The following is a 57,671-nucleotide window of genomic DNA, read 5'->3' on the forward strand; positions in this document are numbered from 1 at the left end:
GTCTGACATACGTCTGACGTACGTCAGACGCGCGTCAGACGGTGTAGGGTGCCTGGCCGGTCGGCCAGGCACTTTTTTTTATGCGTAAATGAATGGTTTACTGAACTTTTTCAAAGGTTTGCGGGCAACCTACACAACTGAGGTAGGGACGGAAAGAGCCCGGCTCCACGCTGAAACGTTTGCCCTCCTGCAACCAGTAAAAAGGATATTCCCGGTAATCCAGGTCGAAACTACCCAGGGGAACAATTGGTTTGGTGGCAATCCGGTTTTCGCCCAAGCGGATATAATATCGGAATGCATCCTGCTTTCCGGCCGTCACGGTGCCTGAGCGGTAAACCATGGAATTATCGAATAATACTATCTGCCCGCCTTCCCGGGTGAAAATGAGGGTATCGGCCGGATGGGCTATATCCACCCAAACCCCGATCAGTTCGCGGCCGGATCCCAACTCTTCTTTCCGGCAGGCGGTGTGAATGATGGCGACCAAAATTAAAAAGAACAGTACCCTGGCTAATGCAGTCATAGTATAAGGTTATTCCCCCTTTGACCTGCCTGCTGCCGGTATCGTTGCATGGATGAGGAAAGCCAGCAGGATCAGCACCAACGCGCCGATGGCATTCAGCCAGAGAAACGCGATATTACTCTTCCAGAAAAGCAGTACCACAATCCCCTCCGTGATGATGGCGCTCCAGAAAGTGGCATCCCCCCCGATCTTTTTAAAGAAAAAAGCGACCAGGAAAATGCCGAGTATCACCCCATAAAAAAGTGACCCTAATACATTCACTGCTTCAATCAGGCTTCCCATATTATTGGCAAACTGTGCCACCACGATGCAGAAAATCCCCCAGGCGAACGTGTACCATTTTGACAATTTGTATTCCTGTATTGGGGTTTCCGGAGTTCGTCTGTACTGCTGGTGAATATCGCACATGGTAGAGGAAGCAAGTGAATTCAGTGCCGCAGCAATACTTCCCCAGGAAGCCAGGAAAATCACAGCAATCAGGAGTCCCACCAGCCCTACCGGCATATGATCCACCACAAAGCGAAGGAAAATATAGTTGGTATCATTTACATCGGCGAGTGGTAGAGCGGTCTTGACCAGTTTTTTATATTCCTTCCTTTGATCCTGCATTACCTGCTGGTTGGATTGCATGGAAAGCACCAGGCTGTCGGATAATTCTTCCTTCGCAATGCGGCTCACCAGGGCCGACTGTTTGGCTGCATTCAACTGGTAATTGGTTTCGATTTCCGACAGTTGCCTGTTGATCGAGGTATCTGTTACCTTACCGGCCACAGCCTGGTTAAAGAAAACCGGCGAGGGATTGAATTGGTAGAAGGTAAATACCAATGCGCCCACCAAAAGAATGGCAAATTGCATCGGCACTTTTACGATACCGTTCATGAGGAGTCCCACCTTGCTTTCCGAAAGGCTTTTCGCGGTCAGGTACCTGCCGACCTGGCTGTGGTCTGCGCCAAAATAGGAAAGGGCGAGAAAAAAGCCACCGATCACACCGCTCCACATATTGTATCGGTCTGTCCAGTCGAAACCGTTTTCATTAACACCGCTGGTGATCACATTCAGTTTACCCATTTTTCCGCTGACCTTGAGGGCATCAATAAAGCCAATGCCATCCGGCAGCAGGTGAACCATCATATAGGCCGCCAGGAACATTCCGGTGAAAATTATCAGCAATTGCAGTTGTTGGGTATACGCAACAGCCTTGGCGCCGCCGGTAACAGTGTAAATGATCAGCAGTCCGCCCATTAAAATATTGGTCAGGTAAATATTCCAGCCAAGCAATGAGGACAGGATGATGGAAGGGGCATAAATACTGATACCGGTTGACAATCCCCTGCTTACCAGGAAGAGGAAGGAAGTGAAAGTCCGGGTCTTTTTATCAAAACGTTTTTCGAGGAATTCATACGCAGTATATACTTTGAGCCGGTGGAAGATGGGTACAAAAAATATGCTGATCACCACCATTGCGATCGGCAGGCCAAAATAATATTGCACGAAACGCATGCCATCCGTAAATGCCTGTCCGGGTGCGGAAATAAACGTAATGGCGCTGGCCTGCGTCCCCATTATGCTCAGCAGTATCAGGTACCAGGGCATAGAACGGTTGCTCAGAAAATAACCATCAAGATTCTTGCTGGTAGCGCTCCTGTAGAGTCCATAGGCGATGATGCCAGCCAGGGTGGCAACCAGTACAATCCAGTCAAGTGAGCTCATGAAAAATATTGGGTAAAAAAGTGAAATCCTACAATCAGAATAACAAGGAATAACAGTACAAGAATGTACCAGGCAGTCCATGACCGGAACAACGGAACTTTTTCTTCTTCTGACATCTGGTTGTAGTTTTAATTTTTGATATTACACAACTGTTCCGTTCCCCACTAGCGGTTCCCCTTCCCCTTTCCTGAAATCATTCCCGCACTGAGCAAACCAAGTCCGAGTCCGATCAGCAACCCGATATGCACCCGCTTGATGAACATACCGATCACCAGGCCCAGTACAATACAAATGCCAATACCTATATCCCGCCTGGTTTGATTGGATGAAGCCATATCAGAATCCTTTCTTTTGGTTTAAAGCGATCAGGTTGGCAAGAAGCCGGTAAGCCCCTGGTATCCCGGCAGGAATCTGCCTGAAAAACACAAGGCCAGTATACACAAAATGTCCCTTGCCATATCTGGTAATAATCAGACTGCCATCATCTGGCTTATCTTCCGGATCGTTCATGGTAAAGATAGTTTCATATCTTTTATCCCAGCCGGATGCATGATAAATACTTCTCTCCTGCTTCCAGCCCTTGAAATCGGCAGCAGTTATTTTATTGGGAAAGTTTAATACCTGGTGATCGGGATTCCTGAAAGTCACTTCAGTATTTTCATCGGATACCCGTGTACGTGAGATATTAAACGGATATGGACCGATGCGCGATTTTACAGTACCCAGCTGGTTGGATGTATTATACTGTACGATCATATTTCCGCCATCGGCAATATATTTCATTAACTTTTCATAGGAGTTATTCAGTGACTCTTTTACGTTATACGCCCTGACACCGGTGATGATGGCGTCAAATGGACTGAGGTCCATGGAGGCCAGTGCTGCATCATCCAGGATGGTCACGGAATATCCCATCTGTTTCAAAGCGTCCGGAATGGCATCACCCGAACCGGGAATATATCCTATTCGCTTTCCAGCCACTTTTATTTCTTCATTAATAACGGTGATACTGTTGGGGAAGAAATAATGAATGGTGGGAATATGATCGTACTGGATCAGCTTCATGGCGTTGTTGTAACGCACCCTGCGGCCGGTTTCCTGCACTTCAACCCAGGGATAAATCTGTGCCGGACGATCTCTGGCGAACAGGGAATCAAAAGAAAGATTAATGGTTTGCAAGGTATTTTTGGGCATCGGCAGTTGGTAGGACAGGTTCTTCTCCTTCGTTCCGGTTCCATTGATCAGTTCAAAACGGAAACCGCCTTTAACCGTATCGCGCTGGATATAACTTTTATAGGAAACCTGCACCAGTTGCGGGTGTTTCGGAACCAGGTTATTCAGCACTACTGTCGGCATGGTGCCCACAACGATCGGCGGAACCGTGAACACCGGCTGGTAAATTTCTCCCTTAACGGGATCAGTGAATTTATACTGCAGGGGAATGCGATCACTGAACCTTTCGCTACCGATGGTATAGTTGATTTTTATATCGCCTGTCACAGGGTTCTCCGGATTTCCGACCAGCAGGAATGGCTTCACATTGAAACTACCGGTATCCATCTGCTCCCGCAACCAGTAAGGCTGATCGGTCATAAAATCCTTATCCACCAATAGTTTCAGGCGAGCTGTTTTATACGCATTTTCCTCCGCATTTTGCGCCAGTTGAATGGTGGTATCATTGAGCATGACCTTTATATCGGTTACCGGAACCGGACTCCTGTTGATGAAATTGAAACTGATCTGAATTGAGTCGCCGGTAACGGCCAGTTGCTGGTTGGCCACTGCCTCAAAGAATATTCCCATTGACGCCCTGATCAGTTGGTTGATCTCTTCTCCTTTCTGTTGCCGCCAGTAAATATCCATTTTTGAATTATCCACCAATGCTTTCAGCCGAAGCAATGCAGGCACTATACGGGAAGGCTGGAGATGATCATAGAGCCGTATCACGGAATCAATAGCTTGATCCATTCCCGCCATTTTAACCCTTTCCCAGTTGGTGAGCACACCATCCATAAGGTCTGATTTTATCGGCTCTCCAGCCGTCGGGGAAAAGAATTCATTTGTTGATCCCCTTTGGGCAGGCACACCAAAACCCTGGCTTTTGTGCTGGCTGCGGCTTTCAGCCGATATTTCACCGTAACCCTTTCCCAGCAGCGGGTTGAATGCGCCCACATCCATTTTGTACTGGCTTTCGTCGGTGGTATTCATCCCCCCGAAATTGAAGGTATTCCATAGAATTCTCTTAGCCTGCCAGGGTTCTGTGAACTGAAGTTGTTCCGGATAACGGTTAGGGTCAGCCGCAGCATGGAATGCTTCTATTGCCAGCGCTGCCGAAGCCGAATGGTGCCCATGCCCGGCACGGTTATCCGGTGGAAACCGGGTGATGATCACATCCGGACGGAACCGCCTGATCACCCAAACCACATCACTCAATATCTTTTCCTTATTCCATATTCTTAATGCTTCATCGGTGGATTTTGAAAACCCGAAATCAAAGGCCCGGGTAAAGAATTGTTCTGCACCGTCGATCCGCCTCGCTGCAAGCAGTTCCTGGGTCCTGATGAGTCCGAGGGAAATACCCTGTTCTTCCCCGATCAGGTTTTGCCCGCCATCCCCGCGGGTGAGCGACAAATATCCGGTGCGGTATTTTTTTTCCTTGGCGAGAAAGGCCAGCAACCGCGTATTTTCATCATCCGGATGTGCTGCCACATATAACACAGATCCCATCACTTTTAACTTCTGAAGTCCCAGGAGGATATCTGCGGAAGTATATGAGGGAGGTGTTTGCGCAAATGATAGCAGGTTTAGGACCAAAAGAAACAGCAGTTGGAAGCAGCTTTTAAGCATAATTAGTGTTCGGGTTGAATGAAGTTCCTAAAATAACAAAAAGCGGCAACCAATAGTTGCCGCTCCTGAAATTTCACATTTCCTCCACAGGGGAAATAAATTTATTGCCCTACAAGGAACACGGCATTGCTGATCAGCAACTTGCCGTTCTCCCAGAAACTTCTGAAAATCGGGTTATCGGCAAGGTAGATTACCTGGCCGCGGCCCATATCCTGTGCACCTATCAGCAAACCGTCTTTCAGTTTACCTTTTATCTCACTTCCGGCAAAGCCACTGATATAATTATCTTTTTTAATAACACCCACGTTCCAGCCACCGTCTTTCAGGAACTCATAGATGTTACCGTCCTGCTTCAGGGAAAAATAAAAATCCGGATACCCAAACCCGAGCGGGTGGCTATGGTCGAGTTCCACTTTGAAGATGGAACCGGGCATGCTGTTCTTCAGCCAGTCGCGTTCACGATCCTCATATTTTTTCAGCAGACTGTAATCTTCACTTTTATCTTCTTCTTTCTTGGCATCGCCATCCTTCAACTTTATGCCCCAATCCGCACGGGCCATTTGCGCCACTGCATTTTCGATTGCGATGATTTTTCCACCCCTGCGGACCCAGTCTTTCAAGGCGTCGTTTGTTTCCTTTTTACCAAAGAAATCGTAATTACCATCAGGCAGGATCAGCACATTGAATTGATTCATGCCATCCCGCAGGAAATCAGCGGCACTGGTGATGGTCACCGGATACCCAAGCTGGGTGTCAAAGAAATGCCACAGTTCTCCCATTCCAAGTGAAGAAACACCGTCGCCGGCCAGCATGGCCACTTTGGGTGCATTGATTACCCTTACTCTGTCAGAACCAAAATCGAATCCTTTATCAACAAAACCTGATACGATCGGAAATACGGCTGCCCCGGCCTGTTGTGCGGATTCCTCCACCAGTTGCTGAACAGGTTTGCCTGTATTCGCGGCCTTTGTGACCAGTAAAGTACCCTTTTCAAAACTGGTGGTTCCACTTGTAAAAGGCTGTTCGGCATAACGTACTTTCAGGTTTTTCTGCAGGGCAGAAGCGAGAAACTTCGCACTGTTGAGGCCATCCCACTTTATCGCATAAGCATAAGCGTTGGCCATAGAACCGGCTGAAGGAGCCGCAACCGGAGCGGTTTTCGTAGTAGCCGTCATATAATTGGCCAGGCCATATGAATTCAATCCGTATGCAAAAGGAATCGACCATGCCGTGATATCATAAGTAGCGGAATCAGTCAGTTTCGTTTTCCGCTCAAACAATACTTTGATGAAATTACTTTTGGGCTGGTTGTTGTTGATCACGATATCGCCCGTTTCAGCCTTGAAAGCTTCCTGCTTACCGGTGAAATAGTTAACCCCTGTGAGGTTGGCCGGATTGGCATAGGACCAGTCCACGTCGTTTTGGTCGAGAAGTGTTTTCAGCCTGGTTACACGATCGGTACCATCGTTCTTTACCACCCATGATTTGAATTCGCCTGCGGGGCTATTAATGGCATTATTAAAATAGGAACGGAATTCGCGCACTACACGGGCGGCATTCTGGGAGGTGATTTCAACGGTGCTGACACCTGTGGTGAAATGGTGCATGGCACGGTCAACAAGCGTAAGCGTATCGCCGTCTTCGTTGATGATTCCGAGTCCGGCCCTGATTCCGCCCTGTTCGTAAGTCATCCCGATGGAACCGCTATAAGTCGGGTAGGTATCACCGTAAGAGGGATACAGGAGGTCGAATCTTTCTTTGGTGAAATACAGCCAGCCCTCTTTATCAAAATACTTTGCATGGTTTTTCCCGATCATAGTCTGGAAATCGCGCTGCCATTTGGTGATCACTTCGTGAATTGGTTCAGCGGCGGGTGCGAAATAATAGGGCTCATTGAATCCCTGCTCATGGAAATCAACATGTACATGAGGAAGCCAGGTATTATACTTTTTGATGCGTGCACGGCTTTCAACCTGTGATTGCCAGGCCCAGTCGCGGTTCAGGTCGAAATTATAATGATTACTCCTGCCGCCGGGCCAGGGTTCGCGGTGTTCGCGGGCCAGGGGTTGCGGATTGATGTTTTTTCCCAGGACGGTGGTATACCAGCTTACATAGCGGTCGCGACCATCGGGGTTCAGGCAGGGGTCAATCAGGACCACGGTATTTTTCAGCCATTCCTGCGACCGTGTATTGGCCGGGTTGGCCAGTTCATAGGCAGTGAGCATGGCAGCTTCAGAGGAGGAAGTTTCATTGCCATGAACATTATAACTAAGCCAGACGATGGCGGGAGCATTTTCATTTGGCGCCATCCGGTCCCGCGTGGCATTGGCCAGGCGCAGGTTATTCAACCTGACCTGTTCCACATTTTTCATATTCTCTGCTGAGCCGATCGTTGCCAGCAGCAGAGGCCGGCCTTCCGTTGATTCACCATATTGCTCAAGTCTGACCTGTGAGGGAGCTTCCTTGGCAAGATGCTGGAAATATTGTACGATCCGGTAATGGGGAGTGTAACGGGTACCAATTTTATACCCCATGAATTGCTCGGGTGATTGTAACTGTGCCATGGCCACGCTCACTGTCAGGAAGGTGCCCACAGACAAAAAGAATCGTTTCATTGCTTGTTTACGCTATTAGGTTGAATAAGATTCGTGAAGCTAAGGAATTCACCCGTCGGGTGGCACCCGACGGGTGAAAAAACATTTAGCGAATAAAACTTCGGGCATAAGCTATCCGCGACTGGGTAACCCATACAAAAACGCGCCTGTTTCCCTCTTCACCCGTCGGGTGGCACCCGACGGGTGAAATAACCTTTTTATTTCAGGGGTTTCAACGCTTCCATGGTTTGGAAAGGATTTTAATCTTTGACCCATGAGCACAAAATTTGACATTATAACCCCGGGAGGATTTTTTCACATTTGTGACAGGGCTGTTGGGGATGAACTCCTTTTCAGGAGAGCGGAAGACTATACCGACTGGATGTCCAGAATCGAAAAGTTCATCCTTCCGGTTGCTGAACTGCATGCCTATTGCCTGATGAACAACCATTATCACCTCCTGATAAGGGCATTGGAAACAACTGATCATGATTTATTCAGTACGCAAATGAGCAGGCTCCAAAGCACCTATGCCAAAGATTACAACAGGACCTATGACAGGAAAGGCGGCTTATTTATGCGTCCTTTTGCCCGAAGGGAAATCCTGAACGAAGCACAACTGGCCTGGGTTTTCTGGTATATCCACCGAAATCCATTGCACCATGGCATCAGCTTAAACTGGGAAACATGGGCATACTCATCCTATCCTTTCTACATTAACAATGTGCCATCCATCATAACCACCAACTTCTGCACCGAACTTTTCGGCGGGCTCGAACAATTAAAGGCCCACCACACCATGAATGCAAATGCATTCAACACTGAATTCATGGGCTTTAGCCTGGATTAAATTCACCCGTCGGGTGCCACCCGACGGGTGAAGGGGAAGTTTCCTTATTTTTAGCCCTCAATCCAAGGAAAATGAAATCAGGCTTTCTGTTAACCGTACTCGTTGCCATCTCAGTTCAGGTTTCGGCTCAGGATCGCATTAACGCTTTTGATTATGCGATACAGAAAACATTTAAAGGAAAGAATGGCGCCGTTGTATCCGCCCATCCACTGGCCAGCCAGGTCGGAGTTATGATCCTCAAAAAGGGCGGAAATGCAGTGGATGCGGCCATCGCTACCCAACTTGCACTGGCCGTGGTATACCCCGGCGCAGGTAATATCGGCGGTGGCGGTTTCACCGTGGCACACCTTAGCAACGGCCAGAATATCACCCTCGACTACCGGGAAAAAGCTCCGCATGCAGGCCATCGGGATATGTACCTCGATGCGAATGGAAATGCCATCATGGATAAAAGCCAGAATGGCCACCTGGCGGCCGGAGTGCCTGGTGCCGTTGCCGGAATGTTTGCCGCCCATAAATATGCAAAACTTCCCTTCAGGGACCTTGTTCAACCAGCAATTGATCTCGCCGAATACGGTTTTATCATCACACCAGAAGAAGCCAAAAACCTCAACGACGACCGGAACATTTTTATTAAATACAATACCCGTCCCACCGCATTTGTAAAAAACGATCCCTGGAAAGCCGGCGATACCCTGGTCCAGAAAGAACTGGCCGAAACACTGAAAAGGATGCGCGACCGCGGACAGAAGGGATTTTACCAGGGAAAGACCGCAAAACTGATTGTGGAAGAAATGAAGCGGGGAAACGGCATCATCACTTTAAAGGACCTTAAATCCTACCAGGCAAAGGAAAGGACCCCTTCAGTTTTTGATTATAAGGGCTACCAGGTGGTCACCATGCCGCTTCCGAGCAGCGGCGGGGTACTACTTCCCATGATGATGAAAATGACCGAAAGGTTCCCTGTTGCGGCATATGGATTCCACTCCCTGAAAGCAGTTCAGTTGATGACCGAAATCGAGCGCCTGGCCTATGCGGACCGTGCCAAATACCTGGGCGATCCGGACTTTTACAAGGTTCCGGTAAAAACATTACTGAGTGATGAATATATCAGCCAGCGTCTTCGTTTATACCATCCTGATAGTGCCGGTAACAGCAGGACCATCCAGGAAGGAACCGTTCAGCCCGAAAGTGAAGAAACCACCCATCTCTCCGTGGTGGACAAGGATGGCAATGCAGTCTCTACCACCACTACTCTCAACGGAGGATTTGGGTCCCATACTGTCGTAGGCGGCGCAGGATTCCTGCTGAACAATGAAATGGATGACTTCAGCGTGAAACCGGGCGTTCCCAATATGTATGGCGCGGTAGGCGGTGAGGCGAATGCCATTGTACCGGGCAAAAGGATGCTCAGCTCAATGACACCAACCATCGTATTAAAGCAGGGCAAACCTTTTATCGTAGCAGGAACTCCGGGAGGCACCACCATCACTACCTCTGTTTACCAGACCCTCCTCAACCTTTTGGATTTCAACCTCAGCACTTATGATGCTGTGAACAAACCGAAATTTCATATGCAATGGTTACCCGATGTGTTGTTCATCGAAAAAGGTTTTCCTGAAGATATAGTGGAGGGGTTGAAGAAAATGGGCTATTCCATCAGATTCCGCGGTGCAATCGGCAGGACTGAGGTAATCAAAATCCTGGAGGATGGCACTATTGAGGCCATAGGTGACAACCGGGGAGATGATGCCGCAGAAGGTTTCTGATAAAAATAAAACACGCATAAAATAAATAAAATGAGCCTGGGCCAAAAATATCTCAGCAGTATCCGCAAGCATTTCAGGGCTTATAAGGATTTGGGTGACAGAACCCTCGCCCAGCTCAATACGGAACAACTGAACATTTGTCCGGCTGAAGGTTCCAACTCAATAACCATCATTATCCGGCATATGCACGGTAATATGTTGAGCCGGTTTACCAACTTCCTGACCGAAGATGGTGAAAAAAGCTGGCGGCAGCGCGACCAGGAATTCGAGCCACCCGACGGGTGGCACCCGACGGGTGAGGAAATCAGGTTGCTCTGGGAAGAAGGATGGGGCTGCCTGCTGGAAACCATCGATAAGCTTGAAGAGGCGGATCTGGGGAAAACGGTCATGATACGGCAGGAACCTCATTTTGTGCCGGACGCCATCAACCGGCAACTGGCACATCACGCTTCCCATGTGGGGCAGATCGTGTACATCGGGAAAATGTTACTTGGTAAAACCTGGAATTCACTGTCCATTCCCATTGGAGGATCGGCACAATTCAACCAGGATATGGAAAGAAAGCAACCGGGTTCCTCAGGATAACTATTAAATTCACGCCTCAACCGCCTTAACCGCCTCACCCCCCTTAACCGCCTTAAACCGACCGCTGTATGCCCTTTCGTGTCGTAGTCATGGTTCTACTTCTTTTTATTGCAAGTTCAATTCATGCCCAATCCGTTCGATGGAACGCCCGCACCGGCATCCATCTCAGTTCCGCCAGGATCGTAGACAAAAAAGACGGCCATCTCACCAAAACAAATTCCATAGCCGGTGCCAATGCCTCTCTTGGCTTGAAAATAGAATTCGACAAGCGGCTCTATTTCACGCCCAGATTGCAGTACAGCATGGTTGGCTACCAACTTCCCGGGAATCAGGAACAACCCGACAGTACATTCAGGATACATTACCTCGAGCTGCCCCTGCTATTACACCTTGATCTTGGCGGACCAGACGACCAGGGCCTTTTCACTGAATTCGGGCTGGCACTGGGCGGAGCATTCTCCGGAACGGTAAAACAGGAAAATAAATCCACCCCCCTGAAATTCAGCATGACCCAATACAATCCCGTAAATGTAAACGCCATGGGCACCCTGGGATATCTATTCAAAAACGGACTGATGCTCGAAGCAGTCTATACCTACGGCCTGACCAGTGTTACCAACGGTGATACCAAACCGAAAATCAGGACATTCCAGGCAGGAATAACGCTGGGATACAATTTTAGCAGGAGACAGGCTCAGAAATAACGAAGGGGATTACGCTTCCGGTCGTATATGTATTGTTTCACATTCATCCAAAAGGCAGCGAACGTGTAAAAAATGATCGGTGACCCCATCGTGAGCAGGGATATGTACATGAAATATTTGCGAATGGTGGAAGGGGCTACACCCATTTTTTCGCCCATATAAGAGCAAACACCAAACACATGCCACTCAATAAAGTGTTTGAAGTTCTTCATAGTGCCAAATTAGACAATATCCAACAAATTCAATGCCTAAAAGGTTTAAAAGAAACGCTTTTATCGGTAATTTCGCGGAGTCTCAACATCAATCTTCAAACATCAACCTTCAAATACATATAGTTATGGTTTTTGACCTCGAGATGATTAAAAAAGTATACGCCAGCTTTCCCGGCCGCGTAGCTGCTGCCCGTAAAGTGGTGGGTCGCCCGCTGACACTTACAGAAAAAATATTGTATGCCCACCTCTGGCAGGGGGATGCCACCCAGGCACACGAAAGAGGAAAGAGCTATGTGGATTTTGCCCCGGACCGTGTGGCCATGCAGGACGCTACCGCCCAGATGGCGCTGCTCCAGTTCATGCAGGCCGGCCGCGATAAAGTTGCCGTCCCCTCAACCGTTCACTGCGATCACCTGATTGTGGCAAAAGACAACAGCAAGGTTGACCTCGACCGTGCGGTACACGAAAGCAGTGAAGTGTATGATTTTCTTGCATCAGTCTCCAACAAATACGGTATCGGTTTCTGGAAGCCGGGCGCTGGCATCATCCACCAGGTAGTACTGGAAAACTATGCTTTTCCGGGTGGTATGATGATCGGAACAGACAGCCATACGGTAAATGCCGGCGGCCTCGGGATGATCGCCATCGGAGTGGGTGGTGCAGATGCCTGCGACGTAATGAGCGGACTGGCATGGGAACTGAAAATGCCGAAACTGATCGGCGTCAAACTGACAGGCAAACTGAATGGCTGGACCGCCCCCAAGGATGTGATCCTGAAAGTGGCCGGCATCCTTACGGTTAAAGGCGGAACCGGAGCCGTGGTGGAATATTTTGGCGAAGGCGCTACCAGTATGAGTTGTACCGGTAAAGGAACCATTTGTAATATGGGTGCCGAGATCGGCGCTACCACTTCTACTTTCGGTTATGACGAAAGCATGAGCCGCTACCTCAAGGCAACCGGCCGCCAGGATGTGGCTGCCATGGCTGATGCGATCCACGAGCACCTCACTGCTGACCCAGAAGTATATGCCAATCCGGAACAATATTTCGACCAGGTGATAGAAATCAACCTGAACGAACTGGAACCACATCTGAACGGACCATTTACGCCGGACCTGGCTACCCCCATTTCAAAAATGAAAGAGGAAGCAGCCAAAAACGGCTGGCCAACAAAAGTGGAAGTAGGCCTGATCGGATCCTGCACCAACTCATCCTACGAAGACATCAGCAGGGCAGTAAGCCTGGCCCGGCAAGTGTCTGAAAAAGGCCTGAAAACCAAAGCGGAATTCATGATCACCCCTGGTTCCGAGCAAGTCAGGTATACAATTGAAAGGGATGGCTTCCTGAGCACATTCGACCAGATTGGTGCCAAGGTATTTGCCAACGCCTGCGGTCCCTGTATCGGTATGTGGGATCGTATGGGAGCAGAGAAGCAGGAAAAGAATACCATCGTACATTCTTTCAACCGCAACTTTGCCAAGCGCGCAGATGGCAACCCCAATACGTTTGCATTTGTAGCTTCGCCGGAAATTGTTACCGCGCTGGCCATTGCCGGAGACCTTTCCTTTAACCCGCTGACCGACACACTCACCAATGAAAAAGGCGAGCAGGTAAAACTGGATCCGCCCACTGGGGATGAACTGCCGGCAAAAGGTTTTGCGGTGGAAGATGCCGGTTACCAGGCTCCTGCTGAAGACGGAAGCAGCGTCCAGGTAAAGGTTGACCCCGCTTCCAAGCGTCTCCAGTTACTGGATCCGTTTGCAGCATGGGAAGGCACCGACCTGAAAGGCCTCAAGCTTCTGATCAAGGCAAAAGGAAAATGTACCACTGACCATATCTCCATGGCAGGTCCATGGCTGAAGTTCCGCGGGCACCTCGATAATATCAGTAATAACCTGCTGATCGGTGCCGTGAACTATTTCAACGAAAAGACAGACAATGTAAAGAACCAGCTGACCGGCGAATATGGTCCGGTTCCTGCCACGCAGCGTGCCTACAAGGCTGCCGGCATCGGATCCATCGTTGTTGGTGATGAAAACTACGGTGAAGGATCCAGCCGCGAACATGCGGCTATGGAACCACGCCACCTGGGTGTAAGGGCTGTGCTGGTGAAGAGCTTTGCACGTATCCACGAAACCAACCTGAAAAAACAGGGTATGCTGGGATTGACTTTCGCAGACAAAGCCGACTACGACAAGATCCGGGAAGATGACTCCATCGATATCAATGGTCTGACCAGCTTTGCTCCCGGAAAACCGCTGGAAATTGTACTAAACCATAAGGATGGCAGTTCAGAAACTATCCTGGCGAACCATAGCTACAATGAGCAGCAGATAGAATGGTTCAAAGCCGGTGCAGCGCTGAATATTATCAGGAAGCAGTTTGGGGGATGATTCGCTGAACAAACCCAAATTAAAACGGGCTGTTATATTGTATAACAGCCCGTTTTCTTTACCTAACGGTCAGCCACAGGCTAATTAAAACAAACAGTGCTTCCATGCAACCATTTAAAATCTTTCCCCATCATATACCTTGCTAATTCATTGGTGGAAATATTGTTAGAAACATGTTCTGCATTTTTTTTACTCCCCAGACTGCTTAAACTATTTTAACCTTAAATAACCAAAACCAATCCCATGTTTGAATTCTTACAGGACCTGGATATGCCCCTCAGAATATTTTGGTACCTGGCATTGGGCTCCAGCCTGTTCTTTATAATTCAAACCATCTTCACTTTTACCGGAGTTGACGGCAGTGATGGAACCACAGTAGACTTCGACAGCGACCTTTCCGGCGGGGATAGCACTTTCCAGTTATTTTCACTCCGCAACCTGGTAAATTTCATCCTGGGCTTCAGCTGGGCAGGAGTCGTATTCTATCCTGTTTTCAACAACAAGGCCATCGTATATACCATCGCGGTTATCATTGGACTTCTCTTTGTCCTGATCTTCTTTTTTATCATGCAACAGGTCTACAAACTCTCTGAAAATAATACTTTTTCCATCCGGGACACAATTGACATGACCGGTGAAGTCTATCTAACAATACCGGCTAACCGAAATGGCAAGGGTAAAGTACAAATCAGTGTCCGGGGGGCATTTCACGAACTCGATGCCATTACCGACAACGAAAGCATTTCAACCGGATCACTTGTCAGGATTGAAAAAGTGGAAAACAACACCATACTGGTTGTAAAAAAAATCTGAAACCATATATGTCACCAATCATTCTCATCGCCATCGCGGTGGTGGTAGGTTTTATTACCATTACTGCGCTGTTATCACGTTACAAACGTTGCCCTTCAGATAAGATCCTGGTTATTTACGGTCGCACAGGAGGCAGTTCGGCCAAATGTATCCACGGAGGAGGCGCGTTTATCTGGCCTGTCATTCAGGATTACGCCTACCTCGACCTGAAGCCCATATCCATTGAGGCCAATCTCACCAATGCATTGAGCCGGCAAAACATCCGGGTAGATGTGCCCTGCCGGTTTACCATTGCCATTTCCACAGAAACAGACAGCATGAACAATGCTGCTGAACGTTTGCTGGGACTGGCACCCGAACAAATACAGGAATTATCGAAGGATATATTATTCGGACAACTGCGACTGGTAATTGCCACCATGACCATTGAAGAAATCAACTCCGACCGCGATAAATTTCTCGATAACATTTCCAAAAACGTTGACACTGAACTCAAGAAGATCGGCCTCAAACTGATCAACGTAAATGTCACGGATATCAAGGACGAATCCGGTTATATCGAAGCCCTTGGGAAGGAAGCCGCAGCGAAAGCCATTAATGAGGCGAAGATTTCAGTAGCAGCCCAGGAAAAAATCGGTGAAACCGGAAAGGCTGTTGCAGATCGCGAAAAAGATGTCGAAATAGCCAATACACAGAAACAACGCGACACCATGATCGCTGAAACCCAGCGCGAAAGGGATGTGCAGATCGCTATCACCCAGAAAGACAGGGAAGTGAGTATTGCAAGTGCGGCCAAGGATGAATCAATCGGCAAGGCAGAAGCAGAACGCGATACAAGGGTTAAGACCGCGGAGGCAAATGCCATCGCTGTAAGGGGTGAAAACGAAGCCAGGATTGCCATTGCCAACTCGGAAGCAGCGAGGCGCGAAAAAGAAGCGGAAGCCCTGAGGCTGGCCGTTACCGCAGAAAAAGTACAACAGGCAAAAGCAATGGAGGAAGCCTACCAGGCAGAACAGAGAGCTGAACTGGCCCGTTCTGAAAGGGAACGCTCCACACAGATAGCCAATATCGTAGTACCTGCTGAGATCGCCAAACAAAGGGCCATCATTGAAGCACAGGCTGAGGCTGAAACCATCCGTGAAAATGCAAAGGGTGAAGCAGATGCCATTTTCGCCAAAATGGAAGCAGAAGCAAAGGGTTTGCTGGAGATCCTGACCAAACAGGCTGAGGGTTATGAAAAAGTTGTTCAGGCCGCAGGTGGTGATCCTACAAAAGCCTTCCAGTTATTGCTGTTGGAAAAACTCCCCGAGTTGGTTAAAACCCAGGTGGAAGCTGTCAAAAATATTAAGATTGACAAGATCACCGTTTGGGATTCAGCAGCAGGTGATGGAGCAAACACGTCAACCGCAAATTTCGTGAGCGGCATGATGAAAACCGTTCCCCCATTAAATGACCTCTTCAATATGGCGGGGCTCAACCTGCCCACCTACCTGAAAGGCGAGGAAACCTCCCCGGCAAACATTGACAATAAATAAACTCTGTCTGCCCGACGAACACCGTTCACCCGTCGGGTGAACAGGGTTCGTCGGATGAACAGTGTTCACCCGACGGGTGGCACCCGACGGGTGGAATGCAGCCACCGGGAAAAACACCCCCTCGGAATGGTGTTAACACCCTTCCGCACATTGAAACGGATAAGATAGTTTTACGCCCTAGGGATGCAAGTCCATCAATTACTATTAAACCATTGCCTTATCCGTTCTTAACGATTGCCTTACCAATATTTCTGTTGATCACTGTGAGCATTGTGAGCACTGAGAGCACTGCACCTTAAACTAGTCTACAACAGCCTGCCTTTAAGCAGGCTGTTTTTTGCATGACCCGCCACCAAAGGGTGTTTTTCCCCCTCACAATGGAGGAAACTCCCCTTACCTGATCAAGCCGCCCATCCTACTTTTACTTTGAAATCAGGTTCGGTCGGTCATGGTTGTGGTTGTCTCAGACGCCACAGCCTTACCGGCCTACATAATAATATCACAATAGGACATAATGAAAAACTTGCTTAAGCTTTCTGTAGAAACGCTGCCCTGGCTGATGCTGTTCATGGCAGGTCTGACACTGTTCACCATGATAGTTGTGCTATACCAGAAGAAACAGCAGCACCAGAAAGCAAACAGAAAGCAATAACCGCTTTTCTCTTGTGCTTACTTCTAATACTCCGGGGGGCGTACCATACAAACCCCGGAGTTTTCATTAAGCATTTCACATATCTTTAAACTCCTAAAAACATCATCCATGAAACAGTTGCTGTCAGTATTAACGATGGTATTTTTTTTTGCCGCCTGTTCCTCCAACAAACCGCTTGCTATAACGGCTGACGAAAAATTCGAAGCCGTAAAAATCACTGCTGCCGAAGCAGACACCTACCGAAAAAACTATGAAGACAAACCATCCTATAAAGGAAATTTCAGAAAGGGCATGATGATTCCGGTCAGTGTGATCGACAGTATCCGAAGTGGACGGCAACTGGAAGCAATCGCCGTCTATTTTGGAAAACATCCGAATTTCAACAGCCCTGTATTTATTGTATATGGCGCCAGGAGTATCACCGGCACCCAGGAAGCTGTTGCAACAGAGGAAATCTATATGGTTTATTACCCCTGCCCCACCAACTGCGGAAAATAGTAACAGTACGGCTTAAAGCTTCAAAAATTCATGGATTTCTTTACAACCACCATCATCAAATTAAGTTTAGTTGCGGCAGGTATAACGGTCGGCTATATACGTGAATCAAAATTAAGCGAAGCAAACCGGACTTTCTGGCTGTTCCTTGTAGTGGCTGGTGGAGGTGAAATCCTTGAATGGCTGATGGCGCGTTATTTCGGGAACAATTTCCCCTTTTACCATGTGTTCAGGCCCTTGTATTATGGCCTCCTCACCTATGCCCTGACAATGGAACTCGGCAAGCTGAAAAAAATCTTCCGCTTATCCATCCCCGTGATCTGGATAGCAGCCTACCTGAACGGCAGATATTTCCAGCCACCGGACGATAACCTGAACACCGTTATCATCAGCCTGACCTGTCTGCTGCAAATCCTGCAGGTATTGTTTTATATCGCCATGCTTTTTGACAGGTACAACTGGCACCAGACCCTTTACTATTATTCTTTCTGGATTGCCATGGGGATACTCATCCACTCAATCATTTCCTTTTTAACCCTGGGTATCCATAATTTCCTGGAAATCGACGGACAAAAAGCTGTCATCTCCTTCCTGATCATCAGTGAATGGATCTTTTATGCCTCATTTGTTGTTAACTTACTGCTTCAGAAACGGCATCCCGAATCATAAGCTGTTGTCATGAACCCCACCAAGTTCGAGATTATATTAACTCTTTCTGCAGCGGTCATCATTATGCTGGCACTGAGTGGGTTTGTGGTGTACTTTATCATATCTGCCCAGAAGCGAAGGCTCAGGCAACAACACGAGCAGGAACAATTAAAAGAGTCCTATGAAAAGGAAGTGCTGACAACCCAGATCGAAAGTCGCGACCAGACCCTGCGCGATGTCAGCCAGGAGATACACGATAATATGGGACAACTTCTGAGCGTGGCAAGAATCAACCTGAATATTCTTGAAAAAGAAATGGATGGTCAACCCCAGTTAAAACGAATTGGCGATACCAATGCGCTGCTCGGTGATGTTATCCGTTATATCAGGATGCTTTCCAAGGGGCTGAATTCCGACATGCTGACCAGCTACGGGCTTCGGGAATCGATCCGCTTTGAATTACAGCGTATTGAACAAAGCGCCATGATCAATTGCCGGTTTCATACGGAAGGAGAAGATTTTACCATAGACCCCAAAAAAGAAATTGTCATATTCCGAATGGTCCAGGAAATCCTGAACAATATCCTTAAACATGCTGCAGCATCCGAGATTCACATTTCCATGAGATATACCCCGGATTTATTCCTGCTCCGGATCAATGATAATGGCAAAGGATTTGACCAGAAGGAAACAGTAAGTCGTAATATTGCCGATGCCGGCTCCGGCCTGCGAAACCTGCAGAAGAGAGCAGCACTTGTAGGCGCTGACCTGCAGATTACCAGTGTGCAGGGTGAAGGCACAAATGTAATGATCACACTTCCCAAACCAGTCCAACATGCCGAATAAACAGCAAAAGAAATATACAGTTGCCATCGCAGATGACCACCGGCTTATTGCAGAATCATTATCACATCTTATCAATGATATCCCGGGATTTGAAGTAACCGTTCTTGCCAACAACGGCCAGACATTGTTGAGCAAGCTTGAAGCCCTCTCCATACCACCGGATATTGCCATCCTGGACATCAATATGCCTGTCATGAACGGAGTGATCACCGCGCGTGAATTGTCGGTCGCCTACCCTACGATCAAACTGCTGGCACTCAGTATGAATGACGACGAGACCTCTGTCATACAGATGATCCGATCAGGCTGCAGGGGTTACCTGCTGAAAGATTGCACGCAGGCAGAACTGCAAAAAGCAATGCTTGAAATCATTGAAAGGGGATTCTATTATTCTGATTTCGTTACCGGCAAACTCATTCACACCATCCACAAGGAAGAAAAAGATCCCGAAAAACTCATCAAGCTGACAGATCGCGAAATGGAGTTTGTCAAATATGCCGCATCGGAAATGACCTACAAGGAAATCGCCACCACTATGAAGCTCAGCGAACGGACCATTGATGGCTACCGGGAAGCACTATTCGAAAAACTACAGGTAAAAAGCCGGGTGGGACTTGTATTGTTTGCCATCCGTATAGGTTGGGTAAACGCAGACAAGACCAGGTAAACTGCTTAAAATTTACCATCCGATACCATAATCTTCGCCATAATTACTGGAACCGCCCCAGAAACTGTTGTGTTTCCAGTCGAACCAGATCGCATTGATTGGCCCGGAAGTGCGGGGTTCAAACCGCAATTGGTAGCCTTTCCCTATCAGTTCCTTCCTGATCCATGAAGGCGTTGATTCATGCAATAATATCTGGCCTGGCTTCGGCTTACGGTCATCTCCTCCCAGGGACAACCAAAACTGGTAGGTATTGAAATTGGGGGCTTCGGCAGCCTCCTGGACATTCATACCGAACTCCACCATATTCAGGAAAAACTGCAGGAGGTTCTGGTCCTGCGTATCGCCGCCCTGTACCGCAAAAGAAAGGAATGGCCGGCCATCCTTTAATGCCATTGTGGGAGTTAAAGTTACCCTTGGGCGCTTGCCGGGTTCTACAACATTAAAGGGATTCAGCGCGGGATCACACACAAAACTTTGCATCCGCTGGCTCATGCCAACCCCCGTGCGGCCTGCGATGCAGGATGGCACCCAGCCACCGCTGGGAGTTATGGAAACCACCCAGCCGTCTTTATCAGCAGCTTCCACCGAAGTAGTTCCCAGCCAGACCTGGTCAAGATAGGACTGGTCTATGGCAGCCACCTCTCCTTTCGCTTTTGCCCCCCATTTCTGCAGGTATTCAGAAAAGGGATTGGTCTTGCCTTCTATCGCATAGGGATCACCGGGAGCAACTGCCGGATCATTCCTATCCTTGTTCATGGCAGCTGCGCGCTGACGGGCATATTCCTTTGACAGCAACCCCTGCATTGGCTCAGCCGGCGGGAAATAAGGATCGCCATAATAAAAATCGCGATCAGCAAAAGCCATATTCATGGCCTGGTAAACGGTATGAATGTATTTGGAAGAATTGTACCCCATTCCCTTCAGGTCAAACGGTTCCAGGATATTCAATGCCTGGAGCAACATTGGTCCCTGGGTCCACTGAGACAATTTATATACATCTATTCCCTTATAATTCACTTTCATGGGTTCTTCAATGATCACCTTCCAGTTGGCCAGGTCCTGGGTAGTGATCAATCCGCCCTGCTCCTGGCTGCCCCTGGCAAATTCGGCAGCAATATCACCCCTGTAAAACCTGTCATTCGCTGCATAAATGGCTTCCTTCCGGGTCTTTCCCTTTTTGAGCGCAGCCTGCTCGGCAGCCACCATTTTCTGCAGGGTTGCCAGCAGGTCTTCCTGCCGGAAAATCTCACCCGCTTCAGGCGCTTCGCGTTCCGCACCAGGATGGGTCAGGAATACTTTAGCAGAATAGGGCCACTCCCTGATGCGCTTTTTCTCGCGCTCAATGCTGTTGGCTGTCTGGGCTTCTATCGGATAACCTGCTGCCAGTTCCATGGCCGGCTTTAATACCTGTGCCAGGCTCATTGTTCCATATTCCGCCAGCATGGTGCAAAGTCCGCCGGGTGTTCCCGGGGTAACAGCTGCGAGCGGGCCATATTGCGGTGGGAATGCCATTCCTTTTTTCCTGAAAAATTCCGCATCCGCACCGGTTGGCGCAACACCCAGGGCGTTGATTCCTATAACTTTTTTAAGGCCGGGATGATATATCAAAGCCTGTGTTTCGCCCCCCCAGCTGAGCACATCCCACATGGTGCAGGTGGCCGCCAGCATGGCACAAGCTGCATCAACGGCATTACCGCCCTGCTGGAAAATGGCTGATCCTGCGGTTGCAGCCAGTGGTTTACCGGTTATGGCCATCCAGTTTTTGCCATGCAAAACCGGCTTCTGGGTTGGCTGTGCCAGTAAAGCCATTGGCACCAACATCAATAATAACAGGGCTTTTTTCATCTGGGGAAATTTTCTACTTAAAGTTAAGGAGCATGGCATCAATCAAAAGGATATTTCTCCTGAATTCTTTACGCTAATTTACATGGGCATGAAAAGACGACCCAGTTTCAAAACCAGATTAAAAAGGTTCAGGAAATCAATGGGGCCCGGACTGATTACCGGGGCCAGCGATGATGACCCCTCGGGCATTGCCACTTACACGCAGGCAGGGGCAAAATTCGGAACAGGGTTACTCTGGACTGCAATAGTCACCTACCCATTGATGGTGGTCGTCCAGGAGATGTGCGCCAGGATTGGCCTGGTTACAAAACAGGGGTTAACGGGAATCATTAAACGAAATTATCCCAGGCCTGTGCTCTACCTCGTACTGCTGGTCAGCTTTCCTTCCATCATACTCAACATAGGCGCCGACATTGCCGCCATGGGGGCCGTTTCAAATCTTTTGGTTCCGGCAGTTCCCGGCTGGACCTGGTCCATCATATTCACCATGGCCCTGCTCTATGCCACCATTGTATGGAATTACCGGAAGATTTCCACTGTGCTGAAATGGCTCTGCATCAGCCTGTTCGCCTACCTGATGATTCCGATGATTACTAAAACAGATTGGGTATCCGCCATTAAAAACACTCTTATACCAGGCTTCCACACCAGCACTGATTATCTCATGGCGCTGGTCGGTATCCTTGGCACTACCATCTCGCCCTATCTTTTTTTCTGGCAGACCTCCATGGAAGTGGAGGAGATCACAGAGCGGCATGTAGTGGTAGACAAAAGAATCATCTCTGCCATGGAAACAGATGTTAAGGGCGGTATGCTTTTCACCAATATTGTATTCTATTTCATTATACTGGCAGCAGGAAATGTTTTGTACCGGGCAGGCATACACCAGATCGATACGGTGGAAGAAGCCGCCATGGCATTGAAGCCATTGGCCGGGGATAGCGCATATGTGCTGTTTGCCGCCGGCATTATCGGAACCGGTCTGCTGGCTATTCCAGTTCTTGCAGGCTCACTCAGCTATATCATGGCGGAAACCTTTGACTGGCAGGAAGGCCTCAACAAAAAATTTTCCGAAGCCAGGGGGTTTTATATAACAATGGGCATCGCACTTGTAATGGGGCTGCTGATCCAATTCCTTGACATCAGCCCCATACAGGCATTGTTATACACCGCCATTTTGTACGGATTGATAGCACCCCTGCTGATTGGTCTTATCCTTCATATCTGTAACAACCCCGTCATAATGGGGCGATATACCAATAAACGCCTGACCAATATACTTGGCATTATCACACTGTTAATTATGACCAGCACTTCGATACTGTTGTTATACCAATTATTATAAAAAAAGCCGGTCTGATGCAGACCGGCTCCCATTATTTCTACGAATGATTACTGGCTAACCTTGAATTCAACCCGACGGTTTTTAGCACGTCCGGCCACAGTGGCATTGTCAGCAACCGGCTGGTCCTGGCCAAGTCCCACAGTGGTAAGACGATCATCACCCACACCTTTTTTAACCAGGTAGGTCTTTACTGCAGCAGCGCGCTTTTCACTGAGCAGTTGGTTTTTATCGGCTTTTCCGGTATTGTCAGTGTGGCCGGCAATTTCAACTTTCAGTTGCGGATACTGCTCATTCAGGATGCGTGCTGCTTTATCAAGTTCTTTTTTCGCGGCAGCAGTGAGTGTGGAACTGCCGGTTACAAACTGAACCGCACTGGCATTGAATTTGGAAGCTTCCAGTTTAGGACAACCACCGTTATCAGCAGGTCCGCTAAGGTCCGGGCAACGGTCTTCCTCATCATTTACACCATCGTTATCGCGGTCAGGAATCGGGCAACCCTGGTAACGTGCCAGACCTGCCACATCCTTACACTTATCTTCTTCATCATTCACGCCATCCTTATCTGTATCCGGAATAGGACAACCATTGTATTTTGCAATCCCCGGAACAGATGGGCATTTATCCTGCTCATCATTAATACCATCCTTGTCGGTATCAGGAACCGGGCAACCATTGTACTTGGCAAGTCCGGCAACGGTCGGACACTTATCCTCGTTATCATTAATACCGTCATTATCCGTATCAGCAGGAGGTGGCGGAGGCGGAGGTGCAATAACAACAGGTGCTGCCTTTTTACTCAAACGCAAACCGGCTGTTGCCTGAACGCCCCTGTTGAACCATTCATAATCATCATACCGCCTTACATTGGTCAGTCCATGGATATAACGGGCACCCACCACCAGCCTTCCGGCTGGCCACCATTCAAAACCCGCTGTTGCCGCATAATCATCTCTCCGGAGATTCTGCACATTGTTGGTGGTCCTGGAATTAACTTCCTGGCGGGCCCTCACCAGCAGATCTGCCTGGGGACCAAGTAACAGGTTGAACTGGTTACTTACTTTATACTTGAACAAAAGCGGAATAGAAAGGTAATCCAGTCTCTGTTTCAGATCACTGCCCGAATTTTTTACATTGCTTCCCATTATGGAGTAGAGCAACTCGGGCTGAACAGAGAACTTTTTTGACAAAGGCATATTCATAAAAAATCCTGCCACAGGCTGAAACTTGAATTCAGATTTATGGCCTGCAGGAACTGCACCATCCAGCTTGAAGGTTGAAATATTCAGGCCGGCTTTGGCACCAATAAAATAATCGTTTTCACCTTCCTGCGCGCTGACTGCACCAGAAATGGTTGCTGCGAGAGCAGTTGCAAAAAGAATTTTTCTCATATAAGGGATTTTGTGTGAATGTTTAACAGTCCGTTAAAATTACTAACTATCTGGTTATCACGCAAAAATACAAGATAACCTCATTCACCGGGCAAAAACCTTGTTTCCAGCAAAATATCCGGTTTACTAACGGCAGGGACTGTACGAGAACTTATTCACATTTTTCGGGTCTGGAACAGTTTTGGTACACCACATGGTTATAGTCTTTAAAATTTCACTTATGAAAACAAAACAATTCCTGGTTTTGGCCGCAGGGTTCGCTTCCCTGATTTTTATGACGGCCTGCAATGAAAACAACGATGCCTCTCCCGAACAGGCGAAACTGGAAATCCGGCTGACGGATGCTCCTAATTCAAACATCAAAGAAGTTTGGGTTGATATTAAAGAAATACAGGTAAATATCGGGGACAGTACGAGCTGGACTCCACTCACCGGGGTTCATCCGGGCGTTTATAACCTGCTGTCGCTTACAGATGGCCGCGACACACTGCTGGCTGATGCCACCATCCCAGCCGGCAGGCTCAGCCAGCTAAGGCTGATCCTGGGAGAGGACAACTATATCATAACCCACGACGGGCAGAAAGAAATGCTGACTACTCCAAGTGCACAGCAATCCGGCCTGAAAGTTCAGATCCACAACGACCTTACAGGCGGTGTCCTGTACCGTCTCGTACTTGATTTCGATGCCGCAAAATCAGTGGTAGAAGCCGGAAACAGCGGCAAATACATCCTGAAACCGGTCATCAGGGTTTTATCCTTTGTGCCCTCAGGCGGAATAGCGAAAGGATTCGTTGCACCCGATTCGGTTATGTCAACCATTTATGCCATCAAAGGGCCTGATACCATATCTTCTACCGCAACCAATAATGGCAATTACCAGTTCCGCGATATTCCTGCGGGCAATTACGAATTCCATTATTATCCGGCACATGACAGTTTTCAGACGGCTACAAAAAATGTGTCTGTTGAACTGGGAAAAATCACTACTGTAGACACCGTTTTCCTCCAACACAAATAATTTCAGAACGCTTATAAAAAGAGATGGGGTCCTGCCACCGCAGGACCCCATCTCTTTTTATAAGCGTAATACCGATGATCAATACTTCACCTGGGCATTAAACCTGCCCTCCCCACTGCCTAATTCTGCAGCGGCCGCATTGCTGACACGTATGACCAGTCCGGCATTTTCCTTTATATCAGAAAGATTGCCCAGTACTTTCGCATATACGTATTTGTTAGTGACCGGATTGGTGACCATTACAATGGTTCCTACAGGTACATTATCCATCAGGGCATAATATTTCCCATCTTTCCAGCCACTGGTACTGCGGAAAATATTGGCAACACCGCTGGCGGATCTGCCCCCTGCCTGGTAAAAGGATTTGAAATAACCACCCCTGAAATCAATTGGGGAAGATGGCGTTTTATTCTCCGTTACAGGCAGCTCTTCTTTTTTAAATACAGGTGCAGGCTCAGGCTTGTTCGTGGGTTGTTTTTCAGAGGAAACCGGTGTGGTAATGGGTTTCTCTTCCTTTGGAGCCGGCACGGGTGCCCTGGGAGAAACAGCCGGCTCAACAGACACAACGGCCACATCTCCCGGATTCGCGGATGCCAGGGCGGATAAATCCTTTTTTACCTTTAGGTAACCAACTACCAGGTTTAGTCCCGGCTTCACCTGATTCCGATTTATATTATTCCATGCTTCCAGGTTTTCGATGGGTACCTTATTGTGATTGGTACTTACCCGGAACATCCACTCACCTTCTTTCACCGTGTAATAAACCGGCACCAGCACTTCATCTGCCCCCTTTCTTTTGTCCTGTGAAAAATTGCCTGCAGCCAGTGGCACTTTAACCGACTGACCGATCGCCAGGCCTTTACCCATATCAGTATTATTGAAAGGAGCAATTTCCCTGGGACTGATATTATAAAGACGGCCCAGGCTGTACCAGGTTTCTTTCGGCTGCACCTTATGCAACAGGTATAAATCGGGAGTTTTCCCCTGGACCTGAAGGTTTGGCTGAGCAAACAGGGGAGTTGAAAAAACGATTGCGAGTATCCACAGAAACGGCTTTTGTAGCATAAGGAAATGAATTTTACACCTTGCAAATATGCGGGATTATCGGCAAAATTGAAGCCAAATTGCCGTTAACCGGAATTCCCTTTTCAGACCTGCTTCAATATCCGCCATTCTTTGGGGTAATAATTGTTGGAACGGTTCTGCAATACCTTGATCCAACCTAGTGTATGTCCCATATATTGCACCATATGCCAGCCCATTTGCCCTGTGCCTGTTTTAATTTCTTCCTTACGCAGGTAGTTCAGGGCTTCGGCCCTTTCCAGTTGCAATACGGGGATACCCGTCGCCGTTAACTGGCTGAGCGCAAAAGCATGGTCTGGAACAAGGTCCTTACCCGCCCATTTCCCGATGGTTACGCCCGCGTTGCGGATATAAAGTGACTGCAACAGAGCCAGTTCTTCTGCCATCAGTGGAGGAAGCGCCAGGATGTTTTCATGCAGGCTTATCAGCGAGAAATCTGTCTCTTTCATCCAGTGTTTTAATCCATCCCTGACCTGCCGGGAAACCTGTTCCCATTTACCACGGCCTCCTTTTCTGGGTGGCCCGGAACCTGCTGATTTTTTTTTGAACGCTGTGAGGTAAAACCCCTCGCCCATCAGCTTGTCAGGATAAAACCTGTATCCTGCAGCCTGGTGTTTTTCACTGAAAGACTGAACGATATTCCAGTTGCTATCGGTCAGCAATGGCAGGGATGAAACTTCGAATGTTTCCAATACCCAGTCAGCAAGTTCCTCGTCTTCTTCCACGGAATAGGAGCAGGTCGAATAAATCAGCACACCATCTTCTTTGAGCGCAGGCCAGATATCAGCCAGGATGCGCTGTTGCCGCTGGCTGCATAGTGCCACCAGATCATGGCTCCACCCTGCAACCGAATCAGGATCCCTGCGAAACATGCCACTTCCGCTGCAGGGTGCATCTACCACAATAACATCAAAATATCCCTGCAAACCGGAAAAATCACGGGGATCATTATTCGTAACCACCACATTTGATCCGCCCCACTTGATCATGTTTTCTTCGAGTATAGCTGCCCGTGATTTAATCACTTCATTTGAAACCAGGATGCTTTCCGGATGAAGGAGTGATTGAATATGTGTTGATTTCCCCCCGGGAGCAGCAGAAAGATCCAGCACGCGCAAGGGCCTGGAAAGATCAGCAGTCTGCTGTAATGCCTGTTCCAGGAACATGCTGCTGGCTTCCTGCACGTAGAAAGCACCGGCATGCAGCAAGGGCTCAAAAGTATATAATGGACGCGAGGCAAGATAGTAACCATACGCGGTCCAGGGTATCCGCCTGTCCAGTTCAAAGGACAAAGCAGCCGGATCAGAGAATTTAGCGGGATTGATCCTGACTGATGAAACCTGTTCGCCGGTATCATGAACCCTGCAAAAAGCTTCTTCGTCAAAGCCGGGAGCATTGCTGAATGCCCGGAGAATATTTGGAGGTAAGGACAAAATCAGAATTTGATACCGCTAAATTAACGAATCATAGATTCTTAATTTCACCGGCAAGATCCTGCAGGACTTTCTTGGCATCACCGAACAACATGGATGTTTTGGGGCGGAAGAAAAGGTCGTTTTCAATTCCCGCATATCCAGGTTTCATACTGCGCTTGTTGACGATACAGGTTTTGGCCAGTTCCACCTCCAGTATGGGCATCCCATAAATAGGTGAGTCGGGATCATTTTTGGCAGCCGGATTTACCACATCATTGGCGCCCAATACCAGTACCACGTCGGTGGTAGAAAACTCCTCATTGGCCTGTTCCATTTCCAGCAGCTGTCCATAGTCTACATCTGCTTCTGCCAGTAACACATTCATGTGGCCGGGCATCCGTCCAGCCACAGGGTGAATGGCATATTTCACTTCCACGCCTTTAGAGGTGAGTAGTTTCTCCAGTTCATGGCAGGCATGCTGGGCCTGGGCCACGGCAAGACCATATCCCGGAACGATCATTACCTTGTGGGCATAAGTCAGTACCACGGCGGCATCCGAAAGTGTAACCTCTTTGAAGCTGCCCTGGGCTTTTATCCCGGCAGTATGATGGGCTGAACCGCCGAAAGATCCGATCAATACATTTTTCAATGAACGGTTCATGGCCCTGCACATCAGGATGGTAAGCAATGTACCGGCAGCACCTACCAGGATACCTCCGGTAAGCATTGCCTTGTTGTTATACAGGAAACCACCGCAGGCCGCTGCCACACCGGTAAAGGAATTGAGCAGGGAAATCACTACCGGCATATCTGCACCACCAATTGGCAGCACAAAAAACACCCCATACAATAAAGACAGCAACAGGATAACATAAAATACCAGCATATTGGCATTATGGTACACGCTGATCAGCCAGGAGGCCAGTAACACAATGACCAGCAACAATAACATATTGATGATATGTTGCCCTTTAAATGCAAAGTCGTGGATTTTACCATTCAGCTTTCCCCATGCGATGATGCTACCTGCAAAGGATACAGCTCCAATTACCAGCCCTGCTATAATAATGAGCATTTCACCGGTCCATGCGCTGTAATCGCTGCTGGAAGGGAAAATATCTCCCAGGCTGATGCCCTTACTGGCATGTATACCCGCTGCGAGGTGATTGAATTCAATGATGGAAATCAGTGCAGCACATGCGCCGCCCATTCCGTTGAAAAGGCTCACCATTTCGGGCATGGCCGTCATTTTCACTTTTTTCGCCGCCAGGGTTCCCACCACAGCCCCTATGACCAGGCCGCCGAAGATCCAGCCGTAATTGTGTAAAGCCTGCCCATGGTCATCACGGAACAGGAAAATGGTGCCGGCAATGGCGATGGTCATTCCCGCTGCTGCAATCAGGTTTCCATTCCTGGCTGTTGCCGGGTTTGACAACATTTTCAACCCCAGGATAAATGTGATGGATGCTATGATGTATATGATTGAAAGAAACATGGAAGGGGAAATGGTGAATGGTGAATGGATTATTTTTTATGCCGGAACATTTCAAGCATACGGTCTGTTACCACGAAACCACCAACTACATTGATGGTTCCCAGGATCACTGCCAGAAAGCCCAGGGCAAGGGCCAGGTAATTATCTGCTTCTGCCTTTCCCATAACAATGATGGCGCCAATGATCACCACGCCATGGATGGCATTGGCCCCACTCATCAGGGGAGTATGCAACACACTGGGCACCCGGCCAATTACTTCTATCCCCAGAAAAACCATCAGGATTACTATGTAGATATAATCCTGGTAGAGTGCAATTTTTTCAATGATGGTTGTCATAACAAAGCTTTTATCCTTTCATTTACCAATTCGTTTCCGTGACAGATACAGGAGCCCTTAACCAGGTCATCCTCCCAGTTAAGGTGTAAAGCCGATTCCTTATTGGTGATCAGCTGTAAAAAGTTGACTATATTCTTACCATACAACTTACTGGCATCAGAAGGCATGTCGGCCGCAAGATTGGAATTCCCTATGATGGTCACACCTTCAGTTACCACCGTTTCATTATTTCTTGTCAGTTCGGTATTTCCACCAGTTGCCGCAGCCAGGTCTATAATTACGGAACCCATACGCATAGAACTTATCATTCCGCTGCTGACCAGTTGGGGGGCGGGCTTGCCGGGTATCTGGGCTGTGGTGATCACGATATCAGCCTTCGCAATGCTTTCTGCAATTTTCTGCTCCTGCCGCTTTTTGAAATCCTCCGATTGCTCCACGGCATACCCTCCGGCTTTGCTGGCATCAGCAGCACCTTCCACCTCCACAAATTTTGCCCCGAGACTCATCACCTCCTCTTTCACTGCCGGACGGGTATCAAATACTTCCACCACCGCCCCCAGCCTGCGGGCTGTTGCAACGGCCTGCAGGCCCGCCACACCGGCACCAAGAATAAGCAGCCTGGCAGGTGCAATACTACCGGCCGCCGTCATGAACATGGGGAAATAACGGGAATAGGTAAACGCTGCCAGCAATACAGATTTATATCCGGCAATATTGGCTTGTGAACTGAGCACATCCATGCTCTGTGCCCTGGTAGTACGGGGCAGCATATCCAGGCTGAAACAGGTTAGTCCCGCTTCTGCCCACTGCTTCATCCGCAAAAACTGGTACAGAGGCTGGTAAACGCCCACCAGAACGGTGCCCGATGGAAGTCCCGATGTTATATCTTCGGCAGGATGAATTCCCAGCACAATGGCGGCAGTCATGATCTCAGTCCTTGACACGATCCTTGCACCTGCCTGCCGGTAGTGTTCATCACTGGCAAAGGCCCGGAGGCCGGCACCGCTCTCTACCAACAATTCATGGCCTTTTTTTACTAGTGAGGTTACGGCTTCGGGCAGCAATGATACCCTGGACTCAAAAGAAGGTTCTTTCAAAACGCCAATGGTCATACAGTACGTTTGATGTCGTACAATTTAAGCGTTATTACGGATAGTAGAAAACGTGAGTGAAGGAATTCTCAGAACCTGATCTCGAAATGCTGTGGCACCTTGATTTCCGGCCGGAAAAAAATAAATCCCAGAAAAAAAATATCGATCGAACAGCTCACTGAAGGGTGCTCCCTGATGGTTTTCCAGGCTGCTTCCATTTCTTCACTCCAATGGATATCATCAAAAACCAGGACGGAATAATCCCGTACAAACGGCAGCAGTTCATTGAAATAACGAAGGGTGGATTCGTAGCGGTGGTTGCCATCAATATAAGCCATGTCAACCTTTCCCAGCTTTGCCAGCAAACCAGGGAGGATTTCATCAAAGCTGCCATTCAGCACTTCCGTATTTTTTAGCTGCAGGGATTGCAGGTTGATGGCTGCTTTTTCCGCGATGGCAGGAGATCCCTCAATAGTATATACTGTTGCCTTTGCATTGGCGGCAGCCATATAAGCCGCTGTAATGCCCAGGGATGTACCCAGTTCAATAATGGAAGCCGGTTGAAAATAATTGACAACCCTGAACAACAGCTTCGCCAGTTTGGCCGGCTTGGCCGCATGACGAACTATGGATGACACGGTTCTGTTGCTTCCACTGTCCTTCCCGGAGCCGGCCCCGAGATCAGTGACCGGCAACAAACTGTTGTCTTTCAACAATGCCTTCCGCAATCTTTCAACCTGGTCATACGCGTAGTAATGACCCCTGTCATTCAGCACCTCGCGAATGAAAGAATATACAAAGGGCGAATGGATACCATGGCCTTTCCCGTTACCTGCCCGAACATAATAAGCAAGGTAACGCAGCGCAAGTGTTATCACACTGAAAGGTCGATGTTCCATATTCTATTTGGCGATCCTGTCCCACACTTCAAAACTGTAGGCAAATGCATGTTTCTCATCCATGGGAAAATCGAGCCGTGAGTGCAGGGACCATTCAGCAGCCGGCAGTTCGGGAAAAAAGGTATCCCCTTCTATCTGGGTGTGTACCCTGGTCAGGTAAACCCGGTGGGTAACGGGTAATGCATGACGGTATATTTCCCCACCCCCAATCACATAAACCTCCCTGGCATCTGTATCTGCAGCCGCAGTCAGCGCAGCTTCCAGGCTGTTCACCGAAATGGTTCCGGGAGCAGACCATTCTGTATTGGTGGTCACCACAATATTGGTTCGGCCTGTCAGTGGCTTACCCAGACTCTCGTAGGTTTTCCGCCCCATAATGACCGGCATCCCCCAGGTGGTGTTCTTGAAAAACTTCATGTCATTGGGAAGGTGCCACAACAACTGGTTATCTTTTCCGATCACCTGGTTTTCACTGACGGCAACAACTATATTGATATTCAAAAGTCAAATATTAAAAAGTCAATACTTAAATCCCTATACTGCAACAGGCGCCTTGATGGCAGGATGACACTGGTATTGCTGCAATTCGAAGTCCTCAAAACGGAACCCGAAAATGTCCTTCACCTCCGGGTTGATCTTCATTAACGGTAATGGATAGGGGCTGCGCGACAATTGCAGCTTCACCTGCTCAAGGTGGTTGCTGTAAATGTGTACATCGCCGAATGTATGCACAAAATCACCTGCCTCCAATCCGCAAACCTGTGCCATCATCATGGTCAGTAGCGCGTATGATGCTATATTAAACGGCACCCCCAGGAAAACATCCGCGGAACGCTGGTACAACTGGCAACTGAGTTTGCCATCCGCCACATAAAACTGGAACAGGGTGTGGCAGGGCATCAGCGCCATCTGCGGAAGATCGGCAACATTCCAGGCACTCACGATCATCCGCCGGCTGTCGGGATTGTTTTTCAACTGGCCGATGACATCCGATATCTGGTCGATCACCTTGCCATCCTTGCCTTCCCAGCTGCGCCATTGTTTACCATAAACAGGCCCAAGCTCACCATTTTCATCTGCCCATTCATCCCAGATGCTCACACCATTTTCCTTCAGGTAGGCGGTATTGGTTTCCCCTCTCAGGAACCAGAGCAATTCATGGATGATGCTCTTCAGGTGCACTTTCTTGGTCGTTACAAGTGGGAAGCCATCCTGCAGGTTAAACCGCATCTGGTAGCCAAAACAACTGATGGTGCCGGTGCCGGTACGATCTGATTTTTCGGTGCCGGTATCGAGAATATGTTGCAATAATTGATGATACTGTTGCATGCCCGCAAGTTAAGCAAACCACCCATGCCATTTCCGGTTATATCCCACGCCGGCCCGGCACCCGCCCAAACTGTTACTAATTTGTGGAAACCTCCTGCACTCGCCTCAGTCCTTCCCTCTTCGCTCCTTGGTTCTCCCTAACTTTGCCTCATGGCAGAAGACTTACACATCACCCTCGGCACCCGGGAAGAACAATACCAATCCCTCATCCCACAGATAAAAGGCCTGCTGGAAGGCGAAACCGACCTGGTGGCTAACCTGGCCAATATAGCAGCCGCATTGAAAGAACAGTTTGGCTGGTTCTGGGTAGGGTTTTACCTGGTCAAAAATGATGAACTCGTGCTTGGGCCCTTCCAGGGTCCGGTAGCCTGCACCCGCATCCGGAAAGGACGCGGGGTATGCGGCAGCAGCTGGCAGCAGGCCAGCACCCTCATTGTTCCTGATGTGGAAAAATTCCCGGGACATATCGCCTGCAGCAGCCTTTCCAAATCAGAAATAGTGGTGCCCCTGTTCCATAACGGCGAGGTCACCGGCGTGCTGGATGTGGACAGCGACGAACTTAACCAGTTTGATGAAACTGACCGGAAATACCTCGAACAAATCGTTGCCCTGATCAGTGAAAAATGAGCTTTGAAAACTAATGTCAGGCACCCACCGCTGTTAAAGGATGGAGGGCCCGGGAAGATTGGTCCAACTGTTCCAATCCCTCAGACATTTGCTGGTGTATGGCAGACAATACTGAAAACTGGCGGTGTAATTTCTCTTCCAGTACCCGAACGACTTCCTCCCTGGCAGACAATTGCGCCCGCAGCTCATCAGCCTGTTTACCTGCATTATTCAATTGCGTAAGGATCTCAGATTCCCTGGCCTCCACCTCGTGGTAATTGCGAATCCGCTGCCCAAGCTGGTTTTGCAGGAACTCAATCTGCATTTGTTTTTCCTGCAACATGTCCTGCAGGTAGCGTACATCCGTTTCCGTTTGTTTGAATTCGTTTTCCATAGCCTGTTTTTTTAATTGATTGGAATAAGCTTCACTTAGCAGCAGCTCCGTCGGGTCCGGCTGCTTTTTCTTCCGGTAGTGCAACCATACAATCAGCAAAAGGGTAATAATAATGACAGGCAGACTGATAATGGCCACAACCTGCACATACTTCCCTACCTCGTAGGTGGTTACCAGCAATAAATGAAACATAGAAAGCCGTTTAAAGTAGCATTCAATTCATACAGGTCAAATTGGAGTGATGGGGCCTGTGCACAGGCAAACAATACAGCTATTGCTGTATGAAACATGCGACAAGAATGGTACCAAACAATAAAAAAGTGGATAACTCTATACGGCCCTGCGCTTCAGTTCTTTTTTGATCAAACCGAGCTCCCTGCCTGTCTGGCCGGCAACCGAACTGTTTTCCTGGGCCCTCCGCATGAGGTAAGGGATAACATCCTCTATCGGACCGAAGGGCAGGTATTTGCTGACCGGAAAACCTGCTTTTGCCAGGTTGAATGTGATGTTATCACTCATGCCATATAGTTGTGAAAAATGCAGGTGATCATGATCGTGACCCAGTCCTTTTTTATCCATCAACCGGGTAGCCAGCATGTTGCTGTTTTCATTGTGGGAGGCCACAATGGTGGCAATCCTTTCAATATGATCAATGCAAAACTCAATGGCAAGATCATAATCGCGGTCTGTTGCCTCTTTGTTTGGTTGAATGGGCGAAGGGTAATTCATGTCTGCAGCGCGTTTGCGTTCTTTTTCCATATACGCGCCCCTGACCAGTTTGGCCCCTAACACAAAACCCTGCTTTTCGGCATAATAATAACTGTCTTTCAGGAACTGTAACCTGTCGTGGCGGTACAGTTGCATGGTATTATACACAACAACCGATTCCTTGTTGTATTTCTCCATCATCTGTGTTACCAGGGCATCCACCGGATCCTGTATCCAGCTTTCTTCCGCATCAATCAGCACCCCCACTTTTTTTTCAGCCGCGATGCTGCAGATCTGGTCCATCCGCTCAACGATCTTGTTCCACTCCTGCAATTCGGAAGCACTGAGCACCTCGGTATGTACCCTGCCTTCAAAACCACTGCGCGAGGTTGCTGCCTTATCCAGTTTTTCCAGCAAACCTGACCTGGACATACCTGTTACCTTAATACTCATAAAAGGAATATTAGGCTGGGTGGCGGCATAGTTGATAACCTTTATAAACTGGTCACGGGTTTGGTCAAGTACATCTTCACCATAATCCCCGCCTTCCACCCCATAATCCAGGATAACCTGCACATGGAAATTGCCCAGTGTTTTGGCCACACCGGCTGTTTCCTCCAGGGTTTCACCGCCTACAAACTGATCAAATATGGTATTCCGGATCAATCCCTTGATTGGCAGGCCGGATTTGATGGCCCAGGGAGTGATGCTGGTGCCCAGTTTTACCAGTGACTGAAAACCCATACTGGTAAAAAGGAAATGGGCTTTTTTAAGTTGCTTATCTGTTTTGTAAGCAAAAGCGTTTTCCGTATTATCGAAGGAAATAGCGGGTTTTGGATCCATATATAGCAAGTTGTGGCCGCAAAAATAAGGAGAATAAGCTGTTTAGATAGCCTGGTGATTAAACGGTTGCAGCACCATTTCGCTGACCACTCCGCTCAGGGGTTGCTGGCAAAGAAACCAGATGGCTTTTGCAGCTTCCTCTGCCTGCACCATTTTATCACGCTGCACCCGCAGGTCAATGGTATCCCAGAATGGTGTATCCACCCCACCCAGAAAAAGATTGGTGAAACGGATATCCGTTCTCTTGATTTCTTCCCGCACACTCTGGATCATTCCTACCAGTCCATATTTGGAAGCGCTGTATGCAGCAGCACCGGCCATGGGTACTTTGCCCAATACCCCCGGAATATTTATAATTAAACCGGATTTCCTGGCCTTGAAATCAGGAAGAAAATTTTTCAACAGCAAAAAAGGAGCCACCAGGTTAAGGTTTAAGGTATGGATAAAGTCCTTTTCCTCCAACTGGTCCATGGGTTTTATGATACCAATTCCTGCTGCATTTATCAGAATATCAATCTGCGGGAACACCTCAAAAAATCGACCATGCAAGGCCGTTACCTCCGTTGCATCAGTAATATCTGCCGCAAACCTGTTTGATGCAGGCAAATTACATGCAGTGCCCAGTGCCTCCAGTTTTGCTGCATTACGGCCTGTAATGAACAAATGCGCGCCCGCCCCTGCCAGCAATTTTGCCACCTGCTGACCAATGCCTCCGGTAGCTCCCGTTACCAGCACATATTTCCCCCTGATGGTTTCCATAATTTCTTTTCGTACATCAACAAGGAAGGGGCGTTTTTGTTGAGGATAAAATCCTGCCAATTGGCCTATTTTCGTTCTTATTTTCCGGCCATGATTATCACACACACCGACATCTATCGCTTCAGCATACCCATGCACCCTTTCACCATTGCCACTGGCACCATGGATTTCGCGCAGAATACTTTTATCCGAATACACACCAATGAAGGTCTATACGGAGTGGGAGAATGTTCAGCCTTTCCCATGATTGTTGGCGAAACGCAATCCACCTGCTTTGCGATGGCACAGGATTTTGCCCGGCTCTGGAAAGGAAAAGATCCGCTCGATATCGAAGGCCGCATGAATGAACTGCATCTTTTCACTGCAGGCAACAGTACCATCAAAAGTGCTTTTGACATGGCACTTTATGATATTGCTTCCCGAAATGCCGGACTGCCATTATACCGTTTCCTGGGTGGCAGCTCAAAGAAAGAATTGGAAACCGACCTGACAATGGGCATCAGTAATGCGGCGCATATGGCGGAGCAGGCAGTTGATTTCGTAAAGCGCGGAGTAAGGATGATTAAGATAAAACTGGGTAAGGATCCGGATGAAGATATCCTGAGGGTAAAAGGAATTCGGGAAGCAGTTGGGCCGGATATCATACTGAGAATTGATGCCAACCAGGGCTGGAATCCTGCAGGAGCAGAAAAAGCACTGATCGCCATGGGTGCATTCAATGTCCAGTTTTGTGAACAGCCAATGAGAACCTATAATGACCACTTAGTTCCGGCACTAAAGAAAATTTCACCGATACCCATTATGGCCGATGAATCCGTTTACGATCACTATGATGCAGAAAGGGCGATCCGTACGGAGGCCTGCAGTTATGTAAACATCAAACTGGCCAAAAGCGGGGGCCTCCGGGAAGCCATCCTCATCAATAAGGTATGCGAATCCAATGGCATCGCCTGCATGATCGGTGGTATGCTGGAAAGCAGGCTGGCCCTCACTGCCGCCGCTCATTTCGCTACAGCCTTCGACAATGTGAAGTTTTATGATATGGACACCTGCCTGGTAGGGCACAAACTGGATCCGGTTACAGGTGGCGCTACCTACAATGGATTCATGGTGGAACTCCCGGAGGGCAATGGCATTGGTGCCGACGTTCAGGAGCACTTCCTGGCGGGATTAGAAAAAATCTCTATCTGAAAATTTCCCGAACTGGCGTAGCTTGCAGCACTTAAACGATTTGAAATGGAACAGCGAAAGCCTTCTGAGAGCATTGTAATCATGACCGAACTGGTATTACCCAACGACACCAATCTTTTCGGAAACCTGATGGGCGGCCGTCTCATGTACTGGATGGATATTGCCGCTGCACTGTCAGCAAGCAAGCATTGCAATGCACCGGTGGTGACTGCTTCAGTTGATAATATTTCTTTTGAATCCCCCATCAAACTGGGCAATGTGGTGCATATAGAAGCGATGATTACCCGCGCATTCAAAACCTCCATGGAAATTCATCTGAAAGTATGGGGAGAAGACCTCACGCATCAATACCGTTACCAGAGCAATGAAGCCTACTATACATTCGTAGCACTTGATCCCAACAGGAAACCAAGACCTGTTCCTGCCCTGGTGCCGGAAACACCGGAAGAAAAAGAATTGTTTGAGGGTGCATTAAGAAGAAGGCAGCTACGCCTCATTCTTGGCGGCAAGATGAAACCACATGACGCAACGGAATTGAAAGCACTGTTCAACGTATAATACTGATCAGGATTTCGACCTCTCGGGTTTGCCGGCAAATGTTTCTGCCAGGTGAGGCACTTTCATCATGTATTTGCGGCTCTGCTCTATGGAATCCATGATCTGGTCCAGGATCTCTTCGGCAGGAGCATCGTAATCAATAACCAGCGGCTGCCCGAACTTTACCGTAAGCAGTGAGCCACGTTTTTTGAAACTTAATCCTTTCTTGGAAAAAGCCCGCCAGAAACCGTTGATCACCACCGGGACCACGATGGGCCTGTTCTTTTTGATGATCAGCGCAGTACCCTTTCTGCCCGGAGCATAGGGACGGGTAGTGCCCTGCGGAAAAGTGATGACCCAGCTGTTGGCCAGTGCCCTTTCAATTTTACGGGTATCGGAAGGATCAAGCCCGCGCCTTACTTCTGTTGCCCCGGTTCGCCAGGTTCGCTTAACCGTAAGAGCTCCGGCAAGGATAAAAAACTTGCTGATCCAGCTGCCTTTCATGGTTTCTTCGGCAGCAACATAATACACATTGGTATATGGATTGAGCAAATAGTAAGGGATTCCGAGTTCATTTCTTTTGCCCCATTTCACTGCACAGAAAATATGCAGGAAGGTGATCACATCAGCAAAATACGTCTGGTGATTGCTGACGAACAGAACATTCCTGCGGGGAAGGTTTTCAATATGTTCCGTTCCGGATATCCTGATCTTATTCACAATGGCTAACCCCGGGTAGGAAACAATTCCCACCACAGCATAAACCAGTTTGCGCACAAGCCGGATTTGCTTTAAACGATCTATAAATTCACTCATGCGGTGCTGTTGGATAGACAAACAATCAACACGCAATATACTTGTTTTGGTTATACCGGGCATCGTTTGTTGACGCGCCATTGTATATTTGCGGATGCCTAAAAAAGCCGTCATTTTTGATATGGATGGCCTGCTGATCGACTCTGAGCCATACTGGCAGGAAGCAGGCATCGAGACCCTCGCCCAATTCGGAATCCGTCTGACTACGGAACAATACCATACCAGCACCGGGCTTCGGACCATTGAGTGGATCGAACACTGGTTCAACCATTTTGGCGTAGACCATGCGAATGCCCCCGCAGCCATCAGCACTATTGAAGAAGCTGCACTGGAGAAAATCAGGCAAAAGGGCCAGCCCATGCCCGGTGTGGAACACATCATCAATTTTTTCCTGCAGCAGGATTATAAAATCGGACTGGCTTCCTCCTCTCCCATGAAACTGATCAATGTAGTGGTGGAAAAGCTGGGTATCGGACCATATCTGCATGGTATCAGTTCTGCAGGGCAGCTGCCTTATGGCAAACCGCATCCGCAGGTTTTCATCGAATGCGCAGCACAACTGAAGGCCGCCCCCTTCCATTGCCTGTGCTTTGAAGATTCCTTTAACGGCCTGATCGCAGCCAAAGCTGCCAAGATGAAATGCGTGGTAGTACCGGCGCCGGAACAATATGCTGAAGCCAAATGGGGTGCCGCCGACCTGAAACTCAGCTCACTGGTGAATTTTAATGAGCTGTTACTCCAGGCGATCTGGAAATGAGAAAGGTGCTGATCCTCACGAATCAGCACCCTTCTATTATCTCTTCTTCTCCCTTCTGAAATCCGTCACCTCATTTCATCTTGAATCCTTCCAGGAACTTCGTTGTAAAGTTTCCGCTCCGGAAGTCCTCGTTCTGCATGAGTTGCAGATGGAAAGGGATAGTGGTTTTCACGCCTTCAATTACATATTCACTGAGTGCCCGGTACATAGTGTTGATGGCTTCATCACGTGTACGCGCAACCGTAATCAGTTTTCCGATCATGGAATCATAATATGGCGGGATGGTGTATCCGGCATACACATGACTGTCAACCCTTACACCATGTCCGCCCGGTGTATGCAGGATGGTGATCTTGCCGGGACTTGGCCGGAAATCATTATAGGGATCTTCGGCATTGATACGACATTCGATGGCATGCATCTGGGGCTCGTAATCGCGGCCGCTGATGGGTTCTCCCATGGCAATCTTGATCTGTTCTTTGATCAGGTCAAAATTGATCACTTCCTCGGTTACACAATGTTCTACCTGGATACGGGTATTCATTTCCATGAAGTAGAAATTGCGGTGCTTGTCGACCAGGAACTCTATGGTACCAACGCCTTCATAATTAATGGCTCCGGCCGCTTTCTTGGCAGCCTCACCCATGGCAAAACGAAGCTCAGGTGTCATGAAAGGTGAAGGTGATTCTTCCACCAGTTTCTGGTGACGACGCTGGATAGAGCAATCACGCTCGCTGAGGTGACAAACTTTTCCATACCTGTCACCGGCAATCTGGATCTCGATGTGACGGGGTTCTTCCACGAATTTCTCCATGTAGATGCCGTCATTTTTGAAAGATGCCAGTGCTTCCGCTTTGGCTGTATTATAGGCCCGCTCCATTTCCTCATTGGACCATACGACCCGCATACCTTTACCACCACCACCGGCAGTGGCTTTGATGATCACGGGATAGCCCATATCGTTGGCCACAGTATATGCCTGGTCGAGGCTTTCCAGCAAACCTTCGCTGCCGGGAATAACCGGAACGCCGGCTTTGATCATTGTTTCCTTCGCCGTGATCTTATCACCCATGGAGCGGATCTGGTCCGGGGTGGGACCAATAAACTTGATTCCATGTTCACCACAGATTTCAGCGAAACGGGCATTCTCTGCCAGGAAGCCATAACCCGGGTGTATGGCATCTGCATTGGTAATCTCCGCAGCAGCCATCAGGTGGGGGATGTTCAGGTAAGAATCGGCACCCGCGGGGCGACCGATACAAACCGCTTCATCGGCAAATTTTACGTGCAAACTATCTTTATCGGCAGTGGAATAAACCGCTACGGTTTTGATACCCATCTCGCGACAGGTTCTTATCACACGCAGGGCTATCTCACCACGATTGGCGATCAATACTTTTTTAAACATCTTCCTTTACAATTTTTGCATTAAGCGGGTTCCACCAGGAATAAAGGCTGGTCGTATTCAACAGGAGAAGCATCTTCTGCCAGGATCTTCACGATTTTACCTTTTACTTCGCTCTCAATTTCGTTGAAAAGCTTCATGGCTTCGATGATGCAAACCACTTTTCCGGGGACGATCTCATCGCCCACTTCTGCGAACAGGGGTTTATCGGGAGACGGACGACGGTAGAAAGTACCGATCATGGGGCTCTTAATGGTGATCAGATTAGAAGCAGCAGGTTCAGCCGTCTTTGGTTTTTCCCCCTCAGCGGCAGGTGCTGCAGGAGCAGTGGCAGGCGCTGCAACCGGCGCAGGCGCGGATGGTGCATACACCGGGGCTGCCATTACTTGCTGAATGTTGTCTTGCTTTTGCTTAATCGTAACCTTAAAACCTTTCTCTTCGATCGTAAGTTCACCGATGTTCGATTTGTTGATCAGTCGGATCAACTCCTGAATTTGTTTGAAATCCATTGTACTGAATTTACAGTTGGTGATCAATTTTGGCGGCTAAGATAAGGAAAATGCCCCTCCGAAGAGGGGCACAGTATTCATTAGCTGAAAAAAATTACTCTTTTACGCGTTCTACGTAATCGCCGGTTTTGGTGTTCACACGGATGAGTTCACCTTCGTTTACAAACAGGGGCACCATAACTGTGGCTCCGGTTTCTACTGTGGCGGGTTTCAGGGTGCGGGTTGCTGTATCGCCCTTCATGCCGGGTTCGCTGTAGGTAACCTTCAGCACAATTTTGTCGGGAAGCTCAATACTCATGGGTGAATCACTTTCAGTATTGATCAATACGGAAACCTGCTGGCCATCTTTCAGGAACTGGGGTGCATCGATCAGGTTCTCCTGGGCAACGATCTGCTCGAAGGTTTCATTGTCCATGAAATTATAACCACTGTCATCCTTGTACAGGAACTGGAAATCTTTTCTTTCCACGCGGATCGGGTAAATGGTATCACCACTGTTCCAGGTTTGTTCGATTGAACGGTTATTGTCCACCCCTTTCAACTTAGCCCAAACCTTTGCGGCTGCACGGGCGGTCTTGTTTTCACCAAATTCCACGATTTTATACAGGCTGCCATCGATTTTGATGATAAGGCCACGGCTGATATCCGATGTATTTGCCATAACGAATTACAATTTTCTTAATCCAAATTATTAATGAGGGGGCAAAATTACTGTAATTCGGTAAAAGGCGGCAATTTTTTAAAGCCACCCGGCTCAGTTTGCTTTCTCGAGGGAAATTTCAATGACACCGTCCTTTGCCTTTTCGCCATAACGAAGAATAGCTGATTCTGCTTTTAAAATATTGACGCTGCTGATCTGCTCCTTCTTATAAGCCAACGCTTCTTCCCTGGTCACTATCTTCCCGTCCACCACCCAGATGGTATTTGGCGTGATGCCGTTGCCTGGTTGGTTTTTCAGGGCAGTTGCATTGGAGGTGCGGATCTCCACTACCCCGTTCCTGGCTTTGTCTCCATATTTACTGATGGCTGCATCACTCTGGAATACATTCATGGTTTGTATTTGCCCGGGGGCAATCAGGTTAACTTCTGCAATAGTTGATTCTTTGCCGTCAATTATATAAATGGCATCCGCAGGCAGTGGTGCCGGCGCTGCTGGTGGCGCAGGTGGTACCGGTGGTGCCGGAGCTGCGGGGTGAGCAGGGTGAGCGGGTGGTGCGGGGTGAGCGGGTGGTGCGGGTGGTGGAGGCGGCGGTGGCAGCTTACCATATAGTTTTTCATATTCTCCTGCATTCTTATCCCACTCACTAATTGGTACAGATTTTATGAGCTTGCCCGTTTTGTCTTTAACTGTTACCATCGTCTCGCCGTTTTTCCCACTGATAATTAAATAATAATCTTTCTCAGTAGGACCAAAAGTGTAGGAGAAATTTTTCTTTCCGGGAACAGTATCGGTTTCCGGTTTAACATTTAATCCGGGCACCGCAAAATCTGCAAGTTTATTTAACTGGTTATCTCCCGGTTCGTAACTGCTTTCAGGAGTCACGGCTGGAACTGGATCCTGCTGCTTCCGGAAGGCAAGTAATAATACCGCCGCCAATGGCAGGGCAAAGGCAAATTTTACCAGGTGTACCCTGGCTGATCTGATCTTGTTCATCATGGTAATTCTTGTTTTTAATGCGGAAAAATTGAGGTGACTGGCAAGTGTGAATTGCTGCTGCCCCACCACTTTTAATAATAGGTACTGGTACTGACGCCGGTCAAGTCCATGTTCCAGTACCTGGCGATCGGCTATGAACTCGAGATTCTGCCTGATGGCTTTCCGGATAAACCATGCAAACGGATTGAACCAGTTGATCACAACCAATAATTCTGATAATATGATATCGATGGTATGGTGCTGCCGCACATGAACCATTTCATGCCTGATAATTTCTTTCAGATCCGCCTCTGCATGCTGGGCCGGATTAATATAAACTGCTGACCCAAACGAAAAAGGAATAATAGGATCCTTTACTTCATACAATTTTACCGATCCATCCGCCAGCAGGTTCGCCTTTTTATGCATACGCAACAAAGAAATATACTGAAGCAGCACCCTTAACAGCATCAGCAGTATCCCGGCAAAAAATACCAGGGTACCCCAATCCCACCAATCAATACCGTTAGTATGAACCTCCTTCCCCGAAGGCTTCCAGTTCCCCAATGCAGGTAATAGTTCCAGCAATGCCGGGGAAACCTGGCTTTCGTCCATCCACCAGCTGATGTTCAGCAATGGCAGGAAAAAACCGAGCACCGGGTATGCCATCAGGTACCAACGGTTCCATTGGTAAAAAGTAAGCCGCCTCAGCAGCAATACATATAAAAGATATACAGCCGACAGGCATATGGAGAATTTAAACAGGTAAAGTAAGAAGGGAGCCATAAAACGGGTTGATTGATAGTGAATGGTTATTTGAGCTTATTTTCCCTTTTTATATCCTTTCCTTCAATAAGATCAAGTATTTCCTTCAGTTCATCCCTGCTCAACTGCTTCTGTTCCACAAAAAAATTGACCATTGCCTTGTACGAATTATTGAAATAGTCCTGTATAAAATGATTCATAAACTTCTTCTTATACTCCTCTTCGCTTATAGTTGGCCGGTAGACATAGGTATTTCCCACCAGCCGGCTGTTCAGGTAACCTTTTTTCTCGAGGTTCTTTACGGTAGAGGCAAGGGTGGTATACGGGGGTAAAGGTGCCTCCATCCTTTCCAGGAATGTTTTTACATTTCCTTCCCCTGCCTGCCAGATCACCTGCATGGCCTGCTCTTCTGAAATCGTCAACTTTTCCATACCTACGAACTTTTCGTAAACCTACGAACATATCGTAGAATAATCCAAATTAATTTGTAAAAAACTTTGTTAAGAAGGAATAGCCAAAATCCTGTCCTAATTTTATAGCATGAAAACAACAAGCAGAATAGTATTCAGGCTGGTGCCAATGATTGTATTCCTGGCGATGCTTGCCCCGATGGTTTCAAAGGGCCAGGAAACAGCGGCCGACAAACAATCACCAACCTCTGTTCCTCCCTACCTGAAATTTAAAACCCTTCCCCCGTTTGAGCTCAGGGGGATCAACGGGCAATTGATTATTCGGGACCAGCTTCCGAAAAGCAATGGAACGATCATAATGTTTTTCAGTCCCGATTGCCACCACTGCGTGGCACAGGTGGATGTTATGCAAAAGGAAATTGGCAAATTGCAGCCATTCAACCTGGTGATGGCAACCTACCAGCCGATGGAAAACCTGGTTGGTTTTTATAATCGCTATAATTTATCGGCCTGGAAAAACCTTTACATAGGAAGGGATGAAAAATACTTTATGCCCCCCTATTTCAGGATTATAAACCTGCCCTATTTCGCACTCTACAACAAAAAAGGAGAATTCGTAAAAGTGTTTGAAGGGAATGTGGCAATAGACCAGTTGGTTTCAGCTTTCAAATAGGTTGTGTACAAACAACTCATATCTTTGCCCCGCAAATAATTATTTCACCGCATAAATCTCCCTTACATGAAAGTTACAGTAGTTGGTGCCGGTGCCGTTGGTGCAACCTGTGCAGACAACATTGCCCGCAAAGAACTTTGCGAAGAACTGGTTTTATTGGATATCAAGGAAGGCCTGGCAGAAGGAAAAGCCCAGGACATGATGCAATCCGCAACCCTGCTCGGTTTTGACACCCGCATCACCGGCTCTACCAATGATTACAGCAAAACCGCCGGCAGCGATGTAGTAGTGGTTACTTCCGGAATTCCGCGTAAACCCGGAATGACCCGTGAGGAACTTATCGGTACCAATGCAGGTATTGTAAAGAATGTATGTGAGAATATCCTGAAATATTCACCCAATGCAATTTTCATCATTATCAGCAACCCGATGGATACCATGACTTACCTGGCCCTGAGCGCCACCGGTATTCCAAAGAACAGGATCATCGGTATGGGTGGCACACTAGACAGCGCACGCTTCAAGTACCAGCTGAGCCAGCGCCTGGGTTGTTCACCGGCTGACCTCAATGCAGTTGTCGTAGGCGGACATGGCGATACAACCATGATTCCCCTGATCCGTTATGCTACCTGGAACTCCGTTCCTGTAACCAATTTCCTGGATGAGGCCACACAACAGCAGGTTGTTGCTGACACAATGGTTGGTGGTGCGACCCTTACCAAACTGATTGGCACTTCCGCATGGTATGCTCCTGGTGCTGCCGGTGCTGCACTGGTGGAAAGCATTGTACGCGATGAGAAAAAACTCTTTACCTGTTGCGTACAGCTGAATGGCGAATATGGACAGTCTGATATCTGCATGGGTGTTCCTGTAGTAATTGGCAGGAACGGTTGGGAAAAGATTGTTGAATTCGGTCTGAACGACTCAGAGCAGGCTATGTTCAACAAAAGTGCAGAGGCTGTAAGGACAATGAACGATGTGCTCAAAACACTGTAATACAGCATCTTACAACAAAAAAAACCGGCAAATGCCGGTTTTTTTGTGCCCCGGGCAAAAAAATATTCCCCCAACTATTTTGATCCCAGAACTATTCTATTAGTTTTGTATAACAGTCTGGTCTGCTCCAACACCTATTTAAAGCTGCACGGGTAAGTTTACCCTTACCAATCGCCTCGAAGGCCGCTTAATTCTGAAACCTATACAAACAAAAAGAGTATGATCAAGCCCCTGCTAACCGTAGCTTTATTGCTGTTGGTTGTAAGTACCAATGCACAGGAACCCATAGAACTTCCTAAAATGAGGGATCCACTGGTGAATAAAACTATTAGTCCCACAGACAATCCCCGCATCAATCCCGAAAAGAATTACAGGATCAATCCCAAACATAACTGGAACATCAATCCTGCCATGAATGAGGGTATCAATCCTGAAAAAAACAAACTGATCAATCCAAAATTCAACAAGGACTTCAGCCCCCTGCACAACCATAGTATCAATCCCATGTATTCTTTCAGCCTTCACCCGCTGAGCAATACTACCTGGAAAGGTTATTACATGTTTGACAAGGCCAGCAAACTGACCGGTTACCTGGTGATTGCCAACCAGTTTGTGGTACTGGATTTTGATGATAAGGGAACATGGAAAGGTTACCTGATTAAAACAAGTTCCAATACCTACAATTATTTCAACCTGCAGGACGAATGGACCAAGGTATTTTTCTGTGAAGATTCCATGGTTGGGTTCAACCTGTTTGACAGTACCGGTGAATGGACCGGTAATTACGCCAAATAACACCAGGGTGACAGCCTGGTTTGCTACCGGGCTGTCAGCATCTGTTGTGCCAATAGTTTGATGTCCTGAAGGGAGATATTTTCCATACAGCGAAAATGCCCTTTGGGACATTTTTCATACCCGATCTTTGAACAGGGGCGGCAGGACAAACCATTCACTTCAACAATATGGAATGGAGCAGATTGCCCCAATTGCAGCTGCCCATAGTACGGATACATACCAAAAGCAGGTACTGTGTTTCCCCATACAGAAATGATCGGCTTTTTGAATGCGGCGGCAATATGCATCAGTCCCGTATCATGACTGATGATGATCCTGGCCTGCCTGACAAGGTCGGCAGATTCATTCAGACTGAATTTACCACAGGCATTATATATTTTAACGGGATCGATGGAAGCAAGTACCTCCCCTATGACCTTGTCATCAGGGCCACCCATCAGGATCACCGGGTGATCCAGCAGCTTTACCAGTTCTTTCAACCTGTCAAGCGGCAATCTTTTTGTGGCGTGCGCTGCCCCAATAACCAGGCCGATATACCCCAGTTGGTGGGAAACCGGAATATCCTGCTGTTTGATGGTTTCATCAGCCGGAATAAAATAATCCAATCCCGCACCATCATTTTTAACCCCCAGATGACTGACCGTTTCAAGATAGCGGTCCACAATATGTTTTTCAGGAAGCAGGTTGACTTTCAGGTTGGTCAGTAACCATTTCTGCACATTGAGCTTATTAAAGCTTTTCGATTTGCAGCCTAAGGCTTTTTTTATTCGCAGTGTACGGAGGTTATGATGCAGGTCCACCACCATATCAAACCCTTCCTCTTTTAATTCGCGGATCGTGTCCTCGATATTCTTCTGCAATAAATGCAGTTTGTCGATATATGGATTTGCCTTTAATACACTTGCAAAAGAAGACTTGGTGAGATAATGCAATTCCACTCCCGGCACCTGTTTTTTCAAACAGCGCATAACCGGTGTAGTGAGTACTATATCACCAATTGAAGAAAATCTTATAATTAATACTTTCATCTTATTCACCATTGACCATTCACCATTGACCATCTCATTCCTCCACATAATTCAAATCCTTTCCAAAGGTTTCGGCAGTAAGTGCGGCAGAAATAAAGGTAATGATCATAATCACTACAGCTGTGATCACTCCGCTTTGGATGAACCCATAATAAGCCTGGAGGCCGGTAAACAACAGTGTGATCAGGTTCAGTGAACCGCGCACCATATTGGGGACGGTTGTGGCTGCGGTGGCCCGCAGGTTGGTTCCAAACTGTTCGGCCGCCATCGTCACAAATATGGCCCAGAACCCGGTACCAAATCCAAGCAGTGCACAGGCCCAGTAAACCTCCTGCGTATCGGCTCCCTGCAGGTTGAAAAACCAGAACATGCCGATAATGGTCAGTCCGTAAAAGAGAAACAAAGCCTTCTTCCTGCTTTTTAGCAACTGGCTCACCAATCCTACTGCAATATCTCCCAGTGAGATGCCAACATAGGCATACATCACAGCTTTTCCGGGATCGACCGTTCCCTGTACATCCATCTGGATGGCAAATTCTTTGGAAAAACTTACCAGTATGCCGATCACGAACCAGGTTGGCAGGCCAATCAGTATACTCAGCAGGTATCTCCTGAAGCGATTGGCATTATTGAAAAACATCAAAAAATTCCCCTTCTTTATATTGCTTTGCTTGACATGATGGAACATGCCAGATTCTGCCACTTTGATCCGCAGGAACAGGAGCATAAATCCGAGTCCGCCACCAATAAAATAGCAGGTACGCCAGTGAAAATTTTCCTTCATGAAATAGGCCAGAACGGCGCCTGACAATCCAATGCCGGCAACCAGTGAAGTACCTATCCCCCTGCGGTCCTTGTGTAACAATTCACTTACCAGTGTAATACCTGCCCCCAGTTCCCCGGCCAGCCCGATACCGGAAATAAAACGGACCGCAGCATATTGGTTCACTGTCTGAACAAAGCCATTGGCAATATTTCCCAGGGAATACATAATGATGGAGGCAAACAACACACTTAATCTTCCCTTTTTATCCGCCAATACTCCCCAGAGTATTCCACCGATCAGCAGGCCCATCATCTGTGTATTGATGATAAACAGTCCCTCATCCCTGATCTGCACCTCCGAAAGACCCAGGTCCTGCAGACTCGGAACCCTGATAATACTGAAGAGCAGCAAATCATAGATATCTACAAAATATCCGAGGGCGGCAACAATAACAGCGATATTAAAAACAGAGTTCCGGTTGGCAGCAGTCTGGGTCATATGGTCGGTTGATTAATTTCCGGCTGAATCTTTTCTCTTCTTTGATCCGGTTATTAACTTCCATAAAACCGGAGCAGTAGTTACCAGAACAATTACAATGATGATCACTTCAAGATGGTCCTTCAGCTCAAAACCAAATTGATTCTTCACCCAAATCTGCAGGAAATGACCACCGAGAATCATACTTAAAACCCAGGCAATACTTCCTACAATATTATAGAATGCAAACTTTTTCTTATCCATTCCAACTATACCAGCGATGATCGGGGCAAAGGTCCTTACGATCGGAAGGAAACGGGCAAACACGATGGCGCCCCCCCCATGTTTGTCGTAAAATTCATGGGCCTGTTCGAGATAATGCTTTTTGAAAAAGAAATTATCCTTCCAGCGGAACATAGCCGGGCCGATCCTGCGCCCAAACCAGTAGCCAATGGTATTTCCGATCACACCGGCAAAAGAAATCAGGGCCACCAGCATGAAAAGATCCAGCCATTCATTTTGCAGGGCCGGAATACCGATGGATTTATAAAACTCATTGGCAAGGTTGGAACTGTAAATACCTGATACAAACAACAGACTGTCACCCGGCAGGAAGAAACCGGCAAACAATCCTGTTTCAGCAAACACGATCAGCAATATCATCCATAAGCCACCGTTGGCGATATAGAACATCGGATTCAGCAAGTCCTTCCAGGTAAAAATCTTAGTTAATACAACTGTTTTATTTTCGGGCAACTGCCGGAATACAAAAGTTCCTGCTTCATAGTTCTCTGCTGACACCTGAACAGTTTCATCCGCGGCAACCTTAATAATCGCATACCCCTCATCGTCAGTAACATATTCCCCTGTAACGCCCCCGGCCTGGATGGACACAGTTTTTACCGGTGATTCATACTGGTTCAAAAATCTTACCCGCACTTCCTGTTGAGCAGCGACTGTTAACCAGGGTAACAGGCCAATCAGCAAAACAAGGACTCCTTTAAATTTGTTTATCATATCAATTCTTCTATTTAACTCTCTAATTCACCTTCCCATTTGCTCACCGCCGTGGTTGCAAGCGCATTTCCCAATACATTGGTCATACTCCTGAACATATCACAAAAATGATCTATAGGCAATATCAGGGCTATTCCTTCAGGAGGAATACCAAACATGGCGCAGGTAGCAGTTACCACTACCAGTGAGGCCCGGGGCACACCTGCGATCCCCTTGCTGGTGAGCATCAGAACCACCAGCATGGTCAGTTGGGTACCAATGTCCAGATGAATGCCGTAAGCCTGGGCAATTGCCAGGCTGGCAAATGTCATATACATCATACTGCCGTCGAGGTTAAAACTGTAACCAAGCGGCAGGATAAACGCAACTATTTTATCACGGCAGCCGAACCGTTCCAGTTCTTCTGTAAGTTTAGGAAATACAGCCTCGCTGGAAGTAGTACTGAACGCGATCAGCAGCGGCTGGGCAATCCGCCTTATCAAATGGGGCAGGCGGTTCCTGAGGATCAGGAAACCAACCAGTAAAAGAACCAGCCAAAGGACGATTATCCCGATGAGGAAATAAAACAGGTAAAGCCCATAAAATTTAAATACTTCCAGGCCTTTTACGGCGATTACGGCAGAAATGGCACCAAATACACCCAGGGGTGCAAAGGCCATCACATAATTCACCATTTTCAGGATGATATGGGCAACCCCGTCCAGCGCTTTGATCACGGGTTTGGCATAATCCCCGATTGAAGTGGCGGCAATCCCAAAGAAAATACTGAACACAACCAATTGTAAGATCTCGTTGGTCGCCATAGCTTCTATCACACTTTTCGGAAATACGTGTTCTACGAAATTTATCAGGGAGAAAACCTTCGTCTTACCTATGAGATCCTGTGCCCCCGAACTATCGGCATTGCTCAGGTCAATGGCGGCACCCGGCTTGAAAAAGTTCACCAATACCAGTCCGATGAGCAAGCTGACCAGTGAGGCGGTTATAAACCACAAAAGCGCTTTACCACCCACACGACCCACGGTTTTAAGATCCCCCAGTTTGGCTATCCCCACAACCAATGTTGAAAATACAAGAGGCGCAATGATCATTTGCACCATTCTCAGGAAAATGGTGGTCAGCAGTTTAATATTATTGGAAAAACTCTGAAGAAATTCAGCAGAAGCATTTTTATTAACTATATATCCTACTATAACCCCAAGCACCATCGCCACCAGGATATAGAGTGTTAACCTGTTCTGTTTTACCATTGTGAGTGTTTACTTATTGAAAGGAAGGCCGAAAATTCGAAAAAATCCTGACGCTACCAAAATAATCGGCCTAAATCCGCTTCTGAACAAAGTTTAGCGGCGGTGAATGAAATAATTATTTATTTTACGGGCTTCTTAACAGCTTCAAAAAACAACAACCACAAACTAGTATGAGTTTATTCAGAAAAAAATCATTGTCTCATTTATTGGCATCGGCTGCTGATTCTGAAAAGGGACTTAAACGGACTTTGGGGGCTACCAACCTGATAGCTCTTGGAATAGGCGCCATTATCGGCGCCGGTTTGTTTGTAAGAACTGCAGCTGCAGCGGGACAGGCTGCCGGACCTGCCGTTACCATTTCTTTCATCGTTGCTGCCGTGGGATGTGCTTTCGCCGGACTTTGTTATGCAGAATTCGCCGCCATGATCCCGATTGCGGGAAGTGCTTATGCCTACAGTTATGTAACCATGGGTGAATTAATTGCCTGGATCATTGGCTGGGCGCTGATCATGGAATATGCACTGGGTGCTGCTACCGTATCCATTGCCTGGAGTGAATACCTGAACACTTTGCTGGGAGGGCGAATACCATATGAGTGGAGCCACTCGCCTTTTGAAAGCTTCACTGATGCTGCAGGAACACTGCACCAGGGCATCGTTAACGCTCCGGCACTGATCATCCTTTTGCTCCTGACCATGCTCCTGATCAAGGGCACGCAGGAATCTGCCATGGTAAACGCTGTCATCGTATTCATTAAAGTTGCCATCGTATTAGTTTTTATAGTAATAGGCTGGCAGTTTATTGATCCGGCTAACCATACACCTTACCTGATCCCCGAAGGCACACCCGCCTTTAAAGACCAGGCAGGGAAAGTCATAGCCGATTATTCCAACACCTTCAAACACGGATGGGGCGGAGTTCTTGGAGGTGCTGCCATCGTGTTCTTCGCATTCATCGGTTTTGACGCCGTTAGTACCGCTGCACAGGAAGCCAAGAACCCCGCAAGGGATATGCCAATCGGCATCCTGGGTTCACTGGCTGTTTGTACCGTCCTCTACATCTTATTCGGCCATGTACTTACCGGTGTATCACCATGGCAGGATTTTGTTGACCCGGTTAAAGGCCGTGAGGCTTCTGTAGCTTATGCCGTTTCAGCTTATATGCCAGGCTATGAATGGCTTGCCACCGCTATTACTGTCGCCATCCTGGCAGGATTCTCCTCTGTAATCCTGGTGATGCTGATGGGCCAGAGCCGAATCTTCTACACCATGAGTAATGACGGGCTGATCCCGAAAGCTTTCGGTGAACTGCATCCAAAATTCAAAACACCGTACAAAGCCAACTGGATCCTCTTCATTTTCGTCGGACTGTTCGCCGCATTTGTTCCCGGTCACGTAGCAGGCGATCTTACCAGTTTCGGAACATTGTTCGCTTTCGTACTGGTAAGCGCAGGTGTCTGGATCATGCGGGTTGCTTCCCCGGATATCAAGCGTCCCTTCAAGACCCCATTGGTTCCCCTCGTTCCAATCCTGGGTGTAATTGTTTGTACAGCTATGATTTTCGCACTCGACAGCACCACCCTGAAAGTTGCGTTTGGCTGGATGGCGATTGGTATAGTCGTTTATTTCCTTTACAGCCGCAAAAACAGTAAACTGAACCAACCAGGACATACACCCGGTGAAATTCTTCCGAACGCAAAAGACTTCGAATAATTCATATGTAAATATTGGATTATAAGTAATCATTAAAAGGCCCCGTTATAACCGGGGCCTTTTAATTTCTTCTCCCCCCTGTCACCCAGTATTTCCATCTCTCCATTTTATCATACTTTTGCACTCCTAATAAACGAAGTTGCACATTCGCAGGCAACCTGCGGCGCAACCTCAAACATCAAACCTCAAACATCAAACCTATATGGGTCGCATTTTCGAAGTACGTAAAGCTACCATGTTTGCCAGGTGGGACAGAATGGCAAAACAGTTCACCCGGATTGGTAAAGAAATCGCAATAGCTGTAAAAGCCGGCGGCCCTGACCCTGGCACCAACCCGGCACTCCGTCGTTGCTTTCAGAACGCCAAGGCAGTAAACATGCCCAAAGACCGTGTGGAAGCTGCCATCAAACGTGCCCAGGGCAAGGAAATGGAAAACTTTGAGGAGATACTATATGAGGGATATGGACCTCACGGCGTGGCTATCCTGGTAGAAACAGCAACAGATAACCATGTACGCACAGTTGCAAACGTTAAAGCAATTTTCAATAAGGGCGGCGGCTCTCTCGGAAATAGCGGAAGCGTGAGTTTCCAGTTCAAAAAAATGGGCGTTTTCAAACTCAAACCGGAAGGCCTGAACGCAGAAGACATGGAACTGGAACTGATTGACTTCGGACTGGAGGAACTGGGTGAGGGTACCGGTGAAAATGGAGAGGAAGTACTGGTGGTACGTTGCGGATTTACAGATTTTGGCAACATGCAGAAAGCCCTGGAAGATAAAGGCATTACTCCCATCAGCGCCGAAGTTGAATGGATACCGCAAAACACGGTGGAACTCCCGGAAGAACAAGCCCAGGATGTTTTGAAACTGGTGGATAAAATTGAACAGGACGAAGACGTTCAGAAAGTGTTTCATAACCTTGTCTGACAAGTCCCTGCCATACATAGACGTCATTTTGAAAACCTGTTTATACAACAGGTTTTTTTATTGCCTGTAATTAAAATAACGCTACCTTACATAAGAATCTCGGCCACCCATAGTGGTTTTTTACCGCACCCATCCCGCCCCTTTTTCCGCACCATTTACCAAAGATTTCTTCACCCTTAATCTTTGAATATGGAAGAGTATCGTAAATCGAATCATACTGTTTCCGCAAAAGGAAAACAGTTGTTATCATTCCTTGCTATATCAGTGTATTTACTTGCCCTGCTGGCTCCCATATGCGTATGGGCACAGAATGGCAAGCCACCCGTTTACCTGGAAGTTATTTCCTATAAAATCAACCCGGGCAAAGAAGACACCTACAGGAACCTGGTCAGGAACTATGGTCACCGGGTGTATGAGTCTGTTGTGAGGGATAAAAAAATAATGGGCTGGTATTTTTATGAAGTGCTGATGACACCCGACACAAAAAACGGTTATGATTTTGCAACTGTTCTGATCACCACCAATTTTTCAGACCTGATTGACAACCCGGTGTCAAGAAAAGACATTTACACAAAGGTCATCACCGGATCAAAGGAATTAAGTTACCAGCAATTCATGACACAACTTCAGGAATGCAGGACCGTTGTGAACCGGGAGATCTATGTACACCGCGCCGGACTTGACCCGAAGACTCCTGTTTCAAAATATGTCCAGATCGATTTCATGAAACCCTTACCCGGCAAGGCAGCCGATTATGTCCGGATGGAATCAGAAGTATTCTACCCGATCCACCAGGAAAGGATAAAGATCGGCGCACTGACCGACTGGGCACTGTATGAGAAACTGCTTCCCTTCACCGGCGATTCGAGAAATGATTTTGTAACCGCAAATTTCTTTGACAATCCAAGGTCCATCATTGACCCCAAATACGAAGAAGCATTTAATAATATTCCCAACAACATTGATTTTATCCGCCTCAGCGGCCAGATTGACCAGACCAGGAAACTGGTAAAAAGTGATATCTGGAAATTAGTTGATTATGTTGACCAGATGAGTCTGAAATGAAGGGATGACTAGAGATTGTTGGGATGTTTATAAAACGCAGGCAGGCTCCAGTGGTACCGTACCGCCAGCATGCGCACAAAAAATATCAGGAGTATGCAAACGATATTGAGCAATGTCGTTTGCATACCCGCCGACTGAAAGGCGAAAAAACCAAGTCCGCCTATGATACTGGCAGACGCATAAATTTCCTTATGGAACAGGTAGGGAACATTGTTCAGCACCACATCCCGCAACACGCCGCCAAAACAGCCGGTTAAAACACCCAGTGAAATACAGATACCGGGCGGATACCCATGCATGATTCCTTTTTCGATGCCCACCATGGTAAACAACCCCAGACCCAGGGCATCAAAAACCTGTAACAGCGGTTCAAATTTTTTAAGCCGGGAGGCGAATAACATAGCAGCAATGGCTGCAAAAATGATCACCCCGATAGTGATATTATTGGATAACCAAGCCACCGGCAGATCACCGATCAACACATCGCGTACCGACCCGCCTCCTATTGCCGGTGCAAACGCCAGGATGATCACGCCAAACGGATCCAGCCGCTTTTCCATGGCAGCAAAAGCACCGGATAATGCAAAGGAAAAAGTTCCTGCAAGGTCTATTATGGTGAGAAAATTCAACTCCATTTTACTCTGCCATCATTTCCTTCACCAGGGCCGCAATATCTTCCACATTTGGCTTACTGAAATAATCACCATCGCTGGCATAACCCGGCCGGTGAGCCTTGGCTGACAATGTGCGCGGGGCAACATCCAGCCAGCGGTAACCGCCCTGCTTTTCCATTACCTCATTGAACATGTAGGCAGTAGCACCGCCCGGCACATCTTCATCCACAAAGAGTATCCGATTTGTTTTTTTGAGGGAACCAAGGATAACCTGGTGAATGTCAAAAGGCAGCAAGGTCTGCACATCAATAATTTCAACCTGCACACCAAAGCCTGCCAGGTATTCAGCCGCTTCCTCCACCACCCTTAAAGTGGACCCATAGGAAACAAGTGTAATATCAGCTCCCTGGCGAATGATTTCCGGTACACCAAGCGGAACAGTATATTGCAACAGGTCGGCCGGCAACTTCTCTTTCAGCCGGTACCCATTCAGGCACTCAATCATCAATGCCGGATCATTGCCCTGTAACAGGGTATTGTACATTCCGATCGCCTGGACCATATTCCTTGGAACACAAATATGCATACCTCTTAAAGCTCCGAGGATCATTCCCAGAGGGGATCCGCTGTGCCAGATACCTTCCAGCCTGTGTCCGCGGGTGCGAACAATCAACGGGCAGCTTTGCTTCCCGAAAGTGCGGTAATGGGTGGTGGCAACATCGTCACTCAGGGGTTGCAGCCCATACAGGAGATAATCCAGGTACTGGATCTCTGCAATTGGCCTGAGCCCCCTCAATGCGGTTCCTATTCCCTGGCCCATGATGGTCAGCTCACGGATACCAGTATCCGAAATCCGGAACTCCCCATGTTTCGCCTGCAACCCGGCAAAGCCCTGGTTGACATCGCCGATATAACCTACGTCCTCACCAAAAGCAATCACCCTGGGATTGCTGGCAAACAGCCGGTCAAAATACCTGTTGAGTATTTCATACCCGTTCAGCATTGGCGCATCCGGTTCGTACTGAGCCGGCCTTGCTGCCACATTCAGCGGGCTTTTCGGACCTTCATTATAAAGGTGCGTATTATAGAGTGAATTATTCAGATCCTTCAGTTCCTTATAATAATCCTTTAACCAGAAAGCACTGTCATGGTTAGCTGCCAACCCGATGATTTTATCAAGCGTGCTCATCACATCCCGCCGCATCGGCTCCTTTTCGGCAACCAGTTTATTGATTAAGGGTTCAATACTCTCAACCATCTCCGGTGCGTTGGAAAGCAGGGATCTGGTCAGTTCAGCCACCCTGCTTACCTGGTCCCTGATAGGCTGCTGGTAGGTATTCCAGGCATTGTTCCTGCACTCCCTTACATATTCCTTTGCCTTCAGTTCGATATCATTCAGTTCCTCTTCACTGCTGAGGGCATTTTCGAGTATCCATTCCCGGAACTTTTTGATACAATCGAAGGAACGTTCCCATTCAAGGCGTTCCGGTGTTTTATAACGTTCATGGCTACCTGAAGTAGAATGCCCCTGTGGCTGGGTTATCTCCTCTATATGAAATACAGCCGGGATATGGGTGTCACGGATCTTCCTGATGGCAGGTTCCATCACTTCAACCATGCTGGCATAATCCCACCCCTTCAGTTTATAGATATCAATTCCGTTTGTGCCCTCGCGCTGCTGGAATCCTTTCAGCACTTCGGAGATTGAACCCTTGGTCGTTTGCAGTTTCTTGGGAACGGAAATACCATACCCGTCATCCCACACGAATATGGCCAGGGGAACCTGCATCACTCCGGCGGCGTTCACGGTTTCCCAGAAATGTCCCTCCGAGGTGGAAGCATCCCCGATGGTACAGAAACAGACTTCGTTACCGTTATTGGACAGCTCCGGAAAGTCGCTTAATTGTTCCACCTTGCGAAAAACCTTT

55 protein-coding genes (1 of these 55 only partly in view) are annotated in these 57,671 nt (G+C 47.9%); 24 read left to right on the forward strand and 31 right to left on the reverse strand.

Annotated features, from left to right (window positions below; translation table 11 throughout):
- Nucleotides 1-97: 97 nt before the first annotated feature.
- The 5 genes from BC349_RS15765 to BC349_RS15785 form a co-directional block, all read right to left on the reverse strand.
- On the reverse strand, nucleotides 98-523 hold the full coding sequence (locus tag BC349_RS15765) for a hypothetical protein (RefSeq protein WP_187257748.1): 426 nt from the start codon (nucleotides 521-523) through the stop codon (nucleotides 98-100).
- Between the two features lie 9 nt (nucleotides 524-532).
- Entirely contained in the window at nucleotides 533-2,233 is a 1,701-nt protein-coding gene (locus BC349_RS15770; protein ID WP_187257749.1) for a sodium:solute symporter family protein, read from the reverse strand.
- A 164-nt stretch (nucleotides 2,234-2,397) separates the two neighbouring features.
- On the reverse strand, nucleotides 2,398-2,568 hold the full coding sequence (locus BC349_RS15775) for a hypothetical protein (RefSeq protein ID WP_187257750.1): 171 nt from the start codon (nucleotides 2,566-2,568) through the stop codon (nucleotides 2,398-2,400).
- Between the two features lies 1 nt (nucleotide 2,569).
- The gene (locus BC349_RS15780) at nucleotides 2,570-5,047 is read right to left on the reverse strand and encodes a PIG-L family deacetylase (protein WP_246457003.1); all 2,478 of its coding nucleotides are present in this window, start codon (nucleotides 5,045-5,047) and stop codon (nucleotides 2,570-2,572) included.
- 134 nt (nucleotides 5,048-5,181) lie between these two features.
- Complete coding sequence (locus BC349_RS15785; RefSeq protein ID WP_187257752.1) at nucleotides 5,182-7,695, reverse strand: M14 metallopeptidase family protein; 2,514 nt, start codon at nucleotides 7,693-7,695, stop codon at nucleotides 5,182-5,184.
- Nucleotides 7,696-7,948: 253 nt separating this feature from the next.
- Between BC349_RS15785 and BC349_RS15790 the strand changes: the two genes are divergently transcribed.
- The 4 genes from BC349_RS15790 (at nucleotide 7,949) to BC349_RS15805 (ending at nucleotide 11,582) form a co-directional block, all read left to right on the forward strand.
- The gene (locus BC349_RS15790) at nucleotides 7,949-8,524 is read left to right on the forward strand and encodes a hypothetical protein (RefSeq protein ID WP_187257753.1); all 576 of its coding nucleotides are present in this window, start codon (nucleotides 7,949-7,951) and stop codon (nucleotides 8,522-8,524) included.
- A 71-nt stretch (nucleotides 8,525-8,595) separates the two neighbouring features.
- Nucleotides 8,596-10,293: a gamma-glutamyltransferase gene (gene ggt / locus BC349_RS15795; RefSeq protein ID WP_187257754.1), complete on the forward strand. Its 1,698-nt coding sequence runs from the start codon at nucleotides 8,596-8,598 to the stop codon at nucleotides 10,291-10,293.
- A gap of 30 nt (nucleotides 10,294-10,323) precedes the next feature.
- Nucleotides 10,324-10,878: a DUF1572 family protein gene (locus BC349_RS15800; RefSeq protein ID WP_187257755.1), complete on the forward strand. Its 555-nt coding sequence runs from the start codon at nucleotides 10,324-10,326 to the stop codon at nucleotides 10,876-10,878.
- A gap of 68 nt (nucleotides 10,879-10,946) precedes the next feature.
- Complete coding sequence (locus tag BC349_RS15805; protein WP_187257756.1) at nucleotides 10,947-11,582, forward strand: outer membrane beta-barrel protein; 636 nt, start codon at nucleotides 10,947-10,949, stop codon at nucleotides 11,580-11,582.
- On the opposite strand, the gene BC349_RS15810 is transcribed toward BC349_RS15805, so the two are convergent.
- Nucleotides 11,573-11,794 (reverse strand): PspC family transcriptional regulator, encoded by a 222-nt coding sequence (locus BC349_RS15810; RefSeq protein ID WP_187257757.1) that lies wholly within the window; start codon nucleotides 11,792-11,794, stop codon nucleotides 11,573-11,575. The two genes, BC349_RS15805 and BC349_RS15810, sit on opposite strands and share 10 nt — an antisense overlap.
- A 125-nt stretch (nucleotides 11,795-11,919) precedes the next feature.
- Here BC349_RS15810 and BC349_RS15815 point away from each other — a divergent pair, with 125 nt between their 5' ends.
- The 8 genes from BC349_RS15815 (at nucleotide 11,920) to BC349_RS15850 (ending at nucleotide 19,843) form a co-directional block, all read left to right on the forward strand.
- The gene (locus BC349_RS15815) at nucleotides 11,920-14,187 is read left to right on the forward strand and encodes an aconitate hydratase (protein ID WP_187257758.1); all 2,268 of its coding nucleotides are present in this window, start codon (nucleotides 11,920-11,922) and stop codon (nucleotides 14,185-14,187) included.
- A gap of 243 nt (nucleotides 14,188-14,430) precedes the next feature.
- On the forward strand, nucleotides 14,431-15,000 hold the full coding sequence (locus tag BC349_RS15820; RefSeq protein WP_187257759.1) for an NfeD family protein: 570 nt from the start codon (nucleotides 14,431-14,433) through the stop codon (nucleotides 14,998-15,000).
- Nucleotides 15,001-15,008: 8 nt separating this feature from the next.
- Nucleotides 15,009-16,535, forward strand: coding sequence for a flotillin family protein (locus BC349_RS15825; protein WP_187257760.1), 1,527 nt, complete (start codon nucleotides 15,009-15,011; stop codon nucleotides 16,533-16,535).
- 514 nt (nucleotides 16,536-17,049) lie between these two features.
- The gene (locus BC349_RS15830) at nucleotides 17,050-17,187 is read left to right on the forward strand and encodes a hypothetical protein (protein WP_187257761.1); all 138 of its coding nucleotides are present in this window, start codon (nucleotides 17,050-17,052) and stop codon (nucleotides 17,185-17,187) included.
- 108 nt (nucleotides 17,188-17,295) lie between these two features.
- Nucleotides 17,296-17,685: a putative periplasmic lipoprotein gene (locus tag BC349_RS15835; protein WP_187257762.1), complete on the forward strand. Its 390-nt coding sequence runs from the start codon at nucleotides 17,296-17,298 to the stop codon at nucleotides 17,683-17,685.
- A 30-nt stretch (nucleotides 17,686-17,715) separates the two neighbouring features.
- Complete coding sequence (locus BC349_RS15840; RefSeq protein WP_187257763.1) at nucleotides 17,716-18,351, forward strand: hypothetical protein; 636 nt, start codon at nucleotides 17,716-17,718, stop codon at nucleotides 18,349-18,351.
- Nucleotides 18,352-18,360: 9 nt separating this feature from the next.
- Nucleotides 18,361-19,176: a sensor histidine kinase gene (locus BC349_RS15845; protein ID WP_187257764.1), complete on the forward strand. Its 816-nt coding sequence runs from the start codon at nucleotides 18,361-18,363 to the stop codon at nucleotides 19,174-19,176.
- On the forward strand, nucleotides 19,166-19,843 hold the full coding sequence (locus tag BC349_RS15850) for a response regulator transcription factor (RefSeq protein ID WP_187257765.1): 678 nt from the start codon (nucleotides 19,166-19,168) through the stop codon (nucleotides 19,841-19,843). Before BC349_RS15845 ends, BC349_RS15850 begins: the two co-directional genes overlap by 11 nt.
- 12 nt (nucleotides 19,844-19,855) lie before the next feature.
- Here BC349_RS15850 and BC349_RS15855 read toward each other — a convergent pair whose 3' ends face one another.
- Complete coding sequence (locus BC349_RS15855; RefSeq protein ID WP_187257766.1) at nucleotides 19,856-21,688, reverse strand: gamma-glutamyltransferase family protein; 1,833 nt, start codon at nucleotides 21,686-21,688, stop codon at nucleotides 19,856-19,858.
- 88 nt (nucleotides 21,689-21,776) lie between these two features.
- Here BC349_RS15855 and BC349_RS15860 point away from each other — a divergent pair, with 88 nt between their 5' ends.
- Nucleotides 21,777-23,033, forward strand: a complete 1,257-nt coding sequence (locus tag BC349_RS15860) for an NRAMP family divalent metal transporter (RefSeq protein ID WP_187257767.1) — start codon at nucleotides 21,777-21,779, stop codon at nucleotides 23,031-23,033.
- A 47-nt stretch (nucleotides 23,034-23,080) separates the two neighbouring features.
- Here BC349_RS15860 and BC349_RS15865 read toward each other — a convergent pair whose 3' ends face one another.
- On the reverse strand, nucleotides 23,081-24,421 hold the full coding sequence (locus tag BC349_RS15865) for an OmpA family protein (RefSeq protein WP_187257768.1): 1,341 nt from the start codon (nucleotides 24,419-24,421) through the stop codon (nucleotides 23,081-23,083).
- Between the two features lie 220 nt (nucleotides 24,422-24,641).
- Here BC349_RS15865 and BC349_RS15870 point away from each other — a divergent pair, with 220 nt between their 5' ends.
- Nucleotides 24,642-25,439 carry a DUF4382 domain-containing protein gene (locus BC349_RS15870; protein ID WP_187257769.1) on the forward strand — a complete coding sequence of 266 codons (798 nt, stop codon included), beginning with the start codon at nucleotides 24,642-24,644 and terminating at the stop codon, nucleotides 25,437-25,439.
- Nucleotides 25,440-25,517: 78 nt separating this feature from the next.
- Here BC349_RS15870 and BC349_RS15875 read toward each other — a convergent pair whose 3' ends face one another.
- From BC349_RS15875 to BC349_RS15910, 8 genes are all read right to left on the reverse strand, one after another.
- Nucleotides 25,518-26,504, reverse strand: a complete 987-nt coding sequence (locus BC349_RS15875; protein WP_187257770.1) for a LysM peptidoglycan-binding domain-containing protein — start codon at nucleotides 26,502-26,504, stop codon at nucleotides 25,518-25,520.
- 83 nt (nucleotides 26,505-26,587) lie between these two features.
- Nucleotides 26,588-27,955 (reverse strand): methyltransferase RsmF C-terminal domain-like protein, encoded by a 1,368-nt coding sequence (locus BC349_RS15880; RefSeq protein WP_187257771.1) that lies wholly within the window; start codon nucleotides 27,953-27,955, stop codon nucleotides 26,588-26,590.
- 31 nt (nucleotides 27,956-27,986) lie between these two features.
- Entirely contained in the window at nucleotides 27,987-29,432 is a 1,446-nt protein-coding gene (locus BC349_RS15885; RefSeq protein WP_187257772.1) for an NAD(P)(+) transhydrogenase (Re/Si-specific) subunit beta, read from the reverse strand.
- 29 nt (nucleotides 29,433-29,461) lie between these two features.
- Nucleotides 29,462-29,770: an NAD(P) transhydrogenase subunit alpha part 2 gene (locus BC349_RS15890; protein WP_187257773.1), complete on the reverse strand. Its 309-nt coding sequence runs from the start codon at nucleotides 29,768-29,770 to the stop codon at nucleotides 29,462-29,464.
- On the reverse strand, nucleotides 29,767-30,882 hold the full coding sequence (locus BC349_RS15895; protein ID WP_187257774.1) for a Re/Si-specific NAD(P)(+) transhydrogenase subunit alpha: 1,116 nt from the start codon (nucleotides 30,880-30,882) through the stop codon (nucleotides 29,767-29,769). The genes BC349_RS15890 and BC349_RS15895 overlap by 4 nt, the downstream gene beginning before the upstream one ends.
- 68 nt (nucleotides 30,883-30,950) lie before the next feature.
- Nucleotides 30,951-31,760 carry an O-methyltransferase gene (locus tag BC349_RS15900; RefSeq protein ID WP_187257775.1) on the reverse strand — a complete coding sequence of 270 codons (810 nt, stop codon included), beginning with the start codon at nucleotides 31,758-31,760 and terminating at the stop codon, nucleotides 30,951-30,953.
- 3 nt (nucleotides 31,761-31,763) lie between these two features.
- Entirely contained in the window at nucleotides 31,764-32,261 is a 498-nt protein-coding gene (locus BC349_RS15905; protein ID WP_187257776.1) for a dihydrofolate reductase, read from the reverse strand.
- 33 nt (nucleotides 32,262-32,294) lie between these two features.
- A complete protein-coding gene (locus BC349_RS15910) occupies nucleotides 32,295-33,089 on the reverse strand; it encodes a thymidylate synthase (protein WP_187257777.1) in 795 nt (264 codons plus the stop codon).
- A 150-nt stretch (nucleotides 33,090-33,239) separates the two neighbouring features.
- Between BC349_RS15910 and BC349_RS15915 the strand changes: the two genes are divergently transcribed.
- Nucleotides 33,240-33,716, forward strand: coding sequence for a GAF domain-containing protein (locus tag BC349_RS15915; protein WP_187257778.1), 477 nt, complete (start codon nucleotides 33,240-33,242; stop codon nucleotides 33,714-33,716).
- Between the two features lie 16 nt (nucleotides 33,717-33,732).
- Here BC349_RS15915 and BC349_RS15920 read toward each other — a convergent pair whose 3' ends face one another.
- The 3 genes from BC349_RS15920 to BC349_RS15930 all read right to left on the reverse strand — a co-directional run bounded on the left by BC349_RS15920 (nucleotide 33,733) and on the right by BC349_RS15930 (nucleotide 36,459).
- Nucleotides 33,733-34,281, reverse strand: coding sequence for a hypothetical protein (locus BC349_RS15920; protein ID WP_187257779.1), 549 nt, complete (start codon nucleotides 34,279-34,281; stop codon nucleotides 33,733-33,735).
- A gap of 138 nt (nucleotides 34,282-34,419) precedes the next feature.
- Nucleotides 34,420-35,640 carry a proline dehydrogenase family protein gene (locus BC349_RS15925; RefSeq protein WP_187257780.1) on the reverse strand — a complete coding sequence of 407 codons (1,221 nt, stop codon included), beginning with the start codon at nucleotides 35,638-35,640 and terminating at the stop codon, nucleotides 34,420-34,422.
- A 42-nt stretch (nucleotides 35,641-35,682) separates the two neighbouring features.
- Nucleotides 35,683-36,459 (reverse strand): SDR family oxidoreductase, encoded by a 777-nt coding sequence (locus tag BC349_RS15930; protein WP_187257781.1) that lies wholly within the window; start codon nucleotides 36,457-36,459, stop codon nucleotides 35,683-35,685.
- Nucleotides 36,460-36,489: 30 nt separating this feature from the next.
- Between BC349_RS15930 and BC349_RS15935 the strand changes: the two genes are divergently transcribed.
- Nucleotides 36,490-37,590: a mandelate racemase/muconate lactonizing enzyme family protein gene (locus tag BC349_RS15935; protein WP_187257782.1), complete on the forward strand. Its 1,101-nt coding sequence runs from the start codon at nucleotides 36,490-36,492 to the stop codon at nucleotides 37,588-37,590.
- Between the two features lie 45 nt (nucleotides 37,591-37,635).
- Nucleotides 37,636-38,148: an acyl-CoA thioesterase gene (locus BC349_RS15940; RefSeq protein ID WP_187257783.1), complete on the forward strand. Its 513-nt coding sequence runs from the start codon at nucleotides 37,636-37,638 to the stop codon at nucleotides 38,146-38,148.
- Between the two features lie 6 nt (nucleotides 38,149-38,154).
- On the opposite strand, the gene BC349_RS15945 is transcribed toward BC349_RS15940, so the two are convergent.
- Nucleotides 38,155-38,943, reverse strand: coding sequence for a lysophospholipid acyltransferase family protein (locus tag BC349_RS15945; RefSeq protein ID WP_187257784.1), 789 nt, complete (start codon nucleotides 38,941-38,943; stop codon nucleotides 38,155-38,157).
- Between the two features lie 94 nt (nucleotides 38,944-39,037).
- On the opposite strand from BC349_RS15945, the gene hxpB reads away from it, so the two are divergent.
- The gene (gene hxpB, locus BC349_RS15950; protein WP_187257785.1) at nucleotides 39,038-39,700 is read left to right on the forward strand and encodes a hexitol phosphatase HxpB; all 663 of its coding nucleotides are present in this window, start codon (nucleotides 39,038-39,040) and stop codon (nucleotides 39,698-39,700) included.
- Nucleotides 39,701-39,770: 70 nt separating this feature from the next.
- Here the strand turns inward: hxpB and accC are convergent, their stop codons facing one another.
- The 5 genes from accC to BC349_RS15975 form a co-directional block, all read right to left on the reverse strand.
- Entirely contained in the window at nucleotides 39,771-41,108 is a 1,338-nt protein-coding gene (gene accC, locus BC349_RS15955; protein WP_187257786.1) for an acetyl-CoA carboxylase biotin carboxylase subunit, read from the reverse strand.
- Nucleotides 41,109-41,128: 20 nt separating this feature from the next.
- Entirely contained in the window at nucleotides 41,129-41,614 is a 486-nt protein-coding gene (gene accB, locus BC349_RS15960) for an acetyl-CoA carboxylase biotin carboxyl carrier protein (RefSeq protein ID WP_187257787.1), read from the reverse strand.
- Between the two features lie 94 nt (nucleotides 41,615-41,708).
- Entirely contained in the window at nucleotides 41,709-42,275 is a 567-nt protein-coding gene (efp, locus tag BC349_RS15965; protein ID WP_187257788.1) for an elongation factor P, read from the reverse strand.
- Nucleotides 42,276-42,368: 93 nt separating this feature from the next.
- The gene (locus BC349_RS20130) at nucleotides 42,369-44,036 is read right to left on the reverse strand and encodes a M56 family metallopeptidase (protein WP_187257789.1); all 1,668 of its coding nucleotides are present in this window, start codon (nucleotides 44,034-44,036) and stop codon (nucleotides 42,369-42,371) included.
- 26 nt (nucleotides 44,037-44,062) lie between these two features.
- The gene (locus BC349_RS15975) at nucleotides 44,063-44,446 is read right to left on the reverse strand and encodes a BlaI/MecI/CopY family transcriptional regulator (RefSeq protein ID WP_187257790.1); all 384 of its coding nucleotides are present in this window, start codon (nucleotides 44,444-44,446) and stop codon (nucleotides 44,063-44,065) included.
- Between the two features lie 109 nt (nucleotides 44,447-44,555).
- On the opposite strand from BC349_RS15975, the gene BC349_RS15980 reads away from it, so the two are divergent.
- From BC349_RS15980 to BC349_RS15990, 3 genes are all read left to right on the forward strand, one after another.
- Nucleotides 44,556-45,098: a TlpA family protein disulfide reductase gene (locus tag BC349_RS15980; RefSeq protein ID WP_187257791.1), complete on the forward strand. Its 543-nt coding sequence runs from the start codon at nucleotides 44,556-44,558 to the stop codon at nucleotides 45,096-45,098.
- Nucleotides 45,099-45,164: 66 nt separating this feature from the next.
- Entirely contained in the window at nucleotides 45,165-46,094 is a 930-nt protein-coding gene (gene mdh / locus BC349_RS15985; RefSeq protein ID WP_187257792.1) for a malate dehydrogenase, read from the forward strand.
- Nucleotides 46,095-46,313: 219 nt separating this feature from the next.
- The gene (locus tag BC349_RS15990; RefSeq protein ID WP_187257793.1) at nucleotides 46,314-46,889 is read left to right on the forward strand and encodes a hypothetical protein; all 576 of its coding nucleotides are present in this window, start codon (nucleotides 46,314-46,316) and stop codon (nucleotides 46,887-46,889) included.
- A 23-nt stretch (nucleotides 46,890-46,912) separates the two neighbouring features.
- Here the strand turns inward: BC349_RS15990 and BC349_RS15995 are convergent, their stop codons facing one another.
- The 4 genes from BC349_RS15995 to BC349_RS16010 are packed head-to-tail and all read right to left on the reverse strand — an operon-like array spanning nucleotide 46,913 to nucleotide 51,427.
- Nucleotides 46,913-47,917, reverse strand: a complete 1,005-nt coding sequence (locus tag BC349_RS15995; protein ID WP_187257794.1) for a glycosyltransferase family 9 protein — start codon at nucleotides 47,915-47,917, stop codon at nucleotides 46,913-46,915.
- A gap of 34 nt (nucleotides 47,918-47,951) precedes the next feature.
- Nucleotides 47,952-49,181: an MFS transporter gene (locus tag BC349_RS16000; RefSeq protein ID WP_187257795.1), complete on the reverse strand. Its 1,230-nt coding sequence runs from the start codon at nucleotides 49,179-49,181 to the stop codon at nucleotides 47,952-47,954.
- Between the two features lie 12 nt (nucleotides 49,182-49,193).
- Nucleotides 49,194-50,177 (reverse strand): DedA family protein, encoded by a 984-nt coding sequence (locus tag BC349_RS16005; RefSeq protein WP_187257796.1) that lies wholly within the window; start codon nucleotides 50,175-50,177, stop codon nucleotides 49,194-49,196.
- A 14-nt stretch (nucleotides 50,178-50,191) separates the two neighbouring features.
- Nucleotides 50,192-51,427, reverse strand: a complete 1,236-nt coding sequence (locus BC349_RS16010; protein WP_187257797.1) for a dicarboxylate/amino acid:cation symporter — start codon at nucleotides 51,425-51,427, stop codon at nucleotides 50,192-50,194.
- Nucleotides 51,428-51,597: 170 nt separating this feature from the next.
- Here BC349_RS16010 and BC349_RS16015 point away from each other — a divergent pair, with 170 nt between their 5' ends.
- The 3 genes from BC349_RS16015 to BC349_RS16025 all read left to right on the forward strand — a co-directional run bounded on the left by BC349_RS16015 (nucleotide 51,598) and on the right by BC349_RS16025 (nucleotide 55,129).
- The gene (locus tag BC349_RS16015) at nucleotides 51,598-53,139 is read left to right on the forward strand and encodes an amino acid permease (protein ID WP_187257798.1); all 1,542 of its coding nucleotides are present in this window, start codon (nucleotides 51,598-51,600) and stop codon (nucleotides 53,137-53,139) included.
- Nucleotides 53,140-53,341: 202 nt separating this feature from the next.
- Nucleotides 53,342-54,064 (forward strand): YebC/PmpR family DNA-binding transcriptional regulator, encoded by a 723-nt coding sequence (locus tag BC349_RS16020; RefSeq protein ID WP_187257799.1) that lies wholly within the window; start codon nucleotides 53,342-53,344, stop codon nucleotides 54,062-54,064.
- 189 nt (nucleotides 54,065-54,253) lie between these two features.
- Nucleotides 54,254-55,129, forward strand: coding sequence for a hypothetical protein (locus BC349_RS16025; protein ID WP_187257800.1), 876 nt, complete (start codon nucleotides 54,254-54,256; stop codon nucleotides 55,127-55,129).
- A gap of 8 nt (nucleotides 55,130-55,137) precedes the next feature.
- Here the strand turns inward: BC349_RS16025 and BC349_RS16030 are convergent, their stop codons facing one another.
- Complete coding sequence (locus BC349_RS16030; RefSeq protein ID WP_187257801.1) at nucleotides 55,138-55,764, reverse strand: trimeric intracellular cation channel family protein; 627 nt, start codon at nucleotides 55,762-55,764, stop codon at nucleotides 55,138-55,140.
- 1 nt (nucleotide 55,765) lies between these two features.
- A protein-coding gene (locus BC349_RS16035; protein ID WP_187257802.1) for an alpha-ketoacid dehydrogenase subunit alpha/beta crosses the window boundary here: on the reverse strand, nucleotides 55,766-57,671 show its 3' portion. The gene runs 488 nt beyond the window's last position; only the last 1,906 of its 2,394 coding nucleotides appear in the window; its start codon lies beyond the right edge, outside the window; the stop codon is at nucleotides 55,766-55,768.

The sequence above is a fragment of the Flavihumibacter stibioxidans genome (assembly GCF_014332695.1).
In the GTDB taxonomy this organism is placed as follows: Bacteria; Bacteroidota; Bacteroidia; order Chitinophagales; family Chitinophagaceae; genus Flavihumibacter; species Flavihumibacter stibioxidans.

What these genes read in the sequence shown, in the direction of transcription:
- accB (WP_187257787.1), bottom strand. Translation starts at nt 41,614, where the DNA reads ATGGATTTCAAACAAATTCAGGAGTTGATCCGACTGATCAACAAATCG.
- BC349_RS16020 (WP_187257799.1), top strand. Translation starts at nt 53,342, where the DNA reads ATGGGTCGCATTTTCGAAGTACGTAAAGCTACCATGTTTGCCAGGTGG.
- BC349_RS15815 (WP_187257758.1), top strand. Translation starts at nt 11,920, where the DNA reads ATGGTTTTTGACCTCGAGATGATTAAAAAAGTATACGCCAGCTTTCCC.
- BC349_RS15765 (WP_187257748.1), bottom strand. Translation starts at nt 523, where the DNA reads ATGACTGCATTAGCCAGGGTACTGTTCTTTTTAATTTTGGTCGCCATC.
- BC349_RS16010 (WP_187257797.1), bottom strand. Translation starts at nt 51,427, where the DNA reads ATGGTAAAACAGAACAGGTTAACACTCTATATCCTGGTGGCGATGGTG.
- BC349_RS15925 (WP_187257780.1), bottom strand. Translation starts at nt 35,640, where the DNA reads ATGGATCCAAAACCCGCTATTTCCTTCGATAATACGGAAAACGCTTTT.
- BC349_RS15855 (WP_187257766.1), bottom strand. Translation starts at nt 21,688, where the DNA reads ATGAAAAAAGCCCTGTTATTATTGATGTTGGTGCCAATGGCTTTACTG.
- BC349_RS15825 (WP_187257760.1), top strand. Translation starts at nt 15,009, where the DNA reads ATGTCACCAATCATTCTCATCGCCATCGCGGTGGTGGTAGGTTTTATT.
- BC349_RS20130 (WP_187257789.1), bottom strand. Translation starts at nt 44,036, where the DNA reads ATGGCTCCCTTCTTACTTTACCTGTTTAAATTCTCCATATGCCTGTCG.
- BC349_RS15875 (WP_187257770.1), bottom strand. Translation starts at nt 26,504, where the DNA reads ATGCTACAAAAGCCGTTTCTGTGGATACTCGCAATCGTTTTTTCAACT.
- BC349_RS15920 (WP_187257779.1), bottom strand. Translation starts at nt 34,281, where the DNA reads ATGTTTCATTTATTGCTGGTAACCACCTACGAGGTAGGGAAGTATGTG.
- BC349_RS15835 (WP_187257762.1), top strand. Translation starts at nt 17,296, where the DNA reads ATGAAACAGTTGCTGTCAGTATTAACGATGGTATTTTTTTTTGCCGCC.
- BC349_RS16025 (WP_187257800.1), top strand. Translation starts at nt 54,254, where the DNA reads ATGGAAGAGTATCGTAAATCGAATCATACTGTTTCCGCAAAAGGAAAA.
- BC349_RS15775 (WP_187257750.1), bottom strand. Translation starts at nt 2,568, where the DNA reads ATGGCTTCATCCAATCAAACCAGGCGGGATATAGGTATTGGCATTTGT.
- BC349_RS15980 (WP_187257791.1), top strand. Translation starts at nt 44,556, where the DNA reads ATGAAAACAACAAGCAGAATAGTATTCAGGCTGGTGCCAATGATTGTA.
- BC349_RS15885 (WP_187257772.1), bottom strand. Translation starts at nt 29,432, where the DNA reads ATGTTTCTTTCAATCATATACATCATAGCATCCATCACATTTATCCTG.
- BC349_RS15915 (WP_187257778.1), top strand. Translation starts at nt 33,240, where the DNA reads ATGGCAGAAGACTTACACATCACCCTCGGCACCCGGGAAGAACAATAC.
- BC349_RS15995 (WP_187257794.1), bottom strand. Translation starts at nt 47,917, where the DNA reads ATGAAAGTATTAATTATAAGATTTTCTTCAATTGGTGATATAGTACTC.
- accC (WP_187257786.1), bottom strand. Translation starts at nt 41,108, where the DNA reads ATGTTTAAAAAAGTATTGATCGCCAATCGTGGTGAGATAGCCCTGCGT.
- BC349_RS16005 (WP_187257796.1), bottom strand. Translation starts at nt 50,177, where the DNA reads ATGATAAACAAATTTAAAGGAGTCCTTGTTTTGCTGATTGGCCTGTTA.
- BC349_RS15805 (WP_187257756.1), top strand. Translation starts at nt 10,947, where the DNA reads ATGCCCTTTCGTGTCGTAGTCATGGTTCTACTTCTTTTTATTGCAAGT.
- BC349_RS15895 (WP_187257774.1), bottom strand. Translation starts at nt 30,882, where the DNA reads ATGACCATTGGCGTTTTGAAAGAACCTTCTTTTGAGTCCAGGGTATCA.
- BC349_RS15800 (WP_187257755.1), top strand. Translation starts at nt 10,324, where the DNA reads ATGAGCCTGGGCCAAAAATATCTCAGCAGTATCCGCAAGCATTTCAGG.
- BC349_RS16000 (WP_187257795.1), bottom strand. Translation starts at nt 49,181, where the DNA reads ATGACCCAGACTGCTGCCAACCGGAACTCTGTTTTTAATATCGCTGTT.
- BC349_RS16015 (WP_187257798.1), top strand. Translation starts at nt 51,598, where the DNA reads ATGAGTTTATTCAGAAAAAAATCATTGTCTCATTTATTGGCATCGGCT.
- hxpB (WP_187257785.1), top strand. Translation starts at nt 39,038, where the DNA reads ATGCCTAAAAAAGCCGTCATTTTTGATATGGATGGCCTGCTGATCGAC.
- BC349_RS15845 (WP_187257764.1), top strand. Translation starts at nt 18,361, where the DNA reads ATGAACCCCACCAAGTTCGAGATTATATTAACTCTTTCTGCAGCGGTC.
- BC349_RS15830 (WP_187257761.1), top strand. Translation starts at nt 17,050, where the DNA reads ATGAAAAACTTGCTTAAGCTTTCTGTAGAAACGCTGCCCTGGCTGATG.
- BC349_RS15770 (WP_187257749.1), bottom strand. Translation starts at nt 2,233, where the DNA reads ATGAGCTCACTTGACTGGATTGTACTGGTTGCCACCCTGGCTGGCATC.
- BC349_RS15790 (WP_187257753.1), top strand. Translation starts at nt 7,949, where the DNA reads ATGAGCACAAAATTTGACATTATAACCCCGGGAGGATTTTTTCACATT.
- BC349_RS15860 (WP_187257767.1), top strand. Translation starts at nt 21,777, where the DNA reads ATGAAAAGACGACCCAGTTTCAAAACCAGATTAAAAAGGTTCAGGAAA.
- BC349_RS15990 (WP_187257793.1), top strand. Translation starts at nt 46,314, where the DNA reads ATGATCAAGCCCCTGCTAACCGTAGCTTTATTGCTGTTGGTTGTAAGT.
- mdh (WP_187257792.1), top strand. Translation starts at nt 45,165, where the DNA reads ATGAAAGTTACAGTAGTTGGTGCCGGTGCCGTTGGTGCAACCTGTGCA.
- ggt (WP_187257754.1), top strand. Translation starts at nt 8,596, where the DNA reads ATGAAATCAGGCTTTCTGTTAACCGTACTCGTTGCCATCTCAGTTCAG.
- BC349_RS15890 (WP_187257773.1), bottom strand. Translation starts at nt 29,770, where the DNA reads ATGACAACCATCATTGAAAAAATTGCACTCTACCAGGATTATATCTAC.
- BC349_RS15820 (WP_187257759.1), top strand. Translation starts at nt 14,431, where the DNA reads ATGTTTGAATTCTTACAGGACCTGGATATGCCCCTCAGAATATTTTGG.
- BC349_RS15910 (WP_187257777.1), bottom strand. Translation starts at nt 33,089, where the DNA reads ATGCAACAGTATCATCAATTATTGCAACATATTCTCGATACCGGCACC.
- BC349_RS15865 (WP_187257768.1), bottom strand. Translation starts at nt 24,421, where the DNA reads ATGAGAAAAATTCTTTTTGCAACTGCTCTCGCAGCAACCATTTCTGGT.
- BC349_RS15850 (WP_187257765.1), top strand. Translation starts at nt 19,166, where the DNA reads ATGCCGAATAAACAGCAAAAGAAATATACAGTTGCCATCGCAGATGAC.
- BC349_RS15945 (WP_187257784.1), bottom strand. Translation starts at nt 38,943, where the DNA reads ATGAGTGAATTTATAGATCGTTTAAAGCAAATCCGGCTTGTGCGCAAA.
- BC349_RS16030 (WP_187257801.1), bottom strand. Translation starts at nt 55,764, where the DNA reads ATGGAGTTGAATTTTCTCACCATAATAGACCTTGCAGGAACTTTTTCC.
- BC349_RS15935 (WP_187257782.1), top strand. Translation starts at nt 36,490, where the DNA reads ATGATTATCACACACACCGACATCTATCGCTTCAGCATACCCATGCAC.
- BC349_RS15840 (WP_187257763.1), top strand. Translation starts at nt 17,716, where the DNA reads ATGGATTTCTTTACAACCACCATCATCAAATTAAGTTTAGTTGCGGCA.
- BC349_RS15975 (WP_187257790.1), bottom strand. Translation starts at nt 44,446, where the DNA reads ATGGAAAAGTTGACGATTTCAGAAGAGCAGGCCATGCAGGTGATCTGG.
- BC349_RS15785 (WP_187257752.1), bottom strand. Translation starts at nt 7,695, where the DNA reads ATGAAACGATTCTTTTTGTCTGTGGGCACCTTCCTGACAGTGAGCGTG.
- BC349_RS15810 (WP_187257757.1), bottom strand. Translation starts at nt 11,794, where the DNA reads ATGAAGAACTTCAAACACTTTATTGAGTGGCATGTGTTTGGTGTTTGC.
- BC349_RS15940 (WP_187257783.1), top strand. Translation starts at nt 37,636, where the DNA reads ATGGAACAGCGAAAGCCTTCTGAGAGCATTGTAATCATGACCGAACTG.
- BC349_RS15900 (WP_187257775.1), bottom strand. Translation starts at nt 31,760, where the DNA reads ATGGAACATCGACCTTTCAGTGTGATAACACTTGCGCTGCGTTACCTT.
- efp (WP_187257788.1), bottom strand. Translation starts at nt 42,275, where the DNA reads ATGGCAAATACATCGGATATCAGCCGTGGCCTTATCATCAAAATCGAT.
- BC349_RS15870 (WP_187257769.1), top strand. Translation starts at nt 24,642, where the DNA reads ATGAAAACAAAACAATTCCTGGTTTTGGCCGCAGGGTTCGCTTCCCTG.